The organism is Acinetobacter sp. M5A5_2a, assembly GCF_053345265.1.
Map to the genome: position 1 here is coordinate 1 of NZ_JBKEZV010000013.1, position 57,671 is coordinate 57,671.

At 38.8% G+C, this 57,671-nt stretch carries 56 protein-coding genes, 6 tRNA genes, 1 other RNA gene, 1 pseudogene and 1 riboswitch (1 of these 65 running past the window's edge); of the genes and pseudogenes, 28 read left to right on the forward strand and 36 right to left on the reverse strand.

Annotated features, from left to right (window positions below; all coding sequences use genetic code 11):
- The 5 genes from ACLBWE_RS16595 to ACLBWE_RS16615 all read right to left on the reverse strand — a co-directional run.
- Window positions 1–111, reverse strand: a 111-nt coding sequence (locus ACLBWE_RS16595) for a GTP-binding protein (protein WP_017396676.1), incomplete at its 3' end; no start/stop codon positions are given.
- A 93-nt stretch (window positions 112–204) separates the two neighbouring features.
- On the reverse strand, window positions 205–2,343 hold the full coding sequence (gene fusA, locus ACLBWE_RS16600; RefSeq protein WP_004641624.1) for an elongation factor G: 2,139 nt from the start codon (window positions 2,341–2,343) through the stop codon (window positions 205–207).
- A gap of 177 nt (window positions 2,344–2,520) precedes the next feature.
- Entirely contained in the window at window positions 2,521–2,991 is a 471-nt protein-coding gene (gene rpsG, locus ACLBWE_RS16605) for a 30S ribosomal protein S7 (RefSeq protein WP_004638185.1), read from the reverse strand.
- Between the two features lie 160 nt (window positions 2,992–3,151).
- A complete protein-coding gene (gene rpsL / locus ACLBWE_RS16610; protein WP_002050319.1) occupies window positions 3,152–3,526 on the reverse strand; it encodes a 30S ribosomal protein S12 in 375 nt (124 codons plus the stop codon).
- 199 nt (window positions 3,527–3,725) lie between these two features.
- Complete coding sequence (locus ACLBWE_RS16615) at window positions 3,726–5,045, reverse strand: EcsC family protein (protein WP_447604042.1); 1,320 nt, start codon at window positions 5,043–5,045, stop codon at window positions 3,726–3,728.
- A 300-nt stretch (window positions 5,046–5,345) separates the two neighbouring features.
- On the opposite strand from ACLBWE_RS16615, the gene ACLBWE_RS16620 reads away from it, so the two are divergent.
- From ACLBWE_RS16620 to ACLBWE_RS16640, 5 genes are all read left to right on the forward strand, one after another.
- Window positions 5,346–6,575 carry a beta-ketoacyl synthase N-terminal-like domain-containing protein gene (locus tag ACLBWE_RS16620; RefSeq protein WP_004641618.1) on the forward strand — a complete coding sequence of 410 codons (1,230 nt, stop codon included), beginning with the start codon at window positions 5,346–5,348 and terminating at the stop codon, window positions 6,573–6,575.
- An 18-nt stretch (window positions 6,576–6,593) separates the two neighbouring features.
- On the forward strand, window positions 6,594–7,046 hold the full coding sequence (gene hemJ, locus ACLBWE_RS16625) for a protoporphyrinogen oxidase HemJ (RefSeq protein WP_199968258.1): 453 nt from the start codon (window positions 6,594–6,596) through the stop codon (window positions 7,044–7,046).
- 182 nt (window positions 7,047–7,228) lie between these two features.
- Complete coding sequence (locus tag ACLBWE_RS16630) at window positions 7,229–7,789, forward strand: hypothetical protein (protein WP_281837226.1); 561 nt, start codon at window positions 7,229–7,231, stop codon at window positions 7,787–7,789.
- Window positions 7,790–8,174: 385 nt separating this feature from the next.
- Entirely contained in the window at window positions 8,175–9,800 is a 1,626-nt protein-coding gene (locus tag ACLBWE_RS16635; RefSeq protein ID WP_005042685.1) for an NAD+ synthase, read from the forward strand.
- Window positions 9,793–10,821 carry a hypothetical protein gene (locus ACLBWE_RS16640; RefSeq protein WP_347018810.1) on the forward strand — a complete coding sequence of 343 codons (1,029 nt, stop codon included), beginning with the start codon at window positions 9,793–9,795 and terminating at the stop codon, window positions 10,819–10,821. Before ACLBWE_RS16635 ends, ACLBWE_RS16640 begins: the two co-directional genes overlap by 8 nt.
- A gap of 43 nt (window positions 10,822–10,864) precedes the next feature.
- On the opposite strand, the gene ACLBWE_RS16645 is transcribed toward ACLBWE_RS16640, so the two are convergent.
- From ACLBWE_RS16645 to coaD, 6 genes and pseudogenes are all read right to left on the reverse strand, one after another.
- Window positions 10,865–10,941 (reverse strand) — tRNA-Met (locus ACLBWE_RS16645).
- 165 nt (window positions 10,942–11,106) lie between these two features.
- Window positions 11,107–11,684, reverse strand: a pseudogene (locus ACLBWE_RS16650) (iron-sulfur cluster-binding domain-containing protein); the annotation flags it as partial.
- Between the two features lie 155 nt (window positions 11,685–11,839).
- Window positions 11,840–11,916, reverse strand: a tRNA-Met gene (locus tag ACLBWE_RS16655).
- Window positions 11,917–11,979: 63 nt separating this feature from the next.
- Window positions 11,980–12,335: RNase P RNA component class A (rnpB, locus tag ACLBWE_RS16660), an RNA gene on the reverse strand.
- Between the two features lie 27 nt (window positions 12,336–12,362).
- Window positions 12,363–12,626: a YfhL family 4Fe-4S dicluster ferredoxin gene (locus ACLBWE_RS16665; RefSeq protein WP_003653306.1), complete on the reverse strand. Its 264-nt coding sequence runs from the start codon at window positions 12,624–12,626 to the stop codon at window positions 12,363–12,365.
- Window position 12,627: 1 nt separating this feature from the next.
- Window positions 12,628–13,119: a pantetheine-phosphate adenylyltransferase gene (gene coaD, locus ACLBWE_RS16670; RefSeq protein ID WP_004641605.1), complete on the reverse strand. Its 492-nt coding sequence runs from the start codon at window positions 13,117–13,119 to the stop codon at window positions 12,628–12,630.
- 134 nt (window positions 13,120–13,253) lie between these two features.
- Between coaD and smpB the strand changes: the two genes are divergently transcribed.
- Window positions 13,254–13,730, forward strand: coding sequence for an SsrA-binding protein SmpB (gene smpB, locus ACLBWE_RS16675; protein WP_004641603.1), 477 nt, complete (start codon window positions 13,254–13,256; stop codon window positions 13,728–13,730).
- A gap of 51 nt (window positions 13,731–13,781) precedes the next feature.
- Here smpB and ACLBWE_RS16680 read toward each other — a convergent pair whose 3' ends face one another.
- The 4 genes from ACLBWE_RS16680 to rluD form a co-directional block, all read right to left on the reverse strand.
- Window positions 13,782–15,053, reverse strand: a complete 1,272-nt coding sequence (locus ACLBWE_RS16680) for a hypothetical protein (protein ID WP_447604043.1) — start codon at window positions 15,051–15,053, stop codon at window positions 13,782–13,784.
- 153 nt (window positions 15,054–15,206) lie between these two features.
- On the reverse strand, window positions 15,207–15,758 hold the full coding sequence (locus tag ACLBWE_RS16685) for a flavodoxin family protein (protein WP_045436681.1): 552 nt from the start codon (window positions 15,756–15,758) through the stop codon (window positions 15,207–15,209).
- Window positions 15,759–15,938: 180 nt separating this feature from the next.
- Entirely contained in the window at window positions 15,939–16,676 is a 738-nt protein-coding gene (gene pgeF / locus ACLBWE_RS16690) for a peptidoglycan editing factor PgeF (protein WP_348951152.1), read from the reverse strand.
- A 10-nt stretch (window positions 16,677–16,686) separates the two neighbouring features.
- On the reverse strand, window positions 16,687–17,739 hold the full coding sequence (rluD, locus tag ACLBWE_RS16695) for a 23S rRNA pseudouridine(1911/1915/1917) synthase RluD (RefSeq protein WP_447604044.1): 1,053 nt from the start codon (window positions 17,737–17,739) through the stop codon (window positions 16,687–16,689).
- Between the two features lie 71 nt (window positions 17,740–17,810).
- Between rluD and ACLBWE_RS16700 the strand changes: the two genes are divergently transcribed.
- Together ACLBWE_RS16700 and ACLBWE_RS16705 are read left to right on the forward strand one after the other, a co-directional pair.
- Window positions 17,811–18,974 (forward strand): outer membrane protein assembly factor BamD, encoded by a 1,164-nt coding sequence (locus tag ACLBWE_RS16700; RefSeq protein ID WP_447604045.1) that lies wholly within the window; start codon window positions 17,811–17,813, stop codon window positions 18,972–18,974.
- A 157-nt stretch (window positions 18,975–19,131) separates the two neighbouring features.
- Complete coding sequence (locus ACLBWE_RS16705; protein ID WP_151745462.1) at window positions 19,132–21,000, forward strand: DNA primase; 1,869 nt, start codon at window positions 19,132–19,134, stop codon at window positions 20,998–21,000.
- Here ACLBWE_RS16705 and hemA read toward each other — a convergent pair.
- Window positions 20,997–22,280, reverse strand: coding sequence for a glutamyl-tRNA reductase (gene hemA, locus ACLBWE_RS16710; protein ID WP_447604046.1), 1,284 nt, complete (start codon window positions 22,278–22,280; stop codon window positions 20,997–20,999). The genes ACLBWE_RS16705 and hemA overlap by 4 nt on opposite strands.
- An 88-nt stretch (window positions 22,281–22,368) precedes the next feature.
- Between hemA and ACLBWE_RS16715 the strand changes: the two genes are divergently transcribed.
- The 11 genes from ACLBWE_RS16715 to panD all read left to right on the forward strand — a co-directional run bounded on the left by ACLBWE_RS16715 (window position 22,369) and on the right by panD (window position 28,441).
- Complete coding sequence (locus ACLBWE_RS16715) at window positions 22,369–24,078, forward strand: tetratricopeptide repeat protein (RefSeq protein ID WP_005048646.1); 1,710 nt, start codon at window positions 22,369–22,371, stop codon at window positions 24,076–24,078.
- 4 nt (window positions 24,079–24,082) lie between these two features.
- On the forward strand, window positions 24,083–24,661 hold the full coding sequence (lolB, locus tag ACLBWE_RS16720; protein WP_003653326.1) for a lipoprotein insertase outer membrane protein LolB: 579 nt from the start codon (window positions 24,083–24,085) through the stop codon (window positions 24,659–24,661).
- 18 nt (window positions 24,662–24,679) lie between these two features.
- A complete protein-coding gene (gene ispE / locus ACLBWE_RS16725) occupies window positions 24,680–25,513 on the forward strand; it encodes a 4-(cytidine 5'-diphospho)-2-C-methyl-D-erythritol kinase (RefSeq protein ID WP_209734898.1) in 834 nt (277 codons plus the stop codon).
- A tRNA-Gln gene (locus tag ACLBWE_RS16730) sits at window positions 25,512–25,586 on the forward strand. Before ispE ends, ACLBWE_RS16730 begins: the two co-directional genes overlap by 2 nt.
- A gap of 26 nt (window positions 25,587–25,612) precedes the next feature.
- Window positions 25,613–25,687: transfer RNA gene (locus tag ACLBWE_RS16735), tRNA-Gln, on the forward strand.
- Between the two features lie 20 nt (window positions 25,688–25,707).
- Window positions 25,708–25,782: transfer RNA gene (locus ACLBWE_RS16740), tRNA-Gln, on the forward strand.
- A gap of 91 nt (window positions 25,783–25,873) precedes the next feature.
- Window positions 25,874–25,948 (forward strand) — tRNA-Gln (locus ACLBWE_RS16745).
- 36 nt (window positions 25,949–25,984) lie between these two features.
- Window positions 25,985–26,935 (forward strand): ribose-phosphate pyrophosphokinase, encoded by a 951-nt coding sequence (locus ACLBWE_RS16750; RefSeq protein ID WP_003653329.1) that lies wholly within the window; start codon window positions 25,985–25,987, stop codon window positions 26,933–26,935.
- Window positions 26,936–27,030: 95 nt separating this feature from the next.
- Window positions 27,031–27,327, forward strand: a complete 297-nt coding sequence (gene rplY / locus ACLBWE_RS16755; protein ID WP_004641581.1) for a 50S ribosomal protein L25 — start codon at window positions 27,031–27,033, stop codon at window positions 27,325–27,327.
- A 20-nt stretch (window positions 27,328–27,347) separates the two neighbouring features.
- On the forward strand, window positions 27,348–27,929 hold the full coding sequence (gene pth, locus ACLBWE_RS16760; RefSeq protein ID WP_003653332.1) for an aminoacyl-tRNA hydrolase: 582 nt from the start codon (window positions 27,348–27,350) through the stop codon (window positions 27,927–27,929).
- Window positions 27,930–28,060: 131 nt separating this feature from the next.
- Window positions 28,061–28,441 (forward strand): aspartate 1-decarboxylase, encoded by a 381-nt coding sequence (gene panD, locus ACLBWE_RS16765; protein ID WP_002120296.1) that lies wholly within the window; start codon window positions 28,061–28,063, stop codon window positions 28,439–28,441.
- Window positions 28,442–28,487: 46 nt separating this feature from the next.
- Here the strand turns inward: panD and ACLBWE_RS16770 are convergent, their stop codons facing one another.
- Complete coding sequence (locus ACLBWE_RS16770) at window positions 28,488–29,048, reverse strand: GDYXXLXY domain-containing protein (RefSeq protein ID WP_348951139.1); 561 nt, start codon at window positions 29,046–29,048, stop codon at window positions 28,488–28,490.
- A complete protein-coding gene (locus tag ACLBWE_RS16775) occupies window positions 29,048–30,829 on the reverse strand; it encodes a DUF2157 domain-containing protein (RefSeq protein WP_447604047.1) in 1,782 nt (593 codons plus the stop codon). Before ACLBWE_RS16775 ends, ACLBWE_RS16770 begins: the two co-directional genes overlap by 1 nt.
- Before the next feature lie 176 nt (window positions 30,830–31,005).
- Window positions 31,006–31,156: riboswitch (FMN riboswitch) on the forward strand.
- A gap of 90 nt (window positions 31,157–31,246) precedes the next feature.
- Here ACLBWE_RS16775 and ribB point away from each other — a divergent pair.
- Window positions 31,247–31,906, forward strand: coding sequence for a 3,4-dihydroxy-2-butanone-4-phosphate synthase (gene ribB / locus ACLBWE_RS16780; RefSeq protein WP_045125056.1), 660 nt, complete (start codon window positions 31,247–31,249; stop codon window positions 31,904–31,906).
- A 59-nt stretch (window positions 31,907–31,965) separates the two neighbouring features.
- Here the strand turns inward: ribB and ACLBWE_RS16785 are convergent, their stop codons facing one another.
- Window positions 31,966–32,640: an HAD-IA family hydrolase gene (locus ACLBWE_RS16785; protein ID WP_447604048.1), complete on the reverse strand. Its 675-nt coding sequence runs from the start codon at window positions 32,638–32,640 to the stop codon at window positions 31,966–31,968.
- A 97-nt stretch (window positions 32,641–32,737) separates the two neighbouring features.
- Between ACLBWE_RS16785 and ACLBWE_RS16790 the strand changes: the two genes are divergently transcribed.
- The gene (locus ACLBWE_RS16790) at window positions 32,738–33,505 is read left to right on the forward strand and encodes a hydroxymethylpyrimidine/phosphomethylpyrimidine kinase (RefSeq protein ID WP_348951133.1); all 768 of its coding nucleotides are present in this window, start codon (window positions 32,738–32,740) and stop codon (window positions 33,503–33,505) included.
- Between the two features lie 43 nt (window positions 33,506–33,548).
- On the opposite strand, the gene lysM is transcribed toward ACLBWE_RS16790, so the two are convergent.
- The 6 genes from lysM to ACLBWE_RS16820 all read right to left on the reverse strand — a co-directional run bounded on the left by lysM (window position 33,549) and on the right by ACLBWE_RS16820 (window position 37,217).
- Entirely contained in the window at window positions 33,549–34,022 is a 474-nt protein-coding gene (gene lysM / locus ACLBWE_RS16795; protein ID WP_045436642.1) for a peptidoglycan-binding protein LysM, read from the reverse strand.
- A 185-nt stretch (window positions 34,023–34,207) separates the two neighbouring features.
- Complete coding sequence (gene acpP, locus ACLBWE_RS16800) at window positions 34,208–34,444, reverse strand: acyl carrier protein (RefSeq protein WP_004641570.1); 237 nt, start codon at window positions 34,442–34,444, stop codon at window positions 34,208–34,210.
- Window positions 34,445–34,527: 83 nt separating this feature from the next.
- Complete coding sequence (gene fabG / locus ACLBWE_RS16805) at window positions 34,528–35,262, reverse strand: 3-oxoacyl-ACP reductase FabG (RefSeq protein ID WP_092709241.1); 735 nt, start codon at window positions 35,260–35,262, stop codon at window positions 34,528–34,530.
- Complete coding sequence (gene fabD, locus ACLBWE_RS16810; protein WP_133747963.1) at window positions 35,259–36,245, reverse strand: ACP S-malonyltransferase; 987 nt, start codon at window positions 36,243–36,245, stop codon at window positions 35,259–35,261. The genes fabG and fabD overlap by 4 nt, the downstream gene beginning before the upstream one ends.
- A 151-nt stretch (window positions 36,246–36,396) precedes the next feature.
- Window positions 36,397–36,582 carry a 50S ribosomal protein L32 gene (rpmF, locus tag ACLBWE_RS16815; RefSeq protein ID WP_000290730.1) on the reverse strand — a complete coding sequence of 62 codons (186 nt, stop codon included), beginning with the start codon at window positions 36,580–36,582 and terminating at the stop codon, window positions 36,397–36,399.
- A gap of 74 nt (window positions 36,583–36,656) precedes the next feature.
- Window positions 36,657–37,217, reverse strand: a complete 561-nt coding sequence (locus tag ACLBWE_RS16820; RefSeq protein ID WP_004641565.1) for a YceD family protein — start codon at window positions 37,215–37,217, stop codon at window positions 36,657–36,659.
- Window positions 37,218–37,313: 96 nt separating this feature from the next.
- Between ACLBWE_RS16820 and ACLBWE_RS16825 the strand changes: the two genes are divergently transcribed.
- The 5 genes from ACLBWE_RS16825 to rluB all read left to right on the forward strand — a co-directional run bounded on the left by ACLBWE_RS16825 (window position 37,314) and on the right by rluB (window position 41,255).
- The gene (locus ACLBWE_RS16825) at window positions 37,314–37,976 is read left to right on the forward strand and encodes an elongation factor P hydroxylase (RefSeq protein WP_348951129.1); all 663 of its coding nucleotides are present in this window, start codon (window positions 37,314–37,316) and stop codon (window positions 37,974–37,976) included.
- Between the two features lie 90 nt (window positions 37,977–38,066).
- Window positions 38,067–38,684, forward strand: a complete 618-nt coding sequence (locus ACLBWE_RS16830; protein ID WP_003653356.1) for an L-threonylcarbamoyladenylate synthase — start codon at window positions 38,067–38,069, stop codon at window positions 38,682–38,684.
- Window positions 38,685–38,908: 224 nt separating this feature from the next.
- Entirely contained in the window at window positions 38,909–39,700 is a 792-nt protein-coding gene (locus tag ACLBWE_RS16835) for a segregation and condensation protein A (RefSeq protein ID WP_348951127.1), read from the forward strand.
- On the forward strand, window positions 39,697–40,290 hold the full coding sequence (gene scpB, locus ACLBWE_RS16840) for an SMC-Scp complex subunit ScpB (protein ID WP_004641560.1): 594 nt from the start codon (window positions 39,697–39,699) through the stop codon (window positions 40,288–40,290). The genes ACLBWE_RS16835 and scpB overlap by 4 nt, the downstream gene beginning before the upstream one ends.
- 41 nt (window positions 40,291–40,331) lie before the next feature.
- On the forward strand, window positions 40,332–41,255 hold the full coding sequence (gene rluB / locus ACLBWE_RS16845) for a 23S rRNA pseudouridine(2605) synthase RluB (RefSeq protein ID WP_003653361.1): 924 nt from the start codon (window positions 40,332–40,334) through the stop codon (window positions 41,253–41,255).
- 64 nt (window positions 41,256–41,319) lie between these two features.
- Here rluB and bioD read toward each other — a convergent pair whose 3' ends face one another.
- The 5 genes from bioD to ACLBWE_RS16870 all read right to left on the reverse strand — a co-directional run bounded on the left by bioD (window position 41,320) and on the right by ACLBWE_RS16870 (window position 45,975).
- On the reverse strand, window positions 41,320–41,964 hold the full coding sequence (gene bioD / locus ACLBWE_RS16850; protein ID WP_005048672.1) for a dethiobiotin synthase: 645 nt from the start codon (window positions 41,962–41,964) through the stop codon (window positions 41,320–41,322).
- On the reverse strand, window positions 41,965–42,714 hold the full coding sequence (bioC, locus tag ACLBWE_RS16855) for a malonyl-ACP O-methyltransferase BioC (RefSeq protein ID WP_348951123.1): 750 nt from the start codon (window positions 42,712–42,714) through the stop codon (window positions 41,965–41,967). It abuts the gene before it with no gap.
- Window positions 42,711–43,868, reverse strand: a complete 1,158-nt coding sequence (locus ACLBWE_RS16860) for an 8-amino-7-oxononanoate synthase (protein ID WP_447604049.1) — start codon at window positions 43,866–43,868, stop codon at window positions 42,711–42,713. Before ACLBWE_RS16860 ends, bioC begins: the two co-directional genes overlap by 4 nt.
- 1 nt (window position 43,869) lies before the next feature.
- Window positions 43,870–45,150 (reverse strand): adenosylmethionine--8-amino-7-oxononanoate transaminase, encoded by a 1,281-nt coding sequence (gene bioA, locus ACLBWE_RS16865; protein WP_447604050.1) that lies wholly within the window; start codon window positions 45,148–45,150, stop codon window positions 43,870–43,872.
- Window positions 45,151–45,243: 93 nt separating this feature from the next.
- Window positions 45,244–45,975, reverse strand: coding sequence for a hydrolase (locus ACLBWE_RS16870; RefSeq protein ID WP_447604051.1), 732 nt, complete (start codon window positions 45,973–45,975; stop codon window positions 45,244–45,246).
- 356 nt (window positions 45,976–46,331) lie between these two features.
- On the opposite strand from ACLBWE_RS16870, the gene otsB reads away from it, so the two are divergent.
- Both otsB and ACLBWE_RS16880 read left to right on the forward strand, forming a co-directional pair.
- Window positions 46,332–47,183: a trehalose-phosphatase gene (gene otsB / locus ACLBWE_RS16875; protein ID WP_447604052.1), complete on the forward strand. Its 852-nt coding sequence runs from the start codon at window positions 46,332–46,334 to the stop codon at window positions 47,181–47,183.
- Window positions 47,171–48,604 carry an alpha,alpha-trehalose-phosphate synthase (UDP-forming) gene (locus tag ACLBWE_RS16880; protein WP_447604053.1) on the forward strand — a complete coding sequence of 478 codons (1,434 nt, stop codon included), beginning with the start codon at window positions 47,171–47,173 and terminating at the stop codon, window positions 48,602–48,604. The genes otsB and ACLBWE_RS16880 overlap by 13 nt, the downstream gene beginning before the upstream one ends.
- Before the next feature lie 68 nt (window positions 48,605–48,672).
- Here ACLBWE_RS16880 and ACLBWE_RS16885 read toward each other — a convergent pair whose 3' ends face one another.
- The 6 genes from ACLBWE_RS16885 to ACLBWE_RS16910 all read right to left on the reverse strand — a co-directional run.
- Entirely contained in the window at window positions 48,673–49,863 is a 1,191-nt protein-coding gene (locus ACLBWE_RS16885) for an MFS transporter (RefSeq protein WP_447604079.1), read from the reverse strand.
- Window positions 49,864–50,152: 289 nt separating this feature from the next.
- Window positions 50,153–50,617 (reverse strand): heteropolymeric bacterioferritin subunit Ftn, encoded by a 465-nt coding sequence (ftn, locus tag ACLBWE_RS16890; RefSeq protein ID WP_001214863.1) that lies wholly within the window; start codon window positions 50,615–50,617, stop codon window positions 50,153–50,155.
- A 252-nt stretch (window positions 50,618–50,869) separates the two neighbouring features.
- Window positions 50,870–52,909, reverse strand: a complete 2,040-nt coding sequence (ligA, locus tag ACLBWE_RS16895; protein WP_447604054.1) for an NAD-dependent DNA ligase LigA — start codon at window positions 52,907–52,909, stop codon at window positions 50,870–50,872.
- Between the two features lie 94 nt (window positions 52,910–53,003).
- Window positions 53,004–54,023, reverse strand: coding sequence for a cell division protein ZipA C-terminal FtsZ-binding domain-containing protein (locus ACLBWE_RS16900; RefSeq protein ID WP_447604055.1), 1,020 nt, complete (start codon window positions 54,021–54,023; stop codon window positions 53,004–53,006).
- 1 nt (window position 54,024) lies between these two features.
- Entirely contained in the window at window positions 54,025–57,474 is a 3,450-nt protein-coding gene (gene smc, locus ACLBWE_RS16905; RefSeq protein WP_447604056.1) for a chromosome segregation protein SMC, read from the reverse strand.
- A 10-nt stretch (window positions 57,475–57,484) separates the two neighbouring features.
- Window positions 57,485–57,671 carry the 3' end of a GntR family transcriptional regulator gene (locus ACLBWE_RS16910; protein ID WP_003653383.1) on the reverse strand. The gene runs 509 nt beyond the window's last position, so the window shows 187 of its 696 coding nt (coding positions 510–696); the start codon falls outside the window, past its right edge; the stop codon is at window positions 57,485–57,487.

Sequence of the window (57,671 nt, forward strand, 5' to 3'; positions counted from 1 at the left end):
TGCACAAATAGTTGCAATCGCAGCAGTTAAAGTTGTTTTACCATGGTCAACGTGACCGATTGTGCCCACGTTTACGTGTGGCTTATTACGTTCAAACTTGGCTTTAGCCATGATGATCTTCCTTTATAAACTGCTCATGCAGGGTCACTGCACGAGCGCTTGGTTTTAACTAAGAATTAGTTTGGGCTTATAGTAATCGAAAGATTACTCGTCGTCACCTTTTTTACCGCCAGTCTGGAACTTAGCGATGATGCCTTCAGCCACGTTACGTGGAGTTTCAGCGTATTTAGCGAATTCCATAGAATAAGTCGCACGACCTTGAGACATAGAACGCATTTGAGTCGCGTAACCAAACATCTCAGCCAATGGAACTTCTGCTTTAATTGCTTTTGTTCCACCAGGAAGATCATCCATACCTTGAACCATACCACGACGACGGTTTAAGTCACCCATGATATCGCCCATGTAGTCTTCTGGAGTTTCTACTTCAACTTTCATGATTGGTTCAAGAAGGATAGGATCAGCTTTCATGAAACCGTCACGGAAAGCGTATGAACCAGCCATTTTGAACGACAATTCATCAGAGTCGACATCATGGTAAGAACCATCGAATAATGTCGCTTTGATACCCACAACAGGGTAACCAGCTAATACACCATTCTTCATACGTTCTTGAATACCTTTGTCAACCGCACCAAAGAATTCTTTAGGTACAGTACCGCCGACAACTTCTTCAGCGAATTGGTATTCTTTACCAGCTTCTTCAACATCCATAGGCTCTAAACGAACATATACATGACCGAATTTACCTTTACCACCTGTTTGACGAACGAACTTACCTTCTTGCTCAACAGTCTTTTTGATTGTTTCGCGGTAAGCAACCATTGGTTTACCAATGTTCGCTTCAACACCGAATTCACGCTTCATACGGTCAACGATGATGTCAAGGTGAAGCTCACCCATACCAGCAATAATTGTTTGACCAGATTCTTCGTCTGTACGAACGCGGAACGATGGATCTTCTTTAGCCAAACGACCTAAAGCAATTGACATTTTTTCTTGGTCAGCTTTAGTTTTTGGTTCAACAGCCAATGAAATTACTGGCTCTGGGAATTCCATACGCTCAAGTGTAATGATGTTTTTCTCATCACATAATGTATCACCAGTAGTAACGTCTTTAAGACCTACACACGCTGCGATATCACCTGCACGGATTTCATCAAGATCTTGACGTTCGTTCGCATGCATTTGCACGATACGACCGATACGTTCACGCTTAGATTTAACTGGGTTATAAACCGGATCACCTTGTTTAAGAACACCAGAATAAACACGTACGAATGTTAAGTTACCTACGAACTTGTCGTTCATGATTTTGAACGCCAACGCAGAGAACGGAGCTTCGTCAGATGCTTCACGAGACGCTTTAGTTTCGTCTTTGTCGTCAAGGATACCTTCGATCGCTTTAACTTCAGTAGGTGATGGTAAGAATTCAATTACAGCATCCAACATACGTTGAACACCTTTGTTTTTGAACGCAGAACCACAAAGCATTACTTGAATTTCAGAAGCTAATGTACGAGCACGTAAACCTGCAATGATCTCTTCTTTAGAAAGATCACCTTCTTCAAGGTACTTGTCCATTAATTCTTCAGAAGCTTCAGCCGCAGCTTCAACCATTTTGGTACGCCATTCATTAGACGTATCAACTAGGTCAGCTGGAATTTCAGCATATTCAAACTTCATACCTTGAGATGCTTCATCCCAGATAATCGCTTTCATTTCGATAAGGTCAACAACACCTGCAAACGTATCTTCTGCACCGATTGGCACAACGATAGGTACAGGATTACCACCTAAACGAGTTTTAACTTGCTCAACAGCACGGAAGAAGTTTGCACCAGTACGGTCCATCTTGTTCACGAATGCTAAACGAGGCACTTTATATTTGTTTGCTTGACGCCATACAGTTTCAGACTGAGGTTGTACGCCACCAACTGCACAGTAAACCATGCACGCACCGTCAAGAACACGCATAGAACGTTCAACTTCGATTGTGAAGTCTACGTGTCCTGGGGTGTCAATTACGTTGATACGGTGTTGTTCGAATTGGTTACCCATACCAGACCAGAAACAAGTTGTAGCAGCCGAGGTAATTGTAATACCGCGCTCTTGCTCTTGTTCCATCCAGTCCATTGTTGCTGCACCATCGTGTACTTCACCAATTTTGTGAGATACACCTGTGTAGAACAAAATACGTTCTGTTGTAGTTGTTTTACCTGCGTCAATGTGCGCAGAAATACCGATGTTACGGTAATTACTAATTGGGGTTTGGCGAGCCATGATGTCTACATTCCTAAATGTTATATTTAAAACAGGACGCATCAATTAAATTGATGCGTACAAATATCCAAGCAGGCAACTTAAATACCCGCAAAGCTCCCACTTTGATAAAGAGCAATGTTGAATCGAGCTGCTGTACGCATGAATATTCTCCTGATTAGGGACTGTTTTATCCGCTTAGAAACGGTAGTGAGAGAAGGCTTTGTTGGCTTCAGCCATACGATGCACGTCTTCACGTTTTTTGATTGCTGCACCTTTACCTTCAGCTGCATCAAGCAACTCACCAGCAAGACGTAAAGCCATCGTTTTTTCAGAACGCTTAGCAGCAGCATCTACTAACCAACGCATCGCTAAGGCAGTACGACGGGATGGGCGTACTTCCATAGGTACTTGATAAGTAGCACCACCAACACGGCGTGCTTTTACTTCGACCATAGGACGAACTTTTTCAAGAGTAGTCTCGAAAAATTCAACTGGGTCTACTTTGTTTTTTTCTTGAACACGTTCTAAAGCACCGTAAACGATACCTTCAGCAACAGATTTTTTACCATCTTGCATTACGTGGTTCATGAATTTAGCGATTGTTTGGCTGCTAAATTTTGGATCTGGAAGGATCTCACGAGCAGCGACTACGCGACGTCTTGGCATTTTAATACACCTAATAATATGACACTTCAGGATAATCCAGCAGTTTGTACAAGTGTCATGTACACGACGCTGGCCTTACTATACGTCGCTTGAATTACAAATCTATGAAGAATTCAAACAAGCGAAACGCTAAAGGGCTTATTGGACTAGTTTCCTAGAATTACTTCTTAGGACGCTTAGTACCGTATTTAGAACGTGATTGATTACGATCTTTAACACCAGCACAGTCTAATGAACCACGAACGGTATGGTAACGTACACCTGGTAAGTCTTTAACACGACCACCACGGATAAGAACAACACTGTGCTCTTGTAGGTTATGACCTTCACCACCGATGTAGCTAGATACTTCAAAACCTGAAGTTAAGCGAACACGGCAAACCTTACGCATAGCTGAGTTAGGTTTTTTAGGTGTAGTTGTATAAACACGTGTACAAACACCACGACGTTGTGGACAAGCCTTCAACGCAGGAACTTTGGATTTTTCAACCAAAGTCGTACGACCCTTACGGATCAACTGATTCGTTGTTGCCATATGGCAATTCTCCCGTTATTAAAAAACCTTAAAAAGAAATACCTCTTTTTAAGGGCACATAATTGTAAGCTAAGATGCAAAAATGGTCAACACGGCAATACTTACCAAATGTTGACCATATCAATCTTTGACAGGATAACTTACAAATTTAAATAGAGTTCAAATTTTATTTTTAAACCTCTTATTTGTAAGCGTATTGTTAAGAGTATTTTTTATCATCCAGCTCCTCCTCATCTTCCTCTGGAGCTAAAGCTGGTTTTTGCTCAGTATGCTCATGTTCCTCTACATGTTTATCGGCAAGTTGCTCGATACCCTGATGAACATTTTCCTGAATTTTCTCTTCGCTCTTTTTACTTTCTGTCGGCTTTAAGACAATAGATACTTTTGAAATTACCTCATGATTTTCTACTTTATGATGATGCGCAGCGTGAATATTGCCATCTTCACCAACATTTAAAAGACGTGGACTGGCTTTCTGAATGAGTGTAACCGCAGCATAATAAGCCTGTAACGGAGATAAATGCTCACTTGGATGTTCATTTAAATAATGTCTTGCAGCGCCAAAGATAGCTTGTGCTTTATGCCCAACATCTTCTTGTAATTTCCAGCTATATACTGCGCTTAAAACAGCACCAGCAACTGGTGTAACTTTACCAAAGGCTGAGAGTTTAGGAATACGATTTAACCACCCCCATTTAAACTCTCCATCTTCATCGACCAACCAGTTCTTTAAAGTATCAAAATCAGTAGTTGAACCTAACACTTGCTGAAATTGATGAATATCTTGCGTTTCCAACATATTCCGTAATGTTTTTAAAGCTAACAATAAGGTTTGCTTTTCAGCAATCAGACTAATATCAACTTCTTTAAAAATAAACTCGACAACATCTTGGTCAGTAACTTCTTGAAGGTCAAAGCCATGTGATCTTCCTGTCTGATAAATCGTTCTCAAGACCAACACGAGTGAAACAGGAACATCTACAGCAGCGCCAACCACACCGGACACGCCTGTGATTGCCCCTTGTATTGTCGCAATTAATTTGTTTTGTTCAATGAGCGCCTGACTTAAGCGTTGAGAACGGCCCGTATCCTTAGTTAGTTCAAATAAATCTTTAGCCCCCGCTTCTTCCAAGATTTTTTCAGTTAAGGTGCTTTTTGAACTAAAGTCATTCAACCAATCAAATAAATAGCCTGAAACTTTTTGATCCCAATCTGGGGAAAGAAATGTAGCCACACCATTTACTTTTGTAAAATGCCGTCCAAAGACCTGACGAGTTACTTTCGGTAATTGTTCTCGAAGCATTTGTTGAGGACTTTCATATTGCTCAACTTCAAATGGGCTTTTTGTTCTCGATCTACCTTCAACCGTTTTACCAGCTGGAATTGGTTCAATTACCTTACTTACATCACCTGATTGGTTCTGTTGCAAGATACTCAATCCTGTAGAACTGAGCTTTTTAGCCACTCCGAAGACCTGAGAAAACAAATTGTCAGATTGATTATTATTGAATTTTGTCATCAAGTACCTCGATTTTTTAATTTATCTAATTAGACATAAATACTAGGTGGAATGTGGATTTATCTCAACTTGTATGTGTGTATTTTAGTTAACCCTAAAAGCAACATACCATGTATTTAGTTATTTTTTTTAAATGTAAAATTGTCATAAAGATTTGCCATAAGAAATAAAAATCCTTTCTGCTATCATGTTAACAACGAAAAAACATGAGTCTTGTTTTCTTATAGCTATATTCTCCTATTCATTTTCATAGCTGTTGATCACGATAGACTCTTAATATCACCATAAAGGGACCTGTAGATGAAACGTGTTGTAATCACTGGTATGGGTATTAACTCATGTATCGGTAACTCTTTAGAAGCAGTTACTCATTCACTTCAAAACGGAATCTCCGGGACACGTTTTAACCCAACTTATGCTGAACTCAATTTTAAAAGTCATGTGAGCGCTGCTGCGGAACAAGATTTTGATCATATTGACCGTAAGTTAAAACGCTTTATGGGCGTATGTGCAATGTACGCTTACAATGCTGCTGTAGCTGCTGTTGAACATGCAGGACTTACTGCTGAACAAATCGGTGGTAATCCACGTTACGGTATCGCAGGCGGTTCAGGTGGTGGTTCAACTGCATCTGTTGTTGAAATGACAGAGCTTTTAGAGACTAAAGGTGCACGTAAAGTAGGACCTTTCTTCGTACCACGCAACATGTCAAACACGATTACTGCAAACGTAGGTGTTGCATTTAAATTGCAAGGTATTGCTCATACCATTACGAGTGCTTGTGCAACTTCTGCTGACGCAATTGGTTATGCGTACAATCTTATTCAACTTGGCAAACAAGATCTTATGCTTGCTGGTGGTGGTGAAGAAGATCATTGGTCTCAAAGTTTATTATTTGATGCAATGGGTGCGCTTTGCTCGAAATATAATGAAACTCCAGAAACAGCATCTCGTCCATATTCAGCAGACCGTGACGGTTTCGTTATTGCTGGCGGTGGTGGTTTCGTTGTACTTGAATCACTTGAACACGCTCAAGCACGTGGTGCCAACATTTTAGCTGAAGTCGTTGGTTATGCTGCAAACAGCGATGGTGCAGACATGGTTGCTCCAAGTGGTGAAGGCGCTACACGTTGTGTATTAATGGCACTTGAAGAAGCTAAGCAACATGGTGTAGACAAAATTGACTATGTAAATACACATGGTACATCTACTCCAGCTGGTGACATTACAGAACTTAAAGCAATGGAACGTGCATTTGGCGAAGGCAATGTACCTCCTCTTAGCTCAACCAAATCTATGACAGGTCATAGCTTAGGTGCAGCTGGTGTACAAGAAGCCATTTACTCAGTTCTAATGATGCAAAATGACTTTATTGCACCAAACATCAATGTGACTGAACTAGATGAAGGCGCAAAACCTTTTGATATCGTACTTGAAAAACGTGATGCAAAATTGAATACTGTAATGAGTAACAGTTTTGGCTTTGGCGGTGTTAACGCTTGCCTTATTTTCAAGAAGTGGGATGCATAATCCCACGTAGGATTATCGATGGATGCACCTTCTGATGCTTTTTTGTGGGTAAAAGCATTACATATTATTGCTGTGGTTTGTTGGTTCGCTGCTTTGTTCTACTTACCACGTTTATATGTTTACCATGCCATGAGTGAAGATGCTGCTAGTCATCAACGCTTTGAAGTAATGGAACGTAAGTTGTATCGCGGAATTATGTGGCCTTCTATGATTGCCACATTAATTACCGCCCATTTTCTTGTCGAATGGGGCGATGCAACTCGACATTACCATCAGGCAACATGGTTTTATCTTAAAGTTGCTTTAGTCGCTTTATTAGTCATCTACCATTTGGTATGTGGCTACTATCGTAAAAAACTTATCGGAAATGCACACTATAAATCACATAAGTTCTGGCGTTTCTTTAATGAAATGCCAACTTTAATTTTATTTGCAGTTGTGATTTTAGTTGTCGTAAAGCCTCAGTTTTAACTGGGGCTTTTGCTTTTCCGAGCAATTTCTTTAATTTAGACAATAAAAGCTCGCAGAGTTATCCCTATATTTAACTTTTTCAATCAAAAGCATAAAGTCAACGCTCTCTTAAAGTTACACCCAATGAGTAACTCTGACCCTTTATTTACTAATAAGTAATCTATACTATCCTAAAGAAATAGATGAACTCATTTAATGGCAAAGCTATGTTAACCCTTACTGCCCTTAAACACTCAACCCAACAACAATTTATTCTTCTTACACTTTTTATTTTTCGTCACTTAAAAAACTATCCCATCAGATATCTAACTGCTCAAGAAAAAGTATTAGCACAACTCGTTTTCGGTGACATGCTCGATTGTGAACAACCTAAAATTATTGCTACTCGTTACCTTCCTTGGCAGTCTTGCGGTATTTTTATGGCACCAAATGGAAATATTTACGTCAATCCTTCCGATTACAGTGAAAATTACGCTCTAGAATCTAAATTTATGCAGGGTATTTTTATTCACGAACTCACTCATGTCATGCAATATCAAAAAGGTATTCATGTACTACTTAAAGGTGCATTGTTGCAATCGGCCTATTATCTTAGCTTTAAAAATTACAATCCCTATAAATACACCTACTCTCCCCACAAGGCGTTTAGCTCTTATAACATTGAACAACAAGGTGAAATTGCCCGTGACATTTGCTCTGGGAAAATCCCAAATATTATCTGTTCACCTCAACTTCATTTGTAACTAAATAATCAGTCTTTCTTTGAACGTAACATTTTTTGCTTAATGTAAATGAGAATTCTTATAAATCAGAAATACTTATCTAAACAAGAAAATCACGCTTACTTAATTCAAATTATTGAAAAAAATATAACGCGCTTATTCCAAATTGGCTTGTGATAAGGCAGTATACAAACAATAAAAATAATGAAGCCTGTTTCTATTCTATACAGAAAATCTCGTTATTTTTACGCAGAAAATATGTGATTGGTATATATTATTGATCTTGACATTTTTGTTTACTATTTTAATTGTTTACTATCGTATCATACACATCGTTGAAAAATTATATCTATAAAAATCAACACTGTGTGTATCTATATTCGTTATGATCTAGGATTAGGTTTGAATGAAAAGTTTTAAAGTTGCCCTTGCTCAGTTTTCTCCGCATATTGGCAATATTGACTCAAACACCAAAAAGATGATTGAGCAAGTGAATCAGGCGAAAAAACAAAACGCTGACCTGATTATTTTTCCCGAGCTTTCTGTTATTGGTTATCCAGCTGAAGACTTACTGTTACGTCCAAATTTAAATAAACGTATGCAAAAGGCTTTTGCTCAACTTGCCGAAGTTAAAGATATTGTCATGGTTTTCGGATTTGTAAACCAGACAGAAGATGGTCAACGTTATAATTCTGCTGCTGTCATGAAAGACGGTCAAGTTTTGGGTGTTTTTAATAAACACAATTTACCAAACTATGGCGTCTTTGATGAAAAACGTTATTTCCAAAAAGGACATCAGCATTTGGTGTTTGAATATCTTGGACATAAGTTTGGCGTATTGATTTGTGAAGATATCTGGTCAATTAATACCGTAAAACAGTTAAGCCAATTAAATGTTGATACTGTTCTTGTACTCAATGCATCACCATATGAAGTCGGTAAACCACAACACCGTACACAAACCTTAAGTGAACTTGCAAAACAACTTCATCTGAATATTGTTTACGTTAACCAAGTGGGTGGACAAGACGATTTAATTTTTGATGGCACAAGTTTTGTCAGTAATAAAAGTGGTGAAATTGCTTTACAAGCGCCAAGCTTTAAAGAAGATCTCTACATCGCTGAATTTGACCCAAAAAACAAATCATTTAAAGTCACAGAATCTGCTCCTGCATTAGAAACTTTTGCAGAGATCTATCAAGGGTTAGTTCTGGCCACACGTGATTACGTCGAGCGTTCAGGTTTCCCAGGTGTAATTTTAGGTTTATCTGGCGGTATCGACTCTGCCCTTACACTTGCTATTGCTGTTGATGCAATTGGTGCAGAAAAAGTACAAGCCGTAATGATGCCTTATACTTATACTTCTCAAATTAGTGTAGAAGATGCGGCAGAACAAGCTCGTCGTATGGGTGTGACTTTCGGTATTGCTGAAATACATTCAGTTGTAAATAGCTTTATGCAAACCTTGTATCCTTTCTTTGGCAACTCACCAGCAGATGCAACCGAAGAGAATTTACAAGCGCGCGCACGCGGCACATTACTCATGGGTTTATCAAATAAATTTGGTAATTTAGTACTCGCTACTGGCAACAAGTCTGAGCTTTCAGTTGGCTACTGTACACTTTATGGTGATATGGTTGGTGGTTTTGCTGTTCTAAAAGATGTTTATAAAACGATCGTATTTGAATTGGCAAAATACCGTAATAGCTTAAGTGAAACTCCGGTTATTCCTGAACGTGTTATTACTCGTCCACCTTCAGCAGAACTTCGCCCAGACCAAAAAGACCAAGACTCTTTACCTGCATATGATGTATTAGATGCCATTCTTTACGCATACATTGAAGAAGATTTAAGTCAGGCAGATATTATTGCCAAAGGTTTTGATAAAGAAGTAGTTGAAAAAGTTATCCGTTTAGTTGATCGTAATGAATATAAACGTCGTCAAGGCGCGATTGGGCCGAGAATTACTTCTCGTGCATTTAGTCGTGAACGACGTTATCCGATTGTCAACGGTTGGACAGCGAATGACTGAGCAGAAAAACTCATCAAAAACCACAGCACTTGCTCAAGCACTTTTGCTTGAGCAGGTGGAATTTTTCAAAAAACAATTATCTATAGAAAACTCACCTATTTATTTCCAGCAGTTCATTCAACTCTTTATGCAACATGCTGACGAAATCAAGCTTCATGAAGTGGTGGATTTAGAGCAACTACAAGCCGTTGTGAAACGCTATGCTTTTGAAATGCAGCTAGGCGCTGGTTTACTTGAGTTTATTGGGGAAATTGCGCAGCGTATTTATCTGTCTGCTATGAAGTCTCCAATTCAGCTACAAGATTTGGTATCTGACCACCAATTTGAAATGTGGCTCTCCAAATTTTTAGAAATGGAACATATTCCTCATTATCTCAACCAGTTTTTAAGAACTAGCCCCGCCGTTCAACAACTTTGCCAATATATTGCGACCTCAACCTTAGAACAGAAAATACCAAAATTTCTAAATGCATCTAGAGTAGATGACTATCATTTTGAATGGCAACATAAACTCAAAAAATTCTCTTTTTTACAACAACAACGTCTTGAGCATAAACTTGAAACTTGGATTGCCAGCTTTATTCACGAGCAACTCACAGAATTAAGTCTTTTGTCGACTGAAGATTTAGAAAGTCTGATACGACATGTCTGGGAAGATCTTAGACATAAAAAAATGTATGAGTTTATGAAACAGTTAACTCCTCTTGATGTTGAAGAGTTCTTTGTTTTAATTTACGAATATTGGAAAGAATTACGCCAGTCACAATTTATGCAAGATCTTATTTTGTATGGCGTAGAAGTTTTTTATGAATTTTACAAAGACGAGAGTTTATTTGAAGTATTAAGTGAGATTGGTTTAACCGAAACCGATTTACAAACTGAAGCTTTACGTTTTTACCCTAAAGTCATGAATGTCTTTAATGAACACGGTATTTTAGAGCCGTTACTTCAAGCGATTTTAGCTCCTTTTTATCAAAGCCCAAAAACACTCGATATGATTGAAAAACATTTTAATGAGTAAAAAAAAGACAAAAAGAAACCATGCATGAGCATGGTTTTTAAAATGGTGGCTATGACGAGACTTGAACTTGTGACCCCCGCATTATGAGTGCGGTGCTCTAACCAACTGAGCTACATAGCCGTAAACTGTGTGCGCATTATCTATAGTTCTGCAGAACAGGTCAAGAGTTCAAAATCATTAAATTCCATCAAATGAACAAATAAGATTCAGATCACCTTTATTTGTTCATTTTTTAGCAAATTTATGTTTTAAATAGTTGATCGACCACAGAAATGTATTAAAAATCTAATACCAGTTTTTACCTTTTGCCCGCGATCCCCAAATCACCATACTCAACTGTGAAGTCTTTCCTGCATCACTAAAGTATTGATCAAAATGTTCTGCGTCACCTTCTAAAATAGCAGTTTCACATGTATCGCATACCCTTTCACGACATAGGCATTCAACATCAATATTTAATGTTTCGAACGCTTATAAAATTGATTAGACTTGGCAAGTACAACTATAAAAACATCTTTATCTTCAGGAACTATTAAAGCAAATTGTTCCCAATGAATGTATTCATCAGTGACGATGCTTATTACAGCAATCAATCACAGCAGCAATCATTGGTTTCAGTCCACATACATAGACATGTATTTCTTTAGATTGTAATGAAATGAATTCGCCTAAGTTAAGTACACAACTTTCTGCGTCAGCATAGCTGAACACATACGCTGTATATTCTGTTTTAGCTCATCTAACAAAGCTGCATATTCAAGCACACCATAAGCTTAATGTAACTCGTACTTTGTGCCCACGTGCTACGAGCTCATCTATTTGAGATAAGAATGGTAATACCCAATACCACCTGCAATTAAGATGCTTATTGCCTTAAGCTAACAGGAATAATTTTTAAATATAAATAAGCTAATAAAAAAATCAAAAACATCTCATCATTATAAAGTCGGTATTTACAAACTGTGTTTAATCAAAAAAAAGCATAAAAAAAGACCACGCAGGAGCGTGGTCTATAAAATGGTGGCTATGACGAGACTTGAACTTGTGACCCCCGCATTATGAGTGCGGTGCTCTAACCAACTGAGCTACATAGCCTTAAACTGTGCGCGCATTATCTTAGTTTCTTTAATGCACGTCAAGAAAAATTTTAAATAAATTAGGTGAAGTGAGCCTATAAGCCGGGTTCTGTCGAGGATGGTCATTCCTCTAGGCGTACAATCACTCATACGCTCAAGCGACCTACCCGAATCCAGTACGGGCCGTACCTCAGGATTCCTATTTGGTCTTGCTTCTGGTGGGGTTTACCATGCCGTGAACTGTTACCAGACACGCGGTGCGCTCTTACCGCACCCTTTCACCCTTACCTCACGAATGAGGCGGTCTACTCTCTGCTGCACTTTCCGTCGGCTTTCACCGCCCAGGCGTTACCTGGCACCCTGCCCTATGAAGCCCGGACTTTCCTCCCCTGCTTCAGTCACGAAGACCTCCACAGCAGCGACCATCCAGCTCACTTCAGGGGCGCATATTAACAAATTTATTTACTAATTGCTCGTGCTTTTTTGAGCAATTAATTTTTTATATTTGTCGAATAGCTGTTCTTCCGTTTCCTCATGCTCTGGATCTTTAGGAATACAATCTACAGGACAAAACAATTGGCATTGCGGTTGGTCATGATGACCAACGCATTCAGTGCACAAATCTGGATGAATTTCATAAATCACTTCACCCATGAAAATTGCTTCATTCGGGCAAACTGGTTCACAAACATCACAGTTTATGCATTCATCGGTGATATATAACGACACGTTACCAACCTTGTTGATGTTTACGTTCAAAGGCCTCAACCACAGCTTGCGGAACAAACTTGGTTACATCCCCTTTTAAACGAGCAATTTCCCGAATCAATGTCGAAGAAATAAAAGAGTACTGCTCAGATGGTGTTAAAAACACCGCTTCAAAATGTGGGTCAAGTTGACGGTTCATATTGGCAAGTTGAAATTCATATTCAAAATCAGAAACCGCTCTTAAACCACGAAGTACTGCGGTTGCCTTTTGTTCTTTGAAAAAATTAACCAGTAAACCATCGAAGCCTACAAATTCAACATTTGATAGATGGCTTAAAGATGATTGTGCCAGTTCAACTCTTTCTTCTAGACTAAACAAGGGGTTCTTATGATGTCCAATTGCAATTGCTACTACAACCTCATCAAACATTCTTGATGCTCTAGTAACTAAATCAACGTGTCCATTCGTGATGGGGTCAAATGTTCCAGGATAAATTACACGCGTTTTAGACATCCGCTAGTACTCTAATTGTATTGTGAACCTATTTTAGCAAAAGTTATACATGAGGCGAAATATTCATGTGCAGGAAAAACTTCACCTTAGCATCAGTTTACGGCACAATAGGCATAATTGTGGAAGTTTGAATTATGGCGAAAGCAACAGTAGTAAAGAAACATAATGGCGGAACAATCGCACAAAATAAACGTGCCCGTCATGATTATTTTATCGAAGAAAAATTTGAAGCTGGTATGTCACTTCAAGGTTGGGAAGTAAAATCCTTACGTGCTGGGCGCATGACTTTGACGGAAAGTTATGTCATTTTCAAGAATGGCGAAGCATTTTTACTTGGCTCACAAATTCAGCCTTTATTATCGGCTTCGACCCATGTGGTACCTGAAGCAACACGTACCCGTAAGTTATTGCTCTCCCGACGTCAGCTTGAACACCTAATGGGTGCAGTTAACCAAAAAGGTTACTCATGTGTTCCTTTGGCTTGTTACTGGAAGGGTCACTTGGTTAAACTTGAAATTGCGCTTGTGAAAGGTAAACAACTTCACGACAAACGTGCAACTGAAAAAGACCGTGACTGGCAACGTGATAAAGCTCGTATATTTCATAAGTAATAAAAAAACCTTTAAAGTTAACTTTAAAGGTTTTTTTATGTCACTTTGAATTTAGCAGAATTTTAAATTACCGTAACAGTTTGGTGCAAAAGATTGATTTTTAAGTTGTAAATCTTTCAATGGGAAATTCACAATCGTATTGGGTAATTTAACTTCACCAACCGCCAAGTCTTCACCAAACAAACAATTTAAAAGATTACATCTCACTGGATTTGCGGTTAAATAACCACTAATTGGACCTACCACCTGCTTTAAAACGTCATTAGTTATTTCAATTTGTTTACTTGGCGTCACGCTACCAATATCAATTTCATCATCAAAAGCCATCCACCACCCCCGTTCTGCTGCTGCATCTGCACCTGGCCAAAATATTTGTTGGCCTTGCAAAGAAAGTGAGAAAGGATTGTTTAACTCAATTTTATGAATAAATCCTAAGTTTTGATCAACTGTGAGCGCCGCTCTTAATCCGGTAATGCTACCCGTTACATTTTTTTGTAAATTTAATAGACCAAGTGCTGCATTAATAGAAGCTTTCAGATCTCCAGAGAAGTTAAGCTGATCGATATTTGCTACCCCGTTCAGCATGACATTATTCATTCGTGAACCAGAAATCACTTGCCCGTTGATCACAATAGGTGCAGTGGTCTGTTGTAATTGCAAATTATAATCAGACGAGTTAAACCCTAAAGGAATACAAATCCCGATACATGCATTAACAGTCCCATCAATGGTCTTGCCTGTATCTTGATAAGACATATTACGAGCAGCGGTATAAGCTAAACCAGTGGTATCTTTAATTTTCATGTAACCACTTAAGCTATTAATTCCATTTGGTGTTTCTGAATTTTCAAGCCCCATAGTCAGCAGTCCCATAACCTTTTCAGCACTTAAACGAAAACCTTTAATTTCTCTTAAAGCTGCGCTGTCTGGATTTTTAATTGCAAATTCAATAAAGGGATTACTAAAAACAGCAGAAGAAGAAGCTCGCCCATCACTGGTATCACTTAAGCCACTTAAACTTAAGTTATCAATATCAATATCACACCCACCTAAACCGTTTACTCCCCCACATCCTAATTGCAACTTATTAACATTGGCATTTAATTCAAGATTTGCCTCTAAACCCAATTTATAAAAGCCAATATTTTGCTGGTTCATTGAAGCATCAGCTTGTTTTGGGTCGGTATAGGTAAATGAAAATAATGCCTGAGCTTCAACTTTAGAAAGTTCTGAATCACTGAGTGGAACAAGATTTGCAGATTCTAAATTGGCGTAGCTTAAGGTAGCCCAACTTAGACAAAGAGCTGTTAAAAAAATTTTCATGATTATTCCATTTTTTTATTTATTAAGTTTTGGACATCATTATCCAAATAAACCATTTGGTAAAAAATAATCAAAAAGGAATAAAAAAAATACAACTTTTTTGTAATTAAAATAATAATTTAAAATTTATTTATATAAAATCAAATACTTATTTTAACTTATGCGATAAAGTAATCCAGCAATATATTCACCAAACCATTTAGCTGTATCTAAGTCACCTTGTGGGGGAGTAACTTCAACAGGGGCGTTATCTGACTGTGTCATTAAGCCTAAACAACTCGATAATCGGTTTAAATCTTTTTCACTATGCCCTGTAGTCATTAAAGGTAAACCTGACCACAACATGCCATGTTGCATGGCAAAAATATTTAATTGTTGTAATACCGCTAGTTTATCGCCACTCAATCCGCCCGAATTTGCAAAGCCAGCCGCAAGCTTGCCTTGCCATAAGCGCTCTTTCCAACGCTTAGAAGTACTGTCCATAAACTTTTTAAAGTCGGCAGTCATACTTCCCATATAGGTAGGAGATCCGAAAATAATGCCTTGTGATGCATCAAGCGAATCCCAATCAATATGTTCAATATTCATTAAATGTACTTTTACCCCCATCACCTCTGCACCAGCAGCAATAGCGAAAGCTACCTTGGCGGTATGACCATATGGACTGTGGTAGACAATAGAGAGATGTTTTTCAGGCAAAGACATAAGATTAAAATTTTGAGCGATTTTTTCTATTTTATCATTTTATTAGCGCTTGCTAAACCTACATCTATAAATATGAAATACAAGCGTTTCAATAGGATTCACAATCGTAATAATAAAAACTCTCTTATTCTGTTTAATTACGACAAAATAAGAGAATGAATTTAATGATGTTTATAAAACTTAGATAAAAACAAAGGTAGCCATACGCCCAGTCTTCGCATCACGACGATAAGAAAAATATTCATCGCTCTGTTTATATGAACATTGGTCTCCGCCTAAAACCTGTTTCACACCTAGACTCTGCAAAATAAAACGTGCAATTGCATATAAATCTGCATGAAATTTATTTGGAGCTGCCCCCTCAACAAAAGCTGTTTCTAACTCTGGATATTTATCACAAAAAGCAGCTTTTACTTCAGCCCCGATTTCAAAACAAGGTTGGCTAATCGCAGCTCCTAACCATGCCCAAGCTGGAGGGTTCCGCATAGCAGCAATCGTGTTTTCAACAATCCCACCCGCTAAACCACGCCAACCCGCATGCAAGTTTGCGACTTCCGTACCTTCGGCATTTCCTAACACAACAGGTAAACAATCAGCGGTCATCATCATTAAAGCATGACCTTTGGTTTGAGTGACCAGACCATCACCGATTAATGCCTTAAAAGGAATTTGTTCATTTACTGTATGGCAAATCGTACTATGTGTTTGAGTCATCCATGTCATTTTTTTAACACCGAACTGGGCAAACTCATCTAACAATATCATGCGATGTTGCTGAACACGTTGTACCTTATCGTTGACATGTAAAGCCAGATTAAAGCCAGACAACTCAAGTTGATCCGTTGGTAATGCCAAAGGATGTTGAACACGTGTCTGCCCTACAAATACACCTTGAGGTAATCCTTGAACAAATTCCATATACGCGTCCTTAATATGCAGCGTTTTCTGAACGTAACACATTCACTAAATGTGTAAAATCTTCAGGCCACGGCGCTTCAAATAGCATTTCTTCACCAGTACGAGGATGTTTTAAGCCCAATTTAGCTGCATGCAATGCTTGGCGTTTAAAACCACGTAAAGTGTCAATGAGTAATTCAGATGCCCCAGCAGGTACACGTACACGGTTCATATAAATCTGATCGCCGATCAGTCCATAACCAATATAACTAAAGTGCACACGAATTTGATGAGTTCTGCCTGTTTCAAGACGAGCTTGTACACGAGTAAAATCTCTAAAGCGTTCTTTTACATTGTAATGGGTCACTGCATCGCGCCCACCCGGTAAAATCGCCATTTTCACACGGTCAACTGGATGACGTTTGATAGGTTCATCGATAGTACCGCCGGCAATAATATTTCCATAAACAACTAAATCGTATACGCGGTAAACCGATTTATTTGCCAATTGTTTACTTAAAGAAAATTGTGCCTCAAGACTTTTAGCAACCACTAACAAACCGCTTGTATCTTTATCAATACGATGTACTAAACCAGCGCGAGAAAGTTCCGACAATTTTGGGAAGTGGTAAAGCAAGGCATTCACTAAAGTTCCAGAGCTATTGCCCGCCCCTGGATGTACTACCATGCCGACTGGTTTATTGATGACTAAAATATCGTCATCTTCATAGACAATATTAAGTGGAATGTTTTCAGGTTGGCTCGTGGTTTGAGCTTCGAGCTCAACTTCGAGTGTAAGCAGTTCTGTCCCTTCACAACGGTGCTTTGGCTTGACAATGTTACCATTCACCAACAGATGGCCATCCTTCAACCATTGTTTAAGCTTTTCACGTGAAAACTCATTCCACACCAAGGCTGCTACCTGATCGATACGTTGTCCCAGATAGCTTTCATCTAGCTGAACTTGCAACGATAAACGTGTTGCAGTTGTATCAGAAGTATGGTTATCTGCATCCTCAGAATCTTCAAGTAAATTGAAGTCGTTTTCAGATAAGTTTGTGTTTGAAGATTGTGCTGAAGTCATTTGATCATTGAGATAAAAGTGGTTTAATAGCGCAATTGTAGCTCATTGCCCAACATAACAGAGGAGTTTTTATGTCGCTACCACGTTATAAAATTACGATGCTTGCCTTATCTTTAGGTTTAGCGTCTGCATTTGTGGGCTGTAGCAGCAATCCAAGTAAAAAAGAAGTGGTCGATAGTGGTCCACAATCTAGTGAACAAGCTTACTTCGAAAAGGCTCAAAAGTCGCTTGACCGTGGTCAATATCTTGATGCGACCAAGTCTTTAGAAGCAATCGATACTTATTATCCGACCGGACAATACGCACAACAAGCACAACTTGAACTTCTCTATTCGAAATTTAAGCAAAAAGATTATGAAGGCGCGATTGCCTTAGCGGAACGTTTTATTCGTTTAAATCCTCAGCATCCAAATGTGGATTATGCTTATTATGTTCGTGCTGTAGCGAATATGGAGCAAAACTACGACAGTTTGATGCGCTATACATCTTTGCAACAATCTCATCGTGATGTGAGCTATTTAAAAGTTGCTTATCAAAATTTTGTTGATTTAATTCGTCGTTTCCCAAGTAGCCAATATTCTGTTGATGCCGCTCAGCGCATGAAATTTATTGGACAAGAACTTGCTGAAAATGAAATGACTGCTGCACGTTTTAATGTTAAACGTAAAGCTTGGATCGCTGCTGCCGAACGTTCGCAATGGGTAATTGAACACTATCCACAAACTCCTCAAGTTCCAGAAGCATTAGCGACTTTGGCATATAGCTATAACCAATTAGGTGATAAAGCGACTTCACAACAATATATTGAAGTTTTAAAACTTAATTACCCTAACTTGGTGAAAAAAGACGGCACAGTTAACATGCGTGCTGCTCGTAAAGAAGGTAACTGGATTAACCGTGCGACCTTAGGTATTTTTGGCCGTGAATCTACTGCCGCAACACCAGAAAGCACAAGTGAATCAGAAGCTCCAAAACGTGGCTTCCTTAATCGTGTTAGCTTCGGTTTAATTGGCAATTCAGATAAAGAAGAAACTGCTGAGCCAGAGCAAACACAAGTTGAAGCACCAAAGTCAGAACGTAGTTGGACAAACCGTTTAAGCTTTGGTTTATTAGACAAACCTGAGCCACAAGCAGCAGAAAATACAACTGTTGCTCCTGCTGTTACCTCTACAGATACATCAGCTGATTCTCAATCAGATGATGCGAAACAAGGTGCAGATGACGCTGCTCAATAAGTTTAAGCCTTAAAAAAACATCAACAAACAGGCAAGTGATATCACTTGCCTGTTTGTTTTTATAAAATATTAAAATATTTATTGGATAGATCTTGCCTCATCATGTCAGAATATTCTGACTCACTCTCTCATCAGTTTTAATACGGTTATCTGAATTATGGCAATTCCACAACATACGATTGATCAAATTTTAGATCGCACAGATATTGTCGATCTGATTGGTCAGCGTGTGAAACTGAAAAAGACGGGACGTACATATTCCGGCTGTTGCCCTTTTCATCAAGAAAAATCTCCATCGTTCCATGTCTATCGAGACAAGCAGTATTATCACTGCTTTGGGTGTCAGGCCAACGGTAACGCGATCCGTTTTCTGATGGACATTGATAACCGAAACTTTATAGATGTAATGAAAGAGTTATCGAGTAGCGCTGGAGTCGAACTACCCAAAGATAATACCGAAAACAAAAAACTATCTTATACCCGTCAGGTTACAAAGCCGCCAGTTGCTAAAGCAAATACGGCGGAGCCCGTGGTTCCTCAGCAACCAATAGATGAAAGCTACAACACGCTTGAACCGGTATTTTTTGACGACCCTTTTGCCCAATTTGAACAGCCTTTCAACTTTGAGGAACCAGTTCAAGAAGGTAATTTATATGACTTACTGGAAAATATTGCACAGTTCTATGAACACCAATTACCTAACAGTCAAAAAGCAAAAAATTACTTTAAACAACGTGGCTTAACTAATCAGACGATTCAATTTTGGCGCTTAGGCTATGCACCAGAAGATTGGCAACACCTAGAGAAAGCTTTTCCTTATGACATTGATGGTTTAAAGCAACTTGGGCTTATCCGTTCAAGCGATAATGGTCGTGATTTTGACTTATTACGTGACCGTGTGATTTTCCCGATTCGAGACCCGAAAGGCCGCGTCGTTGGTTTTGGTGGGCGTGCCTTAAATGATGAGATCAAGCCCAAATACATTAACTCACCTGACTCAGAGGTCTTCCATAAAAATCAGCTACTTTACGGGCTTTATGAAGGTAGAAAACTTAAGTCTAACGACTGGTTAATGGTTGAAGGCTATATGGATGTCATTGCACTGCAGCAATATGGCATTACAGGGGCTGTAGCGACTTTAGGAACTGCAAGTAATACCGAACACCTTAATATTTTATTTAAACAAAATAGCCGTATTACTATTGCTTTTGACGGCGATGCTGCGGGTCAAAAAGCAGCACGCAGAACGTTAGAAATCGCTTTACCACTTCTCAATGATGGACGCGAACTCAAATTTTTTGTTCTACCGAATGACCATGACCCCGACTCTCTGATCCGTCGTGAAGGGCTTGAGAATTTCCAAAAACTACTACAACAGTCCCCTCTTTTGTCTGATTTTGTCTTTGCTCATTTAACAGGTCAACACGACATTAGTACCCCTGAAGGCAAAAGCTTGGTCATGGGAGAACTCCGAGAACTGACTGAACTATTACCCAAACAGGGTTCGTTCCGTTATTTACTCAATCAATCTTTCCGTGAAAAACTCGGACTGGGTAAACGTTTTACACCACAAATCAGCCATGATGCCTCGCTCTCATTTAACATTCATACTAAAGATGAAGACTTTGCAATTGCAATTTTGATGCACCACCCTTTTCTTTATATTCATTTTGAAGGGTTACGTGCCTATATTCATCAAGATGAATTATTAGCAAAAGTACTGGCAATTTTAAACCGTATTTTTGATGACTTACCGGATGACCAAGAGCTGGCAACATATTATGTTCTAGGTGCTTGTAGCAGTTATTGCCATGAAATTGCCGATATTATGCAAAGAACCAATATTCAGGCATTAACGCAGGCACCCGAAGTGGCCGACAAGTTAGCCCAAGAATATGCTTTAGGCCTAAAAGAAAGATATTTACGTCAGAAACTTAAATCGCCGATTTCTCTAATTGAATCACGAAATTTAAGACAACAGCTTAATGAATTAACCAAACAAATTAGTTTAAGACTCTTATCTTAATGTTTTGACTTACGCTCATGATCAAATATATCCTGTAAATGCTGTTGTAGCCATTCAAAATAATCAGGATTTTCTGCCTTGGCAGCTTCGCGTAGCAAAATAGATGTCGGATGCATAAGCTTTTGCGTCAAACGATGCGCGAATTGCTGTAATACTTGCTCAGCATTCTCACCGTGATTCAAAGCCTCTAAAGCATGCGTCAGCTCTTGTTGGCTAACTTCTTCACTATGTTGGCGATAGGCATGAATTGTGCTGCCCGCCTCTTTAACTTTTTGATGAGTAATAAGCTGAGTAGCTAATTGATTCACCATCACTTCCGCTTCAACAGCTGCCTGACGTCGTTGAGCGAGGTTTTCCTCAATCACACTTTGTAAATCATCAACACCATACAAATAGACGCCATCAAGCGCTTCAACTTTAGGATCTATATCACGAGGTACAGCTAAATCAACCATTAACATTTGTTGATAGCGACGTTTCTTTAATGCGGCCTTAACATCAGGATAAGCAATCACTTGATATAAACTACCAGTACAACTCGACACAACATCAGCACGATACAAGTTTTCAGCTAATGCTGAAAAATCAATAATTTCAACTTCAACCTGATGTGAAATCTCTTGAGCCAATTGGTCAGCACGCTCACGGCTACGATTACAAATAATAATTTTAGCGACGCCCATTTCAGCCAAATGTTTAGCAACCAAGCTATTCATTTCCCCCGCAGCAACAACCATCACAGTAAGTTTTTCGGGCTTACTAAAAACCTGTAAAGCTAATTGTGCAACCGCATACCCCATCGAAACGGCATGGCTGCCCACCGCAGTTTCGGAACGTACACGTTTAGCAGCATAAAAAGCATATTCAAAAACACTGTTTAATTCAGGAGAGACCGCTTGGGCTTCTTTAGACAATGCCAAAGCACTTTTAACCTGCCCTAAAATTTGCGGCTCGCCTAGCATGAGAGAATCTAAGCCACTTGCTACTCGCATTAAATGTGTAATTGCCTGCGTGTTCTCGTAACGATAAACATGATGAATTAAGTGCTTTACATCAATATTATTGGCATCAGCTAACCATTTCAGAAGGCTTTCGGCATTTTCCGCCATGGCATAAACTTCTGTACGGTTACACGTCGAAACGACCACCAAATCCTTTAAGCTTTGGTGATGGTTTTGTTCGGCAAGCAAACGACTTAATCGCTCTGCATTGAAAGCAATTTGTTCGCGGAGTTCGACAGAAGCTGTTTGATGGTTGACACCCAATGCAAAGAAAGACATATCAGATCATCATTTCGCTAAATTTATGCTATTGTGCAACATCGGTGTCATAAAAAGCATTACTTTGGATCAATAAAAATTGCGTCAAATGAATAGCCGTATTAATTTTAACGGTGCTTCGATAAGACAGTATTCTACCACATTCTTATTGTTAGGTAGCATGTCCTCGCATGTCTATGCACGCCCTGTGCAAGAGACCTATGCCGTGCATTCATTTGATCAGGCATTAGAGCAAACTATGGTCGCTGAATTTGCTCTGGCTTATGATGACATTCCTAACGCTTTGCACAATTACACAGTACTCGCAATTAAAAGTAACTCTACTTCAATTAAACAGCGAGCTTTAGATGTTGCCCTTGAATATAATGATTTTCAAGCCGCTTTAAACATTGCTACACATTGGGTAGCTCAAGAACCCAAAGATGTACCTGCTTTATTCTATTTGTCACATATTGCGTTAAAAACACATGAATACCAGCTTGCCGCTGAAACATTAGATAAAATTTTAAAAATAGATCCGACTGCCGATTTAGAACAAATTTTAGCGAGTATTGCCCCAGAGAATGCTCAAGATCGAGAAGTATTATTAACAGCTTTACGTTCTAGCTCTGAAAAAGACAACCCTTCTATTTTAGCGCTCATCGCCAATTTAGAAGCCCAAAATGGTCAATTAGAATCCGCTCTAACCAACATTAACAAGGCACTACGCCGACGTCCTAAAGTGACGAGCTTTATTTTAATGAAAGCAAACCTACTCATTGCTCTTAGCGATCAAGAAGGTGCACTTAAATGGTATGCAAAGTCTAGCCGTAAATATAAGAAAAATTTAGATATTCGTTTAGCTGAAATCCGCTATCTCATACAAATTAATCAATCTCAACTCGCTTTAGAAAAGCTTGAAAATGTTATAGAGGCTAATCCCAAAGCTGAAGAAGCATTGTTTATTGCAGGTTTAACCAGCATTGATTTAAAACAATATGACAAAGCAGAACAATATCTTGTTGACCTACGAAACTCTGCAAAATACCAAAATGAAGCTTATTATTACTTAGCGATTAATGCAGAACGCAAACAGCATTATGAATCAGCAAAAGCTTACTATCGCTTAGTTGATGGCAGTTTATACGTTGTTTCAAGACGTAATCTAATTGCGATTTATGATAAGCAGGATAATTTACACGATGCTTTACGATTCCTCACTCAAGAACGCGTAAATTACCCTCAACATGCAAGTTTCTTATATCAAGCTCAAGCTGAAATTTTAAAGAAAATGGGCAATAAAAAAGCTGCCTTAAATTTATTAGATGAAGCGATAAAGAATTTACCGGATGATCCAGAACTCATTTACGCAGAAGTTTTATTACTTGATCCATATACTGACCGCGATAAACTCGACAAAACATTAAAGCAATTATTACAACTTGAACCTAATAGCCCAACTTATCTAAATGCATATGCCTATACACTAGCCTTACAAAACCGTAGGTTGAAAGAAGCACGTCAATATGCAGAACAAGCCTTAGAATATGCGCCGGAACAGGCCTCAATTCTAGATACGCTTGGTTACATTGCATTTTTACAAAATGATTATGAAGGTGCAGCAGAAGCTTTAGGCAAAGCTTATGAACTTAGCCATAATGTAAATATTGGCGTTCGTTATGCTAAAGCCCTGTATATGCAAGGATCATTAACTCAATTTAGCGCTGTGTTACAACAACTGAAACAAAAACATGCCAATGATCCACAATTACAACAGCTTGATGCGTTAATTTTACCTACATCTGCAAAAAAGAGTTAAATATATGAGCAAATTTGCCCAACTGTGCACAGCGATCTGTGGATCAAGTGTATTATTTCTAACCGGTTGTCAGCATTTTACTCAACCTAAACCCGCGGTTACCCAGCAAGTTCAAGACGAAAAACACTTTAATTTACAAGGTAAGATTGGGGTTCGCACACCACAGCAAACCGGTAGTGCATTTTTCACGTGGGTTCAACAACAAGATAATTTTGATATTGAATTAAGCGGCATTTTAGGTGTAGGAAAAACCCAAATTCAGGGTAAACCCGGTGAAGTGAAGTTAAATAGTGCTAAAACAGGGTTAATTACTGCTGCCTCTCCAGAAGAACTTTTAGAGCGTGCAACTGGTTGGCAAGCACCCATTACTCATTTAACAAGCTGGATTTTGGCCAAACCTGCAACTTTAAGTGCTCAAATCAGTAAAGATAATGAAAATCGTGTAAACCAACTCATTGAAGACGGCTGGACAGTTAATTTCAGTTACGATGGTGAACAAACTTTGCCAAACAAACTAGTTTTAAAGCAAGCTCTTGCTGAAGATAAAGAAAACCGTATTACAATGGTCATCCAAAACCGCTAAGTCTAATTATATAAATCTATGATTCGAGTCCCTTCTCCAGCTAAGCTCAACCTGTTTTTACATATTACAGGACGTCGTGAAAATGGTTATCATGAATTACAAACCATTTTCCAACTCATTGATTTATATGACTGGATGGTATTTACACCGACTTTAGATGAACAAATCGAAATTGATGGATTGAGTGAAGTTCGACCTGAAGAAAATCTGATTTATCGGGCTGCTCAGATACTAAGACCGCATGCAAAAAAATTCTGCGGTCTAAACATCAAAATTGAAAAAAATATTCCAATGGGTGCAGGTCTAGGCGGAGGTTCATCCAATGCTGCCACAACCCTGATTGTGTTAAATCAATTATGGGAATGTAGTCTAAATAAAGAACAACTTGCAGACTATGGCGTAAAGCTCGGTGCCGATGTTCCTATTTTTATTTATGGTAAAAATGCGTGGGCTGAAGGTATTGGTGAACATTTATCATTCATAGACTTAGATCAAAAACAGTTCATTATTTTAAAACCTGATTGTTTTATCAGCACTCAATTGCTTTTTTCACAAAAAACATTGACAAGAGACTCTAAGACCACTAAATTTTGCGCCTATCAGTTAGAACCTTCTAATTTTGGAAATAACTTTGAGCCTTTGGCCCGACAGTTATACCCTGAAGTAGAAGAAGCAATGCAATATTTAGATCAGTTTGGTCAAGCAAAGCTTACAGGTACAGGTGCTTGTGTTTTTATTGAAGTAACGAATGAAATGAATACTGATGAAATTCTTAAACATTCACCATGTAAATCTTACTTGGTAAATAGTTTAAAAGAATCTCCTCTTAATCATTTTAAGGTTACACGTTAGGGGCGTCGCCAAGTGGTAAGGCACCGGGTTTTGATCTCGGCATCCGTTGGTTCGAATCCAGCCGCCCCTGCCAACCTCACCTGTAATGATGATTATATTAGGGGCGTCGCCAAGTGGTAAGGCACCGGGTTTTGATCTCGGCATCCGTTGGTTCGAATCCAGCCGCCCCTGCCATCATATATATCATCGAATTTAGGGGCGTCGCCAAGTGGTAAGGCACCGGGTTTTGATCTCGGCATCCGTTGGTTCGAATCCAGCCGCCCCTGCCATTCTCTTATTTTAAAGACAGACTTAATTGCTATGCTTTTTGTTGATTCATCTTGACATTGCATTGCAAAAATATTAAAGTTCTGCCGCATTAGGGGCGTCGCCAAGTGGTAAGGCACCGGGTTTTGATCTCGGCATCCGTTGGTTCGAATCCAGCCGCCCCTGCCATCTATTTAATTACATACCAACCGCCAAGGGTGCTTCATGCCCAATCTTGTCGTTTTTAGTGGAAATGCTCATCCACAGTTCGCTCAAAAAGTCGTAAGTCACTTACATATCCCTCTAGGTGCTGCATCAGTCGGTCACTTTTCTGATGGAGAAATTTCAGTAGAAATTACTGAAAATGTTCGTGGTAAAGACGTATTTATCGTTCAGCCTACTTGTGCCCCTACCAATGATAACCTTATGGAAATCTTGGTTATGGCAGATGCTTTGCGTCGTGCAAGTGCTGGTCGTATTACAGCCGTTATCCCTTATTTTGGTTATGCTCGCCAAGACCGTCGCCCACGTTCTGCACGTGTGCCGATTACAGCTAAAGTTGTTGCAGACATGCTTACCACTGTTGGTATTGATCGTGTCGTAATGATTGACTTACATGCTGACCAAATTCAGGGTTTCTTCGATATTCCAGTCGACAACATCTATGGTACTCCTGCTTTGCTTGCTGACTTACGTCAACAATCGCATGATAACCTTATGGTGGTTTCTCCTGACGTTGGTGGCGTAGTACGTGCTCGTGCCGTTGCCAAACAGATGGGTGACATCGATTTAGCAATTATTGATAAACGTCGTCAAAAAGCCAATGAATCGCAAGTTATGCATTTAATTGGTGACGTAAAAGATCGTGATTGCGTTATCGTAGATGACATGGTTGATACTGCCGGTACATTGTGTAAAGCAGCTGATGCGCTTAAGCAATTTGGTGCACGCCGTGTAGTTGCATACGCAACTCACCCTGTACTTTCTGGCAAGGCTATTGAAAACTTACGTAATTCAGTTATTGATGAATTAGTTGTCACTGACACTATTCCTCTTTCTGAAGAAGCATTAACCTTGGGCAAAATCCGTCAGGTTTCTGTTGCTAGCATGGTTGCTGAAACGATTCGTCGTATTAATAACGAAGAATCTATCAGTGCGATGTTCGATAGTTTATAATACCGCAGCTTTTATGAACCCTGGCCTTGGCTGGGGTTTTCTATCACTAAACTGGTCGCAAGTTTAGTCTATTTAACTTTAATGAGGATTTACTCATGTCAAACTTCGTATTAAACGCTCAAGCGCGTGCTGAAGACAAACAAGGGAAAGGTGCGAGCCGCCGCCTTCGTCACGAAGCATTAATTCCAGCTATCATTTATGGTGGCAATGCTGAGCCTGTAGCTATTACTTTAGAACTTCGTCAGCTTGTAAAAGCTTTAGAAAACAATGCTTTCTTTGAAGAAGTTATAGAAATCCAAGTTGGCGACAAAGTTGAAAACGTTAAAATCCAAGCGTTACAACGTCACCCAGCTAAAAACACTCCTATGCACGCTGACTTCAAACGCGCATAAGTGTTGAAAGGCGTAGATTAGTGTCAAATATTTCGCTAATTGTTGGTTTGGGCAATCCTGGTTCAGAATATGCCCAAACCCGCCATAATGCAGGCTTTTGGTTCATTGAACAGCTTGCTAATAAATATGGCATTACATTAAAAAATGATCCGAAATTTCACGGAATCAGCGGACGTGGTAATATAGAAGGACACGATGTCCGTCTACTTCTACCCACTACATTTATGAACCGTTCTGGACAAAGTGTAGTTCCATTTGCAAAATTTTATCAAATTGCTCCTGAAGCAATTTTGATTGCTCATGATGAACTTGATATGAACCCTGGTGTAATTCGTCTAAAAACAGGCGGAGGACATGGTGGTCATAACGGTTTACGTGACATTGTCCCTCATATTGGTCCAAATTTTCATCGTTTACGTATTGGTATCGGACATCCTGGCTCAAAAGAGCGAGTTTCAGGTCATGTACTTGGGAAAGCACCAAGTAGTGAACAAAGTCTGATGGATGCAGCAATTGATCATGCCCTTTCTAAAGTGAAATTACTTGTTCAAGGACAAGTTCCACAGGCCATGAATCAAATTAATGCGTATAAACCAACTTAAATTGTTGAACAATCAAGCTTGCTATCTTGCTTTTTTAGGAGCAAAATGCGCATCAGCCACTTTGCCAACAGCAAAAGCTAAAGATTTCACCATAAGATCTTACTCTTAGGTCTACTCAGGAGACGCTAGCCATGCTATCTCGTTTATTAAAATGCAAAATTCACCGCGCAGTTGTAACCCATGCTGAACTTCACTATGAAGGTTCTTGTGCAATTGATGGCGTATTGATGGACTTAGCTGGTATTCGTGAATATGAAGAAATTCATGTTTGGAATGTAACCAATGGCAAACGCTTCACGACCTATGCGATTCGTGGTGAAGATAACTCTGGAATTATTTCAGTAAATGGTGGCGCTGCACATCAAGCAGATGTCGGTGATTTAGTGATTATTGCTACATTTGGTGATTTTACTGAAGCTGAAGCAAATATTCATAAACCACGTTTGGTCTATGCTAACCCAAATAATACAGTCAACCACACAGCGAATTGTATTCCTGTTCAAGTTGCCTAATTTATTCTTAGAATAAAAAAGCCCGCATTGACGGGCTTTTATCATTTTATAAATCCTTAATAGTTCCTTCCCACCAGTTCTTTTGCTGTTTGCAATTTAATGGTTGAAGCCCCTCTCCTCGCAAATCAAACAGAATCGCCTCTCCTTTTGTATTTACCTTAAATTCAGCATACTTTGCTTTCTGATAGCATTGGGCTAGACCTTCGGCAAACAAGAAACTTCGTGAAGCGGGATATAAAGCCTGTAAACGATTTTCAGGATTTTTTAAAATTAAACTTTGCCCAGCAAATGAATTGTTAATATCTAAAATTGTACGAACTACTCGATTTTGTGAATCCAAAATAACTTTTGCTGGAACAGAAGAATGATTAAAAATTACCTGATCTAGAGCCTCACTCTCACTTCCTGCAAGAGCTTTAAGAGATTGTAAATCTAACTCATAAGCCAGTGCCATATAGTCACCTTGTAAAATTGAACGCGGATCAACTGGCTTAAGCTCAATAAAAATACTTTTACTATGATCCAGATGCCATTCATTTTTCGCTATCAATCCCACAAAAAATAATGTGGTAGCTATAGCCAGAATAAGAGAAAAATATTTCTTCATTATTTTTCTCCTTCAATAAGATAGCGTTGATTTTCTTGGTGGAGCAACCAATATAAAGCCCATAGAACAAGACCAGAAATCAAAATCGATGCACTCTTTGCCAAAAAAGTTATTTGTAAGTTGTAATAAAGCTGCCAAAGTACTAAAACAAATACTGCTAGAGTGACACCATAAACAATATAATCTTTCTTTTTTATCGCCCATGTTAAAATGATAAATAAAATGAAAACTTCAAAATAGCCAAGTGCAATGAGCAATACACCAAAAAGTAAGAATGCGAAAAACACTACTCCATGCAACTGCTTATACAAATAAAAAATACTAAAGCAAAGCAACCAAAGACTAGGTAATAAATAGAAAATCCATATCTGCCGATCTTCCGAACTATCTAAAACTAGTCCCATAAAAGTATCAAAGAAAGTAGCTACTACAACTACCGTAAGCACACATAAATAGATACTACGCTCATATTGAACGATCGATTTAGCCTTCGGCAAAAACACCAAACTAAAAACAAAATAGCTGAGCAGTGTTAAATTTAAATAAGTCTGAGTGGAGTTTACTGACCACAATGAATGATCCATTTGTAGTAAGTAAATAAATGCTATGCCATAAGTAGCGAGCATTTGAATTAAAATAAAGAACCAATGGGGTTTAAAAAAATAACTTATACAGAGAATAAAAATCTGTGCAATTAGCACCCACAACATCTGATCTGTTTCAGACTCTAGATGAAACAAAAAAGCAGTCTGACCACTTATGAATAAACAATAGGCAAATTGCCGAAAAAAGTAGTGTTGAGATTTTTTCAATAAAATAGAAGCTATACAAACAAAAATAACTCCAATAATTAAAGAAACAGCTTCCCAAAATACTAATGTAAAAGCCGCGAGTGCTAGGCCAGCAAGCCAAGCTCCAATAGCTAAAGGAATTATATAAAAGCGACTTTGACGAAAAATTTTTATTAAAAAACAACTAATCAGTGCAAACCAGATAAAAATAATGCCTGCAATGAATAAAAAAATGAACTCATTTGAATCTTTAAATAAGTCATTGATCCTATCTACAAGCCATATTGTTGCAGTCACACCAAGAACAGCGGCCATCAAGCTGGCACATAATTGATCATCTTTTTTGAAGAAATAATAAAAACCGATTATTCCTGAAAAGAAAGCCGAGATCAGATAAGGAATATTTTCACCAGATAAATATTGGATCATTCCAATGATTGAAATGACTGCAAACCAAGCGATAAAGACGAAACGTAAAGCGCGATACTTCTTTATACATACCCAAAACTCTATAAGGCTTAATAAATTTAAAGCAAACAGATATAAATAAGGAAACTTTTCTAACCAAAAAGTCTGCTTAAAAAATAAAAAAAGTGTAAGTTGGCTAGTAATACAAATTAAAGCAAAAATTCCAATATTTGGTCGATATAGCCAAGGTAATAACAGCAATGTCCAAATCAGGAAAAGTAAATAACTGTCTGCTCCAGTTTGATAGACCTGCCCGATTACAGCCAAACTTAAGCCTACCATCAAGCCGCAAATACCATGTAAAGTCTGCCTAACTCCTTCACTTAAAGTATCTTTTATACTGATCCATGCTGTCACAAGTAATATAAGTGGCGGGATAGTTAGCTGGATGCTGTCTGGAAGCATTAGCCAATTAGCAGCAATTAAATAAAGAATACTGACCGCCATAAATACATAACTAAAAATATGGAGATGCTGAATAAATAAAGTATTCCTAAGGGGATAATCATCTCTTATCTGCATGAAACACCTATTTTATTTATAATTTTCTATAAAAAACATAGCATTCCATTTTCATATCAACAAGTAAGCTCTTGTTAAAAAGCTTATTTCCATTTGTGAAAATACTTATTCATAAAGAAACTTAGCATTCTACAAAAGCATCTAGCCAATTTTATCAAGCGCGCTATAATAAAACCCATCGCTTCAGGGCGGGGTGTAATTCCCCACCGGTGGTAAAGTTAATTTTTATTGATAGATTAACAAGCCCACGAGCTTAAATTTTATAATTTGAGCAGATTTGGTGAAACTCCAAAGCCGACGGTATAGTCCGGATGAAAGAAGACGACGAACTGGGATAAATCCGTTTTATTTCAGTGCCAGCCTGTTTTTACATCAGTCCTGAAATGTTCAACCGTATTTTTACGAGAGCGTTTCATTATGTCTAGCTTAATTCAACCAGAACTTTTTTTCTCAGCCCTCTCTCCTGCTGAACAACGCATTCAACAAGCATTAGAAGATATCCGTCAAGGCAAACCTGTCTTAGTTATGGATGACTTCGATCGTGAAAATGAAGCAGATTTAATTGTCGCAGCCGAAACTCTAACTGTTGAAACAATGGCACGTATGATTCGTGATGGCTCAGGTATTGTATGTTTATGCCTGACAGAAGAGTTAGCAGATCATTTAGAACTTCCACCAATGGTTTCTCAAAACTCAAGCCAGTTTCATACGGCTTTCACAGTGACTATTGAAGCAGCCCAAGGTGTTACGACAGGTGTTTCGGCTAAAGACCGTGTTACTACCATTCGAACTGCAATCAAAGATGGTGCTGCTCCAAGTGATCTTAACCGTCCGGGACATGTTTTTCCTTTACGTGCACGTAGTGGTGGAGTACTTACTCGCCGAGGTCATACCGAGGGAACAATTGATCTAGCAAGACTGGCTGGGCTTAAACCTGCTGGTGTGTTATGTGAATTAACCAACCCAGATGGCACGATGGCATCAGGTATTCAAGTTTTGGCATATGCCCAAACTCATCATTTAACCGTGATTACGATTGAAGAACTTGTTCAATACCGCCAACAACACAGTATTTAAATAAAAAAAGGTTTGGCTTTAGATAAAAGCCAAACCTTCACATTAAAATTTACTAATATTTAAGATACTTTCTTTTGTGTTGCCTGATCTTCGACGTATTCCAAAAGTTCAGAAAATTGCGTAATCATTGCTTTAGGTTGTGCTTGCTTAAGTTCCTCTGGTGTTCCGTAACCATAAGTCACAGCGACCGCCTCAATACCATTGTGGCGAGCACCTAAAACATCATATTGACGGTCACCTACCATTAAACATTCTTCTGAGTTTAATTGCTCACGTTCAAGAATATAATGAATAAGTTCAGCTTTATTGGTACGTTCTCCAGTTAACTCACTACCATAAATATTTACAAAATATTGGCTTAAGTCAAAATGATCTAAGATACGTTTTGCATAAATAGTTGGTTTAGCTGTTGCGACGAATAAACGATACCCATCTTCTCTCAATGCATTAAGTGTTTGCGCAACCGATGGATATACTTCATTTTCAAATAAACCTGTAACTGAAAAGCGCTCACGATAAGCAAGTAAAGCTTGTTCAGCCAAAGCATCATCTTGAGTGGCTAATAGTTTTGCCAATGAGGCTTTTAAAGGGGGGCCAATTGTCCAGTCAATATTTAAATCGGCAGCCAACGGAAAGCCCAACTTATCCATTGCATAGTGAATTGAAGTATGAATACCAACTTTTGGGTCTGTTAGTGTTCCATCCAAATCAATCAAAATATGTTTTATAGCCATTCAATCATTAACCCAGTAAAGTATTTAATTCAATTGGTCGAGAGTTTAATCAAACTCTCTTATACTAACGTAAATTTAAATTGAAAAGGAAATAACCGTGCGTCCAACCGTACTTTGTTTCTCGGGTTTAGACCCTTCAGGTGGTGCAGGTTTACAAGCTGATATTGAAGCGATTGGACAAAGTGGTGCTCATGCAGCGATTGCATGTACAGCCCTCACCATACAAAACTCACAACAAGTATTTGGCTTCGAAGCAACCTCAAAAGAACTATTATTAGCTCAAGCAAATGCCGTTGTAGGTGATTTGCCGATTAAATGCGTTAAGTCAGGCATGCTTGGCACCACAGATAACATTGCTGCCTTAGCGGAGTTTCTTCGTGCCCATCCAGAATATCAATATGTACTCGATCCTGTTTTGGTGGCAAACAGCGGGGGCTCTTTAGGTGATCAAGCAACTCTTGTCAAAGCTTTCGTTGAGCTTATTCCCCTAGCCACTATTATTACTCCAAATACAGTCGAATTACGTGCTCTCACGGGTGTCGATGACTTAGAACAAGCAACGCAAAAGCTATTTGAAATGGGCGCAAAAGCTGTTTTAGTCAAAGGTGGACACGAAGATACACCAGATTATATTAAAAATAGTTTATATATTAATGGTGAACTTGCAGCGAGTAGTAGTTGCCCCCGCTTAGACGGTGAGTATCACGGTTCAGGTTGTTCTTTAGCTAGTTTTATTGCTGGTCGTTTGGCTTTAGATGATTCTTTAAAAATTGCAGTTCAACATGCTGAAACATGGTTATTTGGTGTTTTAAAGAACGCCGAGACTCCGGTAGCAAATGGGCAAAAAATACCAAAAAGATTCTAGAAAAAGAAAAAGGCGCTAAAAGCGCCTTTTTTATTACCCTCAATTATTGAGGAATACGTAAAACCTGTCCTGGGAAGATTTCATCTGGATCTTTAAGCATTGGTTTGTTTGCTTCAAAGATTTTTGGATACTGATTTGCATCACCGTAAAATTCTTTAGCAATTTTTGAAAGGTTATCACCAGATTTTACTGTGTAGAATTTACTTTCTGGTTCAGGAGTTGCAACGGTCATTTGATCATCTACTTGTGCAACATGATCAATATTCCCAACAATAAGAATAATTTTCTCTTTATCCGCTTGGCTTTTTACCTGTCCTTTAATGATTGCGGTATCAGTTGCACCGTTATACGTTACAGATAAACCCTCCACCCCTAGGCCTAAACTTTTAATTAATCCTAATAATTTATTTGCGATTTCTTGTGCAGAAGGTTCTGCTGGTGTTGCCGGAGCTGGTTGTGGTTCTGCTGGTGCGGTATTTTTCTTACCAATACCTTTTACAAAATCAAAAAGACCCATCTTTTAGTCCTCATATTATTGTTTATAGTAAAGTCATTAAACTGACCCTTATTGTTATACTTCAAAAAAGATAAGCCTCTGCTATCAATTGAGGTTGATCTTGTAAAAATATGTATCTCTTTTATTTTACTCAAATAAAAAAAGCCACCTTACGGTGGCCTTCTTTTTATTCAGCAATATGCGAATTAACCAAGTTTTTTAGTTACATAGTCAATTGCAGATTGAACTGTAGTGATTTCGTTTGAATCTTCATCAGGGATAGTGATGTCGAAGTCGTTTTCGAAAGACATTACAAGTTCAACTAAATCTAAAGAGTCAGCACCTAAGTCATCCATAAAAGATGCTTCGTTTTTAATCTCTTCAGCTTTAAGACCAAGTTGTTCTGCAACTGCTTGCTTAACGCGTAGTTCGATATCGCTCACAGGAATTCTCCTCATTGCTCGTGGCGTTTGATTTGCCACTAGTTTAATTGAATATAAAAATTTTTAAAAGTTATACATCAGCCCTAGGCCATGTATAAACCACCATTTACATGTAATACCGTACCGGTAATGTAACCTGCTTTATCACTTGCAAGGAAACTCACCGCATTTGCGATATCTTGTGGCTCGCCTAAGCGATTTAAAGCCACTTGATCACTCATTTTTTTGCGAATTTCTTCACTAAGTGCATCTGTCATTTCTGTTGCAATGAAGCCTGGTGCCACACTGTTCACAGTGATTTGGCGGCTACCCATCTCTTTTGCAAGACTACGGCTAAACGCTTCAATACCTGCTTTTGCAGCAGAGTAGTTCGCCTGACCTGGGTTTGCAAAATGTGCAACAACAGAACTAATATTAATAATGCGGCCAAAGCGCGCTTTTGTCATACCTTTAAGCACACGTTTAGATAAACGATATACGGCTTTAAGGTGAATGTTGAGAATGTCATCCCAATCATCTTCTGACATACGTAGCAATAAATTGTCTTTCGTGATACCCGCATTATTAACCAAAACAAGCACAGGGCCATAGTTCTGTTCAATATGAGAAACGACTGCTTCAATCTCATCGAGATTACGCACATCGAGAGCTAAACCTGCACCTTGCTCACCAAAGCTTTCACTTAACTTTTGTGCACCAGATTCAGATGTCGCAGTACCTACAACAAAATAACCGTCTTGAATAAGTTGCTGGGCAATTGCAGCGCCAATGCCCCGACTCGCGCCCGTTACTAATGCAACTTTGCGTTCTTGTGTCATGCAATTTTTCCTTCTGCCACTAAAACAGCATTTAGGGCATCTTCCATTTTACTCTTGCTATCAATAGCAAAAGCTTTTTCTATATTTGGTAAACGCTTCGCGAGATTACTCAATACTGTACCAGGTCCACACTCAACAACGTAGTGAATACCTTGGTCTTGTAAAAACTGCATCGTGTCTGTCCATTGTACAGATTGGTACAATTGAGCAGTTAACGCCTGACGCAATTGAGCAACATCGGTAGCTATTCCCGCGTTGACATTTTGTATTACAGGAATGGTAGGCAGCTCAATGGCAGTTTGTTCCAAAGCTTCTGCAAATTTTTCAGCAGCAGGTTTCATCAATGAACAATGCGAAGGAACCGACACAGGTAAAGCAATTGCCTTAGCAGACTGCTCTTTTGCCAAAGCCATCACTTGTTGTACAGATGCTGCACTTCCAGCAATCACTACTTGGCCTTGTGAATTATAGTTTGCAGCTTCTACTGAACCTTGACCTTCTGCATTCACGATTTGGCAAAGTTCAACCACTTTTTCATCAGCCAAACCAAGGATTGCAGCCATAGCCCCTTCACCTTGAGGAACAGCACTTTGCATGAGTTTGCCACGCAAATTCACTAGTTTCACTGCATCTGCCAAGCTCATAGATTCTGCAGCAACCAAAGCACTGTATTCACCTAGAGAATGTCCTGCAAGATACTTAGGTGCCAGACCGCCTAAATCAAGCCATACACGCCATAGAGCGATACTGGCAGTTAATAACACAGGTTGGGTATTTTCTGTTTGGTTGAGGCCTTCACCACTTTGCGCGATATGCCACAGATCGAATCCAAGCGCATCTGAAGCTTCAGCAAAGGTTTGCCCAACCCCACTAAACTGTTCTGCTAGTTCAGCAAGCATACCGACTTTTTGTGAACCTTGACCTGGAAACACAAACGCAGTTTTTGTGGCTAAAGCTACTTGTTCAAGACGTTTAGCAGACATAAGAAATCCTTTTTTGGGTTTTCACTCATTTCTGGAGCGGAAATTTAACATGTTATTTATATTTTTATAATTGCGAAAAACAACAAAAAAAGGGAGCTTTCGCTCCCATTTTTTCTATACTTAAGCATCACGCTTAATGCATATCATACAATTATTCAGCATCAGCTGCTTTAGCGAATAATTGACGACCACGGTAGAAACCGTCTTTAGTCACGTGGTGACGACGATGAGTTTCACCAGTTGCTTGGTCTACTGTTAATGCATTCTCGGTTAAAGCGTCATGTGAACGGCGCATGTCACGGCGAGAGCGACTTTTACGGTTTTGCTGAACGGCCATGATGGCTCCTTACAAAGATCGAAAAAATGGATCAGAACAAATTCAGTTGTCTTATCTCACAATTATATCACAAATTATGAGTTAAGTTTACCCTTCAAACCTGCCAAAACATCAAACGGATTATCCCGTTTTTCTTCAACAACATTTTGAATGGTAGGTTGATGTTTATTTTCACAAGCATCATGCTTGGGAGATAAAGGCACCAACAATAACAGTTCATCTTCTAGTAGTGCGAGTAAGTTAATCGAGGCTGGCGTATCATAATCACCTTTCGTCGTAAACTCACTTTCACCTAAAACGATGAAATCAGCATCCTCATCCAAGCGCTCTATCAGTGACTCATCATCCATTAATGCAATATGGAAGTCTAAGACAAGAGGCATTTCAACAGGTTCCAAACAACGTTGGCACTCCATTGGAACTTTCGTGTCCATATGACCATCCATCCACACAATGCGATGATATGCATCCATTGATAGCTTACAGTCTATGTTGATCAATTGGTTATCAATTGATCCAACAGCTTCACGAGCGATACGAGCAAAGCGAGACAGGGGCAGTTGACCTGACCATGTAAAGCCTTGTTCAGCCCATTTAAACGGCTCAATCTGTGCCGGAAAGGTATTTGCTGACATAATTAAGGCGGCAATTCTACAAATTCATCGGTACTCTGTCAAAGATTAAGATACAATTTTGCACTTCTTTAGACAGAACTCGGGGTAAATTAAGCAATGCACCTGTTGCAGCCGCAACCTGAAGTTAACTCTTCATTACTCGTTTGCACCCATTCAACTCATCAGAACACTCTTGTACCTGACACGGTGCAACTCTCACCATGGTCAAGCTCAAAATCAGAGTCTGAGCAAGTCGATTGGCTTATTTTACACTTTAATCACTGGTTTTCCCACCATAATGTGACATTAGTTCGTGGAGATTTTGAACCAGAATATTTCCCGGTAACAAATCAGGGCCCGGCTAAAATCCAATTCGCCCATGGTTTTTTTAACAGTGCCCTTCACGAAATCAGTCATTGGTCGATCGCTGGTGAAAAACGCCGCCTATTACCTGATTTAGGATATTGGTATGCACCGGATGGTCGCACTCAAGAGCAACAAAGTCTATTTGAACAAGTAGAAATTAAGCCGCAGGCAATTGAATGGTTGTTCTCTCAGTCTTTTGGTAGAAAGTTTAGAGTTTCGCTTGATAACCTGACAGGTGATGGCGGAGATGGCAAAATATTTAAAGATAATGTTTATGCTCAAGTACAACGTTACTTTTCAGGTGAAGCCAAGTTGCCACGTGATGCAGCAGCGTTTATTGGCTTTATTTGCCAATGTACACGTTCGGGTACACCATTACAATTAAATGAATTCAAACGTGAACTCCTTGATTAATTGACAAAAAAACTACGTTCACTACTTGTCTAGTTCATTTAAAAAGCCTAATAATTATTTTTAACACTGGCGTGATGGAGTCTCCAAAATATGATGCATTTACATGTACATCCTGAAAATCCACAGCAACGCCTCATTAGCCAAGCGGTTGAACGTATTCGTGCGGGAGATGTTGTGGTTTACCCTACCGATGCTGCCTACGCAATTGGCTGTCAGATCGGTAATAAAAATGCTATGGAACGTATTGCGCAGATTCGCGGTTTAGGGCCGAAGCACCAATATGCAATTATGTGCTGCGATTTATCTGACATAGCAACTTATGCAAAAGTTGATAATGCAACTTATCGTTTATTGAAAGCAAATACCCCAGCCATTACGACTTTCATTTTACCTGCAACCAGTGAAGTTCCTCGTAGGTTGATGCACCCTAAAAAGAAAACCATTGGCTTACGTATTCCAAGTAACCCAATTTGTCAGGCTCTATTAAAAGAACTTGGTGAACCCCTACTCACCAGTACATTAATTTTACCAGGACAAGAAGATCCCCTAGACGATCCATACGATATTGAAAATCAATTAGATAAAAGAATTGATGTATTTATTGATGGCGGTTTCGGCACTTTAACAAGCACAAGTATTGTTGATTTATCGGGTGAACATCCTGAAATTATTCGCCGTGGTATTGGCGATGTAAGTGCTTTTGAATAAGCACTTACAATTTTTACCAATAGTTTTAAAAAAAGTATTATCACTCAAAAAAATACTCTTTATTTATTTTGGATTTTTTTTACACTTTAGTCGTTAAGTAATTTATTAAAAGGCACAATTCATTTAGAATGATTTCCACTATCTGCTGTTCTTCTATTTACAGCTCTCTTTGACTTGAATAACAAGTCTCATGCTTTTGAAAATTCGCGTGGCTTATAATCGTAATGAATCAATCACTTCATCAATCCATGGAAGACGCTCCACACATCCGTGTTTTAGATGAGTGGCATGACAAAATTCCTGAAGATCTCTATATACCTCCTGCTGCATTTGAGATTTTGCTCGAACAGTTTGAAGGTCCACTAGATTTTTTAATTTATCTGATTCAAAAAAACGGTTTTGATTTAATTCAAGTCGATATCGCTCCTATAGCAACTCAATATTTAACCTATATGGATAGTATGAAGTCGTTAAATATTGAGCTGACCGCTGATTATATGGTGATGGCAGCTTTATTGGCTGACCTGAAATCTCGTCTACTTTTGCCAAAACCTACGGTTATAAGTATTGAAAAAGATCCTAAACAGGAACTTATTGATCGACTTGAAACTTATCTACGCATTAAGCAAGCGGCTGAGCGTTTAGGTCAAATGCCCATTCTTGAGCGTGATACATTCAGTGTAAATGTAAGCTTAGGTCATATCGCTCCTGTTTATGAAGGCTATGATATTTCAGCATTACATGATGCATTGTTCTGTGTGTTTAATCGCCCAGAACCCGTTATTCATGTCGTGGCTCAAGAGCCTGTATTACTCGAAGAACGCATTGCATATATTGAAGAGAAATTAGAGTCTGGTGACGTGTTAAGTTTTAAAGAATTACTCAATCCTTTGCAAGGTCGCATGGGAATGGTTGTGACTTTTATGGCTGTTTTAGAGTTAACCCGACAACAGCGAGTTAAAATTATTGCCTCTGGTATTGAAGCTCCCCTTGCAATTCAAGGATCTTCAATATGAGCTTTGAACAAAATAATAGTGATTTGTCATTAGCTGACATTCATCACGAAGTCTTATTACAACTTGAAGCAATTATTTTTGCCAGTGAAGCACCCGTTTCAATTGCCCGTTTAAAAGAAGCATTTAATAATCAGTATAATAAACAACAGCTTCGTCAACTTTTACAACAGCTTGCGCTATTACAACATGGCCGATCTATTGAGTTGATTGAAACAGCGCAAGGGTTTCGCTTTCAGGTAAGATCTAAATATCGTAGTATTATTGCGCAAATATGGCCAGAGCGACCAACAAAACTGTCGCCTTCATTACTAGAAACACTGGCCGTCATTGCTTATCATCAACCGGTTACCCGCGCTGATATTGAACAAATTCGTGGTGTGTCTAATAATAGTCAGATTCTTAGAACACTATTTGACTGGAACTGGATTAAAGAAGCCGGTTTTAGAGATTTACCCGGAAGACCTGCGTTGCTAATTACAACGCCTCAGTTTCTGAATGCTTTTGGTCTAGCTTCGCTAGGCCAATTGCCTCCCCTACAGAACGCCAAGGAAGCCTTTATGGCCCTCGATGCAAATGCACCGAAATCATAAAGAGGTGGACTGTTGATCATTATGTCTAAGGTTGTGCTGTCATGAGTGAAAAATTGCAAAAAGTATTAGCGCGGATCGGATTAGGTTCCCGCCGATATATGGAAGAGGTTATTGCCGCAGGACGCGTGAGTGTGAACGGCCGTGTTGCCCAAGTGGGTGAGCGCATTGAACCAGGCGATGAATTACGCATTGATGGCCGTAAAGTTCAGTTTCAAATTGAAGACGAAATTCGTCGTCGTGTATTGATTTACTATAAGCCAGAGGGCGAAATCTGTTCACGTAATGACCCTGAAAAACGCCCAACCGTATTTGATCATTTACCACAAATTGCAAATGACCGCTGGGTAATGGTAGGTCGTCTAGATATTAACAGTACTGGTTTATTGTTGTTCACAAATGATGGTGAGCTTGCTAACCGCTTAATGCACCCATCAAATGAAATTGAACGTGAATATGCTGTTCGAGTTATGGGTGAAGTAACGCCTAAAATACGCCAAAAAATGGTAACTGGTGTAGAGCTTGAAGATGGTCCAGCTAAATTTGAGTCTTTCTCGGAAATTGGTGGTGAAGGTATTAACCGCTGGTACCAAGTAGTGGTGAAAGAAGGTCGTAACCGTGAGGTTCGTCGTATTTTTGAATCACAAGAACTTAAAGTAAGCCGCTTATTGCGTACACGCTACGGTACAGTTATTTTACCACGCGAATTACGTACTGGCCGCTGGATGGAACTTGATAAAACTGATATCGATAATCTAGCAAAATCAGTTGAATTAAAACCACGTCAAGGTACAGGTTTATTTGGTATGGCAAAACGTCGTACTGACCGTATGACTGAAAAACCAATGGCAGCTCGTCGTGGTGGTTTCTTGCGTCAACAACGTCGCGATGATGAAAAAGAAGCTCCTGTAAATACTGGTAACCAACGCAAATCGACTGGTTTTAACCGTGGTTCTAAGAAATTCTAAAATATTAAATAATGCATAAAAAAACCGCTCTTATAAGAGCGGTTTTTTTATAGCCTATTTTAAATTAATTCATTTTTGCCAACTCAATCCACTCAGCTTCAGGGAAATGAATTGCTAAATAGTCTTTCAAATAATTTGACGTATCTTGAGAAATTAATGGATCTTTTGATTCATCTTTTAAGTTATATACCAAAGCTTGCAACTTCAGTCCACGAGACTTGAGCGCTTCAAGACTAAGTAAAGTATGGTTAATACTTCCTAAACGACCCGATGTTACTAAAATAACGGGGAACTGGTGCTGAGCAATATAATCGATGGTGAGTAAACTTGTAGTTAATGGCACCATTAATCCACCAGCCCCTTCGAGTAAAACAATATCAAAACGCTCAGCTAATGTTTGAGTTGCATTTTCAATTTTTTGAAAGTCAATTTCTCTGTTATCTAGGCGTGTTGCCAGATGAGGCGAAGCAGGATAACTAAAAATTTCCGGCATGGTGAGCTTTTCATGATCTTCTTGAAACCAACCCTGTCCCATAATTTCACGATGCTTTTCAATATCTTCAGAAATATCAGCATTACCCGTCTGAATGAGTTTTTGGGTAATCACTTTTTTACCCTGCTCAGTCCATAATTTTGCTAAAAAGCCTGTAGCGTAGGTCTTACCAATTTCGGTATCAATCCCACTCACAAAATAGATCTGACCACTCATTTACTTCATTCTCCGGGCAATACAATAGATCGGATGATATGTTAAGGAATATCCCTCAGCATGCTTAAACCGATCATAATCTTGATAAAACTGTTGTAAAGTTTGCTTAGTCCAACGATGCTGAGCAGTTGCAGTCACACCTGTTGCTTTTAAATGCTGCAATACAGCTTTAGGCGAATCGAAATAGAGTTGGGCTTCTGACTCAGACAAATGCAGAACTTCAAAACCCGCCAAAGTTAAGGCATTGTTCCAATTTTCAATAGACCAATAACTTAAACCTTGCCCTGTTAATTCTTTAATCTCGGTTAAGTTTCTTGGCCCAAAAGTTGAAAAACATAACCAGCCTTTTTCATTTAAAGCAGTATGACAATGTTGAAGTACACGAGGTAAATCTTGCATCCATTGCAAAGCCGAACCAGAAACGATCATGTCGAGCTGCTGCGGAAACACTAAAGTTTCAACATCCCCAATCAACCATTTCAAATTTTCTTGATGGTTAAAGTGCTGTTGCACATCTGCATACAAGTCATTCAAAATTAACTCTTCAATCTGAAAAGATGCAGCAATAAGACGAGTTAAATTGCCAGAACCACAACCAATTTCAAAGACACGTGACATCGTTGTAGGGCAAAACTGCTGGAGTAAAACCGTTAAATTTTGGCAAATTTGTTTTTGAACAATTGCATGCTCTGAATAGCTTTGCCCCGCTTTGGCAAAACGCTGGGCAACCAAGTTTTTATTCAGACTCACAGAAAACTCACCAATTCTTCAAGCTCATGTTGCTGTACCATTGACGTTAAAGAAATACGCAAACGCGAACTATTTTTAGGTACTGTTGGTGGGCGCACAGGCATGGCATAAAAACCACTTTGCTGAACCTGCTTTGCCTTATCGATAGCAGCCTGACTTTCTCCCACAATGACTGGAATAATATGGCTGGTCGATGGACTTACATAACCCTTTTGCACAACAGCTTGTTGAAGATATTGGCTAATATTTTTTAAATGTTCACGCTGAGATTGAGCAACTAATACTTTTTGAAAAATAAAGTCTGCCCAAGCCATCACAATCGGCGGTTGAGCAGTACTGAAAATAAGCGGACGCATTTTATTAATTAAATAGTCTTTAATAATTGGGTGACAAATAATGTATCCCCCCACTGCTGCTAGTGCTTTACCTAATGTCCCCACTAAAAAATCAATATCGTGAATGACATTATATTGTTCAGCACACCCTAAACCTTGTTCGCCACGCACACCAATTGAATGTGCTTCATCAACATACAGCATAGTTTTGGCAAAGCGTTTTTTTAGCTGCACTAAAGCGGCTAAATCAGTTTCATCACCATCCATACTGAAAATACTTTCTGTGACCACAATGATTCGTTCAATCTTGTCATCATCATGATATTTTTGCAAAAGTTGCTCTAGGTGCTGCAAATCATTATGGCGATAACGTACATATTGCGCACCCGATAAACGTATACCGTCGATCATGCTCGCATGAACCAGCTTATCAGCCAAAATTAAAGTTTTCCCATCGGCAACAGCTGGCAAAATACCAATATTCATATGGTAGCCACTATTAAATAATAGTGCTGCCCGACCACCAAATGCTTGGCTTAGGCTATTTTCTAATTGTTCATATTCTTCAAAATTACCCGTTAATAAACGTGATGATGAAGAACTAAAATAGCTACGTTCGACTGGAAAATTTTCTAAAAACTCTTCACGAAGTTTTACATCTGCAGCTAATCCAAGATAATCGTTTGAAGCCAAGTTCAGCATCGTTTTATTTTGAATCGTAATAAAACGCTCATGCTGTACATTTTGAGTGAACTGTCTGAAATTGCCGTGTTGTTTTAGTTCATCTAATTCGATAGCAAAATGATCAAGCAACGACATTTCAATGCACTCCCTGCATGGTTTCAACAACCTCAACCATCTGCTCAAGCAAATAGCTTAATTCCTGACTGGTAATCACATAAGGTGGCATTACATACACCAATTTACCAAAAGGACGAATCCAAATTCCACGATCAACAAACTGTTGCTGCAACGTTTTCATATCAACATTAACAGTGAGTTCAACTACCCCTATTGCCCCCAATACTCTTACATCAGCAACATAATCAAGCTGATTGAGTGGTGTTAAGTATTGAGTAAGTTGTTGTTCAATTCGCTCAATATTGGCTTGCCAATCTTGCTCAATTAATAATTGCGTACTTTTTAAGGCAACAGCACAAGCAAGTGGGTTAGCCATAAAGGTTGGACCATGCATAAATATGCCAGCCTCACCCCGACTAATGGTCTCGGCAACATGCTTCGTCGTTAAAGTTGCCGACAATGTCATATAACCGCCTGTTAGCCCTTTACCTATGCACATAATATCCGGCTCGACCTGTGCATGTTCCCACGCAAAGAGCTTACCAGTACGCCCAAAGCCTGTCGCAATTTCGTCAAAAATTAATAACAGATTATATTGTTCACAAAGTGCTTTGGCTTGACGTAGATATTCAGGATGATAAAAACGCATGCCGCCTGCACCCTGTACAATCGGCTCAATAATTAAGGCTGCAAGATGCTCATGATTTTGCTGAATCGCTTGTTCTAATTCTGCAATATCTTGTGGATTCCATTCTTCATGAAATTTGGTTTGTGGTGCTGCAACAAAAAGACGATTTGGTAAGCTTGTACCAAAAATCTGATGCATGCCTGTAACTGGATCACACACCGACATCGCATTCCATGTATCCCCATGGTAGCCAGAACGCGTTGTAATAAAATTTGTTTTTTGCGGTTTATCTTGAGCGGTCCAAAACTGCACTGCCATTTTCAAAGCAACTTCAACGGCAACAGAGCCAGAGTCTGCATAGAAAATTTTATCGAGACTTGGCGGGGTAATTTTTAAAAGAATTTTTCCAAGTTCAATTGCAGGGTCATGCGTTAAACCACCAAACATGATGTGAGACATGTTTTGTAATTGATCGGTCACTGCCTGATTAAGTTCAGGATGGTTATAACCGTGAATCGCACACCACCAAGATGACATACCATCAATTAAAGACCTACCATCATCTAACTCAATCGTCGCGCCATAGGCACGTTTAACTTTAAATGTTGGTAAAGGTTGGGTGATTGAAGTATAAGGATGCCAAATATGTTCCAAATCAAAATTATCGGTCATCCTATTTACCCTTTTACAGCGTTCAAATCTTTCATTGAACACATGTTAAACCTGTTAAGAATGAAAGAAAATTGCGATATCAATCAAAGCTGATTAACTTTGCTGATGAATTGTTAAAAATTGGCAGATTTCTTCAATTGTTCGTTCTACTTGTAGATATGGAAAAGCATGAGTAGCTTCATTTAATACTTTGTATTTCATCTTTTCTGTCGCGATATGTGCAAAATTTTCCTCAATTTTGCAAGGAATGACACCATCTTGCTCTGCAAATAAATGAAGCTGTGGACCTGAGTAATTTTTTAAGTTATCTACCAAGTTTAGATGCTCTAACATTTCTAACCCTTGTAATAACAACTCATAAGAGGGTGGATTTGCTATATTTTGCATGTTTAGCCAATCTTTTTTAGCTTGTGCTGATCCTTGAGTAATTAAATAATAAAAGCGCTTTAAAGTGGCTTGTTGGTTTTGCAAAAAAGAAGTTTTAAATTGACTGAACACATCAGCAGGCATTGCAGTCTGCCAATTAGTGTTGGCAACAAAACATGGATTAGAAGCAAGTGTAATTAAAGTTTTAGTTAGACCAGTGCTCTTATAAAAAGAATCAACTAAGTAAGCTGCTAACTGACCTCCTAAAGACCACCCAATTACAGTATCGACATCATTCAATAAATTAAACTGTTTCTGGAAACTTTCAGTTAAAACATCAAATATATTAATAAGTTGTATATCAAAACCCGTTTTTTCCAAATGCAACTTTAGAGATTGCAAAGGTTCCACGCCTACTCCCCATCCTGTAATCAATAAAATTTTATTTTGTAACGTCATATTCTTACCCAAAGCTCATTTAGTGCAAATTATATATTAATATTTTAAGAAAATATCTTTTAAAATCAGCCATAAAATTTAAAAATATTGATTTTAAATCATACATTAAAACCCATTAATATTCTGAAATATATTGATAAATAAAACGCGCATTATTAATAGGAAACATACAAAAATTTAATTATCTAAACATTGAAGCCAATCAAAAAACAACATACTCCACACTTCGCCTATAAATCCATTATGCAATGTAATTAATGTTAATACTTATGTTTTTTTATTAAAAGAAATGACTAATCAATTAACTTTAATGTTAGAAGATTAATTATTGATCAAAAAATATTGGGAAGGCTAATATGAACAGTCAAAGTACAATATCTGATAGGAGAGAAGAAAACACATATTTTGTTACATCCAGTGATATTATAAATACTTTATCCTTAGATAAAAATTACTGCTTATTTTTAGATATTGATGGAACATTAGCATCATTTCAAATTAAACCTGAGCAGAGTTTTATTCCAAAAACTACATTAGAAATTATAAAAAAAATTATTGAATTAAATATTCCGGTTATTGCTGTAACAGGTCGTGATATAGAAACAGCAGGCAAGCTGCTACACCCTCTTGAAGTTCTTATCGCAGGTTTACATGGTTTAGATATTTATTTTAGTTCAGATAATTATATTCGACCAGATTTAAGTAGTATTAATTTTAAAAAATTAAAACAAGATATTATAAAATCTTGTGAAAAATATCCTGAGTTATTAATTGAAGACAAAGGATATTCTATTGCTTTACATTATCGCAAAAACCCCAACTTAGAAAATCATGCACTCAATATAATGCAACAGATTAAATCCTTTTACCCCCAGTTAAAAATAAATAGGGGAAAATTTGTTATTGAATTAATTCCTCACCAAGCTGACAAAGGTAAAGCAATTCAAACTATATTAAATCATCTTAATTTACCCTCAGCGTTACCTATTTTTATAGGAGATGATTTAACAGATGAATCTGGTTTTATTTGTATTAATCAGCAATCTGGCCTCACTATTAAAGTAGGTTCTGGTGAAACACATGCCAAATATAGATTAAAAGATATCGATGATGTCGCTAATTTTCTTTTTTTATTTCAAAACAGAATAAAAAACTTATATGTCAAAAATAGCCGAAATCAGAATGGAGAAAAAATATGTCTAAATTAATCGTATTATCGAACCGAATAAGTATGCCATCTGGTAAGGCTTCAGCAGGTGGCCTTGCTGTAGCTGTACAAGATGCATTGAATGATAGCAATGGTATTTGGTTAGGCTGGAATGGTCTGCAAATTACCGATAGCGAAGCGCCAGAATTTGAGCAAGCCTATTCTCAGGGAATTGACTACATTACCTGCCCTCTCACTCATCAACAATACGCGCAATATTACTGTGGTTTTGCAAATAAGGTTCTGTGGCCAGCGATGCATGACCGAGAGGATCTTATTGAATATGATTCGCAAGAATATAATACCTATCAAAAGGTCAATCGATTATTCGCTGAAAAGTTAAAACAGCTGGCTCAGCCTGAAGATATCATTTGGATACATGATTATCATTTTTTTAGTGTAGCCCGTTACTGCCGTGAATTAGGCATGCAAAATAAAATTGGTTTCTTTCTACATATCCCTTTTGCTAGCCTGAACATATGGCTCAAAATTCCCGTGGCTCGAGAATTAATTCAAGACTTGAGCCAATATGATGTGATTGGTTTACAAACCCAGATTGATCAAAATGCATGTATGCAAACATGTTTAAGTTTACTTGAAGCTCAGAAAATTCACCGTGACAGTATCAGCTACAAAAAACGTCAAATACTAATTAAATCGTACCCGATTGGTGTTCAGCCGGAGCTTATTCAAAAACAAGCCCAACAAGATTTGCCAAGCCCTTGTGTGTTTAATTTTGAAGAAATACCTCGTCAAAAAACAATCATTGGGGTTGACCGAATTGATTATTCAAAAGGTTTACTTGAGCGTTTTAATGCATTTGCAACCTTCTTAGAAACTAATCCTGAATATCATGGCTTAGTCCGACATCTGCAAGTTGCAACACCGTCACGTACTGATATTGCAGTTTATCAACGTTTATACGAACGTTTTAAAAACAAGCTGGAATTGATTAATGAAGAGTTTGCACATGAAGACTGGAGACCTGTAGATTGCTGCTATGACACTGTTCAACACCATAATCTCATGCATATTTACCGCCATTCAGATATTTGCTGGATTAGTTCACTACGCGATGGTATGAACCTAGTCGCTAAAGAATATATTGCAGCTCAAGATCCAGAGAATCCTGGCGTACTAATTTTATCTAAATATGCGGGTGCTGCTGAGCAGATGTCTCAAGCCTTGATTGTTGATCCGCAAGATAGAGCGGCAATGATGGATGCTTTAAAAATGGCTTTAGAAATGTCTAAAGCTGAGCGTATCAATCGTTATCAACAATTGATAGAGGATTTATCAGCATCTGATCTTACTCATTGGAGAAACGATTTCTTAGATGATTTGGAAAAAACACCAACTTTACTAATGAAACCTCAGCGCTTATTACAAGACAATTATCAATCTATCTATCAGGTTTTATAAATCTAAATAAAAGAACATCGAGAAATTAAATTCTCGATGTTCTTTAGATTGTTTCTATTATTTATAAATTAATTCGCCTTTGCGAGCGTAAAGCAGTTAAGTAAAGCAATAATAAATAGTAATACTGCTACACCTGTTAAAACTGTACTTAAACCGGTCCATTCACCAATTAAACCAATTAAAGCTGGCCCACTTAAGGAACCTGTATAGGCAATCGTTGATACTAAAGAAAGTGCCGCTGCTTTAGGCATATCGTTTTGTCGACCTACGCGAGAAAACATAACGGGCACAATATTGGAACAGCCTAATCCTAAAAGTGCATAGCCTAATACAACCACTTGCCATACGGGTGCGGTCACAATAACAGCCATACCAATTGCTGCACCAATGGCACTATAAGTTACAACATTTTTTTCACCCCATTGCTTTAGCAAGATATAGCCCGTAAAACGTCCAGTCGTCATGCTCAGAGCAAAAAAGGTATAAGCAAGACCAGCAAAGGCTGGATTAAGTTCATACTTACTTGTTAAATAAATACCACCCCAATCCATTGCCGCACCTTCTGATAAAAAGGCAATAAAACACATCATGCCAATAAGCAGAATAATGCCGTTAGGTCGATAGAGTTTTTTAGGTGTATCGGCTTCTTGATGTGGCTTTTCATCCTGTTCAAAAGACGTTAAACAAGGAGGAATAGCAACTGCACCAATGACGAGCAAAATCATGACAACAGACAAAGTACTCATTAATGGAGAAAGACCTACTGCCAATAATGCAGTCACCAGCATAGCCCCAGTTAAGCCGCCAAGGCTGCACATTCCATGGAAGCTAGACATCAGAGCCCGCAGACTATGTTTTTCAACAACCACTGCCTGTAAATTTATAGCTACCCCAAGACAGCCTGCTGCCGACCCAAACACAAATAATGCTACAGCCATCATCACAATGCTGTTCCACATCGTTAGGCTAGGTAATAACACCATTAACAGCATCAATGCCAACGCAATTAATGGCCGACATCCCCAACGCTTGACTAAAGCACCAGTCGCAGGCATCGCAATCATTGAGCCGATACCCATACAAAGCAAAAGCAAACCAAAATCGGCATGATTGAGGTTTAAACGTTGCTGTGCAAAAGGAATCAGTGGTGCCCAAGCTGCGGTCGCAAAACCTAAACTAAAAAAGCTTAGTCGTGTTGCAAGACGCTGCGTGCTTAAGAGAGTAGCTGTATCTAAAACAGCAGGTTTGGTAAATAACATATTTCGCGAACTCACCATAAAATCATTGGCGATCCATACCAACCGATTTTCCATAGAAAAACCCTTGCCTCATGAAGTTTCTAGGCAAGGGTTTTGTTGGCGAAATTATATCCAATTTCATAAAAAAAACAGGGGGTGTGATACAATTTTTATGATTTTTTTGTAACCGCCAAAGCCTTATATACTAAGGCTTTGAATATATTAAATTTGAGAAAAATACTTTTTTATTTCTATTTTATTAAAGCTAAAAATCAGGCGATAAAAAACCCAGCATCAGCTGGGTTTTTTATTAAATTTGAGATTGAATATAGTTTTGTAAGCCAATCAACTCAATTAAACGTAATTGCTTTTCTAACCAGTAGGTATGGTCTTCTTCAGTATCAGATAATTGTTGACGTAACATATCACGGCTAATGTAATCGCCTTTCTCTTCACAGAGTTTGATACCTGTCGCTAATTTTTCACGAACATGATATTCAAGCGCCAAATCAGCTTTTAAACAAGAAACAACGTCTGTACCGACATTAATGTCTTCACGGTGCATGTTTGGTTTAGCACCTAAAAACAATACACGGCGAATGATCGCATCAGCATGAGAAGCTTCTTCTTGCATCTCATGATCAATACGTTCATAAATTTTATTTAAACCCCAATCTTCGTACATACGAGAATGGATTAGATATTGATCACGGGCAGCCAATTCTCCGCCAATGAGCATATTTAAATAGTCTATGACTTCTGGATTGCCACGCATAATAAATCTCCTATCGTATGAGAACTATTATGGGCAATCTTAAAAATGATTGCAAAGTAAAAAATAGTTAAGTTTATGATTTTTATCAAATTAAAATGAGAAACATACGCATTTGCAGTTTAAGTTAATTAAATTTTCTCTGCAAAAAGAAACGCTTGTCCGATTTATACATCCAGACAAGCGTTAAAATATGACATAAACCATCAATTTATTATTTTGTAACTAAAATCAATGGTTCTTATTTCGGTAGGTTTATTCGCTTAAGGTCTGCCCATAGCTCGCCATAAGAGATAAGAAATCAGTCTCATTCATAACGACAATACCAAGTTTTGATGCTTTTTCTAACTTAGAACCAGCCTTCTCACCCGCAACAACACATTTCGTTTTGCTCGATACACTACCGCTCACACGCGCACCTAAAGCTTGTAGCATTTGAGTCGCTTGATCACGGGTCATTTGCTCTAATGTACCTGTTAAAACCCAACTCTCACCATTTAATGGCTGACGCGTTGGTGCAGTCGGCGCATCCCAATGAATTCCTGCTGCAATTAAACGATCTAGCACTTCAATGTTATGAGGTGCCAAGAAAAAGTCAGCAATCCATTCTGCGGTAATATCGCCGACATCCGGTGTTTTCTTTAAAGCTTCAACATCGGCAGCTTTTAGGGCTTCTAAAGTTTGGAATGTATTCGCTAACATTCTGGCAGTAGTTTCACCGACCCCACGAATTCCTAAAGCATAAATAAAACGAGCAAGAGTTGTCTTTTTACTGGCTTCGATGGCATCAATCAGATTTTGTACCGACTTCTCGCCCATTTTCTCAATACCGAGTAAAGTTTCTCGGTGCTCATGTAAATGATAGATATCGGCAACATCTTTGAGCAAATCGAGATGTAATAAAGACTCTACCCAACGATCGCCCAAACCTTCAATATCAAGCGCCTTACGTGACACGAAATGACGAATGGCTTCAATTCGCTGAGCAGCACAGTAAAGACCACCAGAACAACGTGCTAAGGCTTCCCCTTCTGGCATTACAACGGGTGAGGCACAAACAGGACAGCTTTCAGGTAAATGTACAATTTCAGCATCAGGTGAGCGGAACTCTGGCCAGACTTTTTCTACTTTAGGAATAACATCGCCAGTACGATAAACACTAACCGTATCGCCAACACGTACATCAAGACGATGGATTTCACCAATGTTGTGTAAAGTTACATTGGAAACCGTAACACCCCCCACAAATACAGGGTTTAAGCGTGCTACAGGAGTCAAAGTACCTGTACGCCCCACTTGCCAATCAATCTGATCCACCGTAGTTAATGCAGCTTGTGCAGGGAATTTATAGGCAGTCGCCCAACGTGGCTCACGACTTAAAAAACCAAGTTGTTGTTGTTGTTTTAAGTCATCAACCTTTACGACCATTCCATCAATTTCAACTTGTAAATCGGGACGTTCTTGCTGAATTTGCTCATAGCGCTGCTGTACTTCTTGAATTGAATTACACAAATATTGACGTTCAGCAATTTCAAATCCAAGTTTCGTTAGCCATTGCAGGCTATCATGCATCGTGGTTAAGCCATGATTTGGTTCGCACTGAGCAATACCATACGCATAAAACGCTAACGGTCTACCAGCAGCAATATTCGGATCGAGCTGTCTTAAACTACCAGCTGCTGCATTACGAGGATTTGCGAATGTTTTATCGCCTTTTGCTTCCTGATCGGCATTGAGTTTTTCAAAGCCAGACTTTGGCATGAGCACTTCACCACGTACTTCAAGCAGTCGTGGAATTTCAAAATGATCCGAATGCAACACTTTAGGCAAGTTGCGAATAGTTTTAACGTTCTGGGTAATGTCTTCTCCAGTTTCTCCGTCACCACGTGTAACCCCACGTATTAACACACCGTTTTCATACCAAAGCGAAATCGCAAGACCATCGAGTTTTAGTTCTACTTCATATTGTACTTTTTGATTGGGCAAACGCTCTTCGACACGGCGTGCAAATGCAAACAAGTCTTCCTGATTAAAAACATTCCCCAAAGAAAGCATAGGAACCACATGGGTCACACTTTGAAATTTAGAGAGTGCTTGTCCACCTACTTTTGTAGTTGGGGAGTCTGATTGAACCTGTTCTGGATATTGCTCTTCTAAAGCTTTTAACTGGTGAAATAAATGATCATATTCACTGTCCGAGATTGTCGGCTGATCCATCACATAATATGCATGGTTATGCTTTGCAATCAGTTGAATAAGCTGACGCATCTGTTCGATCACGGAAGTTGTTGCCATTATGTTATTCACCATAAAAAAGGGTGGAAATTTCTCCACCCTGAACTGCGACTAGATATGTTGCAATTATCGCAACGAATGTAAAAAATTAAAACTAGGCAGTCGCCTGTGCCGGACGATAATCAATCACATGATGACGCCAGTGCTCTTTTAACTGTGGTGTAAATTCAAGATTATTCTCATCATAAACTTTGCCGTCAATTTCACGAGCAATTAAACCTGCAATACTCGCCATCATGTCAAAACCAGTTACAGCTTTACTGTTTGGAAGCGCAAGGAAAAATGCCAACCCTTGGACTTGTTCAGTAGATAAGGTTTCAAGATCAAACCCAGCTGGTCCATTGTCCGTCATACGCAGTACTGAAAACATAAGTACGCTCGGCTCATCAGTATTTTCATAGCGATGGAAACATGACATTTCGCCATAACGTAACCCGTATTTCAGCAGTACTTTAAGTGCTTTATCACCAGACAACGCGCGACGAGGGTTCGGGTAGACATTTAATGCAATAATTTGTTCAGCCATCGCTAATGCACTTTCATCATCATAGCGCTGCTGTTCATGCAAATGCACATCCAGAATATTACTCTCACCTTCAAATTCAGCAATTTCGGCAGTTTCAATATTTGGATTCAAACTCAACTCAGGCTCAGCCTTTTCGCTTTCTGGTTCCAAGCTTTCTTCTGATTTAACAGAAACCGTATCAACCAACTCAACTGAACTATCTGCATTAATGGTAGAGTTTTTTACAGTGTCTTCAGATTTAATTTCATCTGGAGACGTTTCAACAACTGGTTGAATTTGTTCGGCCGAAATTGATTTAGTTGGTTCTACAGCCAAAGTTTCTGTTTGTTTTGTTTCACTGACTTGTGACGCCGCATTTAAAGTCGGTTCTACTCGCTCTGCGCTAGTCGCCGATACACCCTCGGCTTCAGCTTGCTCAAGCTGATCTCTCACATGCCTAGGTATAACCGGCTGATTACTATCAGGATTAATATGCAAATCACTGTCTAATGAGGGTTCAGCATGGTTTGACTTTTTTAAAATCATTTTTAAGCCAATTAGCATAATAATAATGGCGACAACGATGCCAATAATCGTATTGATTTCCATTCTATGACTCCGAAACTAACCCGTATTCTTTTGCCTGTTCTAAATCGACAGTGACTAATTTTGATGTACCCGGTTCAGGCATGGTCACACCCAACAAATCAGTTGCCATGGTCATCGCCAGCTTATTATGTGTAATGTAAATGAATTGTACATGTTCAGAAAGCTCTTTTACCAAATTACAATATCTCTGAACATTCGCATCATCAAGTGGTGCGTCCACTTCATCTAACACACAAAACGGTGCCGGATTCAATCTAAAAATCGCAAATACTAATGCTAAAGCTGTTAAAGCCTTTTCTCCACCGGAAAGTAATGCTAGAGAACTATTTTTCTTACCCGGTGGTCTAGCCATCAGTTTAACACCAGATTGCCAGTCATCTTCAAGACTTAAACTTGCTTCACCACCATTAAAGACCTTTGGAAACAGATTTTGCAACTCTTGATTAATCTGATCAAACGTTGTCATAAACAACTTACGTGTTTCCTGATCAATGCTTTTCATCGCATCTTTTAGTTGAGTTACCGTATTTTCCAGATCTTGAATCTGGTGACTCAACTCATCAAAACGTTGGGAAACTTCTTCAAACTCTTGTGAAGCGGCAAGGTTAACCGCACCGATTTTTTCAAACTGTTTCTGTACTTTTTCCAGTTTTTGCTGGTGCTCGGTTAAATCGATTTGTAAGCCCTTTTGGAGCTCGGCATTTAGCTCTTTAAGCTGTTCTTGGTAATGTTCACGATCTGACTTAGCTGCTTGCCATGCCAAACGTTTTGCTTCAAGTTGTTCTCTGAGTTGCTCATCTTTTTGTTGATATTGATGACGCTGATCTGTCAGGCTTTGTTGTTTTTCCTGCACACTATTTAATTCAAGCTGCCATTCATTCCAGTTCTTTTGCAACTTTTCAGTTTGAGCAAATTGTTGCTGAAATTCGGACTCAAGATTTGGCAACTCTAACTGAATAGGATCAACAAATTTTTTCGCCTGTTCCATTTGAGCATTAATTTGCTGATATTGGCTCTGCAAGAACGAAATATCTTTTTCAAGCAACTCTATCTGTTGAGTCGTTTGCGTACTGTTACGACGTAAAATTTCACGTTCTTGTTGTTGCTGATGCAGAGCTTGTTGTTGTTCCTCTAGTTGCTCTGTTAACTCTTCTACCCGAAATTGCAATGTTTTATAGTCAGGTAAAATAGTTTCAAGCTTGATTGCTAGCGCATGTAAATCAATCTCCAGATCATCTTTTTGCATTGCATCTTCTTCAAGCTGCATGTCTAACTGAGCTAACTGATCTTTTAATTGCTGTTTTTGCAGTAAAAATGCCTGTGCCGCAGTTTGCTGTTTAGCAATTTGCACATCAAGCTGTTGTAAGTCTTTTTGTTTTTGTTTAACAACTTGCTGTTTCTGTTGAACATCAAACTGCAACTGCGCTAGCCCATCTTTTTGCTGAACTACAATTTGATCTAATGCTTGTAATTCGGGTTGCTGCTTTTCAAGAACTTGCTCAATTTCATCTAGACGAATGCGATGACTGAGCATCCCTTGTGCACTTTGACTCTCGTCATCATACATAAGAGCAATGACCCAGTCTTGCCCGACATGATAACCATCTAAAGTCAAAATAGACTGCCCATGTTGCAATTGCTTTTGCTCATTTAAAGCATGAGTCAAATCTTGTGCAATCGCTACATTCGAAAAAATTGATAGCTGTGGAGATGCAATCCAATCATTTAAACAAGCTAAGTTTTGCTTAAATTGATTTGTTTGCTCTGAAGGTTTTAACTGGCGAGCAACCCCTTCTTGAAAAGTTTGTTCGGTCTCAAGAATATGAGCTTGTAACCATTTTGCTAAAAACTTTTCAATAATCTGCGCATGTACTTTGCCTTGCTCTGTTAATTGCAAAGCTTGCATTAAACGTAGTGCATCTTGATGTTGCTTCGGGCTTTGCTTAGCAACAAGCTGGCTTAAGTTTTTCTGCTCTGATAATAAAACTTGTATTTCTGTTTTCAGCGTTTGCTGCTGATTTCTGCTTACCTGATGTTGCTGTTGGGACTGCTCTAAACGCTGTGAAAGCTGCTCAATTTCAGTCTCAAGTGTCGCAATTTCCCGATAAAGCTGTTGTTGCAGTTGCTCAAGCTCACCCTGCTCATCTTCATGAACATGCGATTGAATCTGACTTGCTTGATGTTGCAACGTTTCTTTTTGCTGCTCAATTCTTAGAACATTTTTACCTAACTGCTCAATTTGGGCAGACATCTGCATTTTTTGCTGCTGTTGTTTTTCAACCTGAGCTTTTACTTGTTCAAACTGTTGTTGCGCTTGTTTTTGCTGAGATTGTAAATCAGCAAAGTTTTGTTCAGCTTCCGTTGCAGTATGCTCAATTGCAGTTAAGGCTTCAGTTTGTTCATCTAACTGATTATTCAACGTTTCAAGTTGCAATTCAGAAAGCTGTAAACGTTCTTTAGTTTGGAATCTTTGCTGTTCTAATTGAACGAGTGTCGTACTGTTTTGCTGGTATAAATTCTGTTTTTGTTCCAGAGTCATTTTCAGTTCAGATAGTTTTTTTTCAGCTTGCTGCCATTCGTGTTGTAGTGGTGAAGATTGCTGAATGAGTCGCTGAAATAAAGCACTGGTTGCTTCTAAATCATGTTCAATCGTACTTAACTCTGAGCGAACCAATTTAAAAGTTTCGCCCAGTTCATTCATTTGAACTGTATATTCTTCTTGTAAGCGTACGCTTTTATCTGCCTGAAAAGATAAAATTTCAATTTTAAGCGTACGAATCTGACCTTCTAACGTTTTATATTGAACCGCTGCTTCAGATTGGCGTTTAAGCGTCTTAAGCTGCGATTTTAACTCTAGGGCAATATCTTCTAAACGTGAAAGGTTTTGCTCAGTATGCTCAAGATGTTGCAAAGTTTCGCGTCGACGAGCTTGATAACGAGAAACACCTGCGGCCTCTTCAATAAAGATACGCATTTCTTCAGGCTTGGCATCAACCAGACGGTTAATCATGCCCTGTTCAATCACCGCATAAGAACGTGGTCCCAACCCTGTTCCCAAGAAAATATCGGTAATATCACGACGGCGACAACGTGTGCCATTTAAGAAATATTCGGACTTGCCTTCACGGGTGACCTGACGGCGAACAGCTAACTCATTATAAGCATTATAGGATCCACCTAACTTGCCATACGTATTATCAAAACGTAGCTCAACACTCGCCACACCAACTGGCTTACGTTTGGAAGTTCCTGTGAAAATAACATCTTGCATGCTACCACCACGCAGTTGACGAGCATTTGATTCACCCATCACCCAACGAATGGCATCAATTACATTTGATTTGCCACAACCATTTGGACCAACCACTGCTGTGCGGTTAGCCTTAAAATTTAAAGTTGTACTATCTGCAAAAGATTTAAAGCCGGAAAGTTTTAAACTGCTTAAACGCATAATGCCCTAACTAGCGGCGTGAGCGTCTTGCCCAGGCCAATTCAATCTGTTTCATTCGTGTCAGCGATTCCAACACAAGGTTACGTAAGTGTCGACAAAAATCTTCCATAAATAAAGCGGCTTGTTGTGATTTTCGGATCAAAATTGCATCAATCACGAGTTTAAATAATGCAAATGCTTCTTGTAGTTCTCGTTTA

Bases quoted from the DNA above. Each gene is read 5' to 3' on its own strand.
- ACLBWE_RS16785 (WP_447604048.1), bottom strand. From the start codon at position 32,640: ATGGCTATAAAACATATTTTGATTGATTTGGATGGAACACTAACAGAC.
- bioA (WP_447604050.1), bottom strand. From the start codon at position 45,150: ATGACCGATAATTTTGATTTGGAACATATTTGGCATCCTTATACTTCA.
- otsB (WP_447604052.1), top strand. From the start codon at position 46,332: ATGAACAGTCAAAGTACAATATCTGATAGGAGAGAAGAAAACACATAT.
- ACLBWE_RS16880 (WP_447604053.1), top strand. From the start codon at position 47,171: ATGTCTAAATTAATCGTATTATCGAACCGAATAAGTATGCCATCTGGT.
- ispE (WP_209734898.1), top strand. From the start codon at position 24,680: ATGATTCGAGTCCCTTCTCCAGCTAAGCTCAACCTGTTTTTACATATT.
- ACLBWE_RS16715 (WP_005048646.1), top strand. From the start codon at position 22,369: ATGAATAGCCGTATTAATTTTAACGGTGCTTCGATAAGACAGTATTCT.
- ACLBWE_RS16775 (WP_447604047.1), bottom strand. From the start codon at position 30,829: ATGCAGATAAGAGATGATTATCCCCTTAGGAATACTTTATTTATTCAG.
- ACLBWE_RS16700 (WP_447604045.1), top strand. From the start codon at position 17,811: ATGTCGCTACCACGTTATAAAATTACGATGCTTGCCTTATCTTTAGGT.
- lolB (WP_003653326.1), top strand. From the start codon at position 24,083: ATGAGCAAATTTGCCCAACTGTGCACAGCGATCTGTGGATCAAGTGTA.
- ACLBWE_RS16860 (WP_447604049.1), bottom strand. From the start codon at position 43,868: ATGTCGTTGCTTGATCATTTTGCTATCGAATTAGATGAACTAAAACAA.
- fabD (WP_133747963.1), bottom strand. From the start codon at position 36,245: ATGTCTGCTAAACGTCTTGAACAAGTAGCTTTAGCCACAAAAACTGCG.
- ACLBWE_RS16900 (WP_447604055.1), bottom strand. From the start codon at position 54,023: ATGGAAATCAATACGATTATTGGCATCGTTGTCGCCATTATTATTATG.
- ACLBWE_RS16770 (WP_348951139.1), bottom strand. From the start codon at position 29,048: ATGAAGAAATATTTTTCTCTTATTCTGGCTATAGCTACCACATTATTT.
- rplY (WP_004641581.1), top strand. From the start codon at position 27,031: ATGTCAAACTTCGTATTAAACGCTCAAGCGCGTGCTGAAGACAAACAA.
- ACLBWE_RS16750 (WP_003653329.1), top strand. From the start codon at position 25,985: ATGCCCAATCTTGTCGTTTTTAGTGGAAATGCTCATCCACAGTTCGCT.
- fabG (WP_092709241.1), bottom strand. From the start codon at position 35,262: ATGACACAAGAACGCAAAGTTGCATTAGTAACGGGCGCGAGTCGGGGC.
- ACLBWE_RS16635 (WP_005042685.1), top strand. From the start codon at position 8,175: ATGAAAAGTTTTAAAGTTGCCCTTGCTCAGTTTTCTCCGCATATTGGC.
- ribB (WP_045125056.1), top strand. From the start codon at position 31,247: ATGTCTAGCTTAATTCAACCAGAACTTTTTTTCTCAGCCCTCTCTCCT.
- coaD (WP_004641605.1), bottom strand. From the start codon at position 13,119: ATGTCTAAAACGCGTGTAATTTATCCTGGAACATTTGACCCCATCACG.
- ACLBWE_RS16685 (WP_045436681.1), bottom strand. From the start codon at position 15,758: ATGTCTTTGCCTGAAAAACATCTCTCTATTGTCTACCACAGTCCATAT.
- ACLBWE_RS16620 (WP_004641618.1), top strand. From the start codon at position 5,346: ATGAAACGTGTTGTAATCACTGGTATGGGTATTAACTCATGTATCGGT.
- rpmF (WP_000290730.1), bottom strand. From the start codon at position 36,582: ATGGCCGTTCAGCAAAACCGTAAAAGTCGCTCTCGCCGTGACATGCGC.
- ACLBWE_RS16820 (WP_004641565.1), bottom strand. From the start codon at position 37,217: ATGTCAGCAAATACCTTTCCGGCACAGATTGAGCCGTTTAAATGGGCT.
- ACLBWE_RS16885 (WP_447604079.1), bottom strand. From the start codon at position 49,863: ATGTTATTTACCAAACCTGCTGTTTTAGATACAGCTACTCTCTTAAGC.
- ACLBWE_RS16640 (WP_347018810.1), top strand. From the start codon at position 9,793: ATGACTGAGCAGAAAAACTCATCAAAAACCACAGCACTTGCTCAAGCA.
- hemJ (WP_199968258.1), top strand. From the start codon at position 6,594: ATGGATGCACCTTCTGATGCTTTTTTGTGGGTAAAAGCATTACATATT.
- ACLBWE_RS16870 (WP_447604051.1), bottom strand. From the start codon at position 45,975: ATGACGTTACAAAATAAAATTTTATTGATTACAGGATGGGGAGTAGGC.
- ftn (WP_001214863.1), bottom strand. From the start codon at position 50,617: ATGCGTGGCAATCCAGAAGTCATAGACTATTTAAATATGCTCATTGGC.
- rpsL (WP_002050319.1), bottom strand. From the start codon at position 3,526: ATGGCAACAACGAATCAGTTGATCCGTAAGGGTCGTACGACTTTGGTT.
- bioD (WP_005048672.1), bottom strand. From the start codon at position 41,964: ATGAGTGGTCAGATCTATTTTGTGAGTGGGATTGATACCGAAATTGGT.
- ACLBWE_RS16830 (WP_003653356.1), top strand. From the start codon at position 38,067: ATGATGCATTTACATGTACATCCTGAAAATCCACAGCAACGCCTCATT.
- ACLBWE_RS16680 (WP_447604043.1), bottom strand. From the start codon at position 15,053: ATGAAAATTTTTTTAACAGCTCTTTGTCTAAGTTGGGCTACCTTAAGC.
- rluD (WP_447604044.1), bottom strand. From the start codon at position 17,739: ATGACTTCAGCACAATCTTCAAACACAAACTTATCTGAAAACGACTTC.
- rluB (WP_003653361.1), top strand. From the start codon at position 40,332: ATGAGTGAAAAATTGCAAAAAGTATTAGCGCGGATCGGATTAGGTTCC.
- smpB (WP_004641603.1), top strand. From the start codon at position 13,254: ATGGCGAAAGCAACAGTAGTAAAGAAACATAATGGCGGAACAATCGCA.
- ACLBWE_RS16705 (WP_151745462.1), top strand. From the start codon at position 19,132: ATGGCAATTCCACAACATACGATTGATCAAATTTTAGATCGCACAGAT.
- ligA (WP_447604054.1), bottom strand. From the start codon at position 52,909: ATGGCAACAACTTCCGTGATCGAACAGATGCGTCAGCTTATTCAACTG.
- ACLBWE_RS16615 (WP_447604042.1), bottom strand. From the start codon at position 5,045: ATGACAAAATTCAATAATAATCAATCTGACAATTTGTTTTCTCAGGTC.
- ACLBWE_RS16835 (WP_348951127.1), top strand. From the start codon at position 38,909: ATGAATCAATCACTTCATCAATCCATGGAAGACGCTCCACACATCCGT.
- lysM (WP_045436642.1), bottom strand. From the start codon at position 34,022: ATGGGTCTTTTTGATTTTGTAAAAGGTATTGGTAAGAAAAATACCGCA.
- hemA (WP_447604046.1), bottom strand. From the start codon at position 22,280: ATGTCTTTCTTTGCATTGGGTGTCAACCATCAAACAGCTTCTGTCGAA.
- pgeF (WP_348951152.1), bottom strand. From the start codon at position 16,676: ATGGAATTTGTTCAAGGATTACCTCAAGGTGTATTTGTAGGGCAGACA.
- ACLBWE_RS16825 (WP_348951129.1), top strand. From the start codon at position 37,314: ATGCACCTGTTGCAGCCGCAACCTGAAGTTAACTCTTCATTACTCGTT.
- ACLBWE_RS16630 (WP_281837226.1), top strand. From the start codon at position 7,229: ATGAACTCATTTAATGGCAAAGCTATGTTAACCCTTACTGCCCTTAAA.
- smc (WP_447604056.1), bottom strand. From the start codon at position 57,474: ATGCGTTTAAGCAGTTTAAAACTTTCCGGCTTTAAATCTTTTGCAGAT.
- panD (WP_002120296.1), top strand. From the start codon at position 28,061: ATGCTATCTCGTTTATTAAAATGCAAAATTCACCGCGCAGTTGTAACC.
- scpB (WP_004641560.1), top strand. From the start codon at position 39,697: ATGAGCTTTGAACAAAATAATAGTGATTTGTCATTAGCTGACATTCAT.
- rpsG (WP_004638185.1), bottom strand. From the start codon at position 2,991: ATGCCAAGACGTCGCGTAGTCGCTGCTCGTGAGATCCTTCCAGATCCA.
- fusA (WP_004641624.1), bottom strand. From the start codon at position 2,343: ATGGCTCGCCAAACCCCAATTAGTAATTACCGTAACATCGGTATTTCT.